The 55,607-nt window shown below is 71.4% G+C and carries 57 protein-coding genes and 2 pseudogenes (2 of these 59 running past the window's edge); 31 read left to right on the forward strand and 28 right to left on the reverse strand.

Annotated elements, in window-relative coordinates:
* Together ACFVS6_RS11040 and ACFVS6_RS11045 are read left to right on the forward strand one after the other, a co-directional pair.
* Positions 1-10, forward strand: the end of a protein-coding gene (locus ACFVS6_RS11040; protein WP_389702696.1) for a ricin-type beta-trefoil lectin domain protein. The gene continues 752 nt to the left of window position 1, outside the view; only the last 10 of its 762 coding nucleotides appear in the window; its start codon lies beyond the left edge, outside the window; it ends in the stop codon at positions 8-10.
* A 241-nt stretch (positions 11-251) separates the two neighbouring features.
* A complete protein-coding gene (locus ACFVS6_RS11045; protein ID WP_389702698.1) occupies positions 252-1,358 on the forward strand; it encodes a DUF4034 domain-containing protein in 1,107 nt (368 codons plus the stop codon).
* A 64-nt stretch (positions 1,359-1,422) separates the two neighbouring features.
* Here ACFVS6_RS11045 and ACFVS6_RS11050 read toward each other — a convergent pair whose 3' ends face one another.
* The gene (locus ACFVS6_RS11050; protein ID WP_389702700.1) at positions 1,423-2,202 is read right to left on the reverse strand and encodes a hypothetical protein; all 780 of its coding nucleotides are present in this window, start codon (positions 2,200-2,202) and stop codon (positions 1,423-1,425) included.
* A gap of 186 nt (positions 2,203-2,388) precedes the next feature.
* Here ACFVS6_RS11050 and ACFVS6_RS11055 point away from each other — a divergent pair, with 186 nt between their 5' ends.
* Entirely contained in the window at positions 2,389-2,994 is a 606-nt protein-coding gene (locus tag ACFVS6_RS11055) for a signal protein (protein WP_389702701.1), read from the forward strand.
* A 107-nt stretch (positions 2,995-3,101) separates the two neighbouring features.
* Here the strand turns inward: ACFVS6_RS11055 and pip are convergent, their stop codons facing one another.
* Complete coding sequence (gene pip / locus ACFVS6_RS11060; RefSeq protein ID WP_389702703.1) at positions 3,102-4,064, reverse strand: prolyl aminopeptidase; 963 nt, start codon at positions 4,062-4,064, stop codon at positions 3,102-3,104.
* 292 nt (positions 4,065-4,356) lie between these two features.
* On the opposite strand from pip, the gene ACFVS6_RS11065 reads away from it, so the two are divergent.
* Positions 4,357-4,821 carry a hypothetical protein gene (locus ACFVS6_RS11065; protein ID WP_389702704.1) on the forward strand — a complete coding sequence of 155 codons (465 nt, stop codon included), beginning with the start codon at positions 4,357-4,359 and terminating at the stop codon, positions 4,819-4,821.
* A gap of 127 nt (positions 4,822-4,948) precedes the next feature.
* Here the strand turns inward: ACFVS6_RS11065 and ACFVS6_RS11070 are convergent, their stop codons facing one another.
* Positions 4,949-5,575 (reverse strand): hypothetical protein, encoded by a 627-nt coding sequence (locus tag ACFVS6_RS11070; RefSeq protein ID WP_389702705.1) that lies wholly within the window; start codon positions 5,573-5,575, stop codon positions 4,949-4,951.
* Positions 5,576-5,647: 72 nt separating this feature from the next.
* Here ACFVS6_RS11070 and ACFVS6_RS11075 point away from each other — a divergent pair.
* Positions 5,648-6,256: pseudogene (locus ACFVS6_RS11075) on the forward strand (IS5 family transposase); the annotation flags it as partial.
* 15 nt (positions 6,257-6,271) lie between these two features.
* On the opposite strand, the gene ACFVS6_RS11080 reads toward ACFVS6_RS11075, so the two are convergent.
* Positions 6,272-6,688, reverse strand: a complete 417-nt coding sequence (locus ACFVS6_RS11080) for a PPOX class F420-dependent oxidoreductase (protein WP_389702707.1) — start codon at positions 6,686-6,688, stop codon at positions 6,272-6,274.
* Positions 6,689-7,040: 352 nt separating this feature from the next.
* Between ACFVS6_RS11080 and ACFVS6_RS11085 the strand changes: the two genes are divergently transcribed.
* Positions 7,041-7,445 carry a GPI anchored serine-threonine rich family protein gene (locus ACFVS6_RS11085; RefSeq protein ID WP_389702709.1) on the forward strand — a complete coding sequence of 135 codons (405 nt, stop codon included), beginning with the start codon at positions 7,041-7,043 and terminating at the stop codon, positions 7,443-7,445.
* Positions 7,446-7,622: 177 nt separating this feature from the next.
* On the opposite strand, the gene ACFVS6_RS11090 is transcribed toward ACFVS6_RS11085, so the two are convergent.
* The 5 genes from ACFVS6_RS11090 to ACFVS6_RS11110 all read right to left on the reverse strand — a co-directional run bounded on the left by ACFVS6_RS11090 (position 7,623) and on the right by ACFVS6_RS11110 (position 10,891).
* On the reverse strand, positions 7,623-8,063 hold the full coding sequence (locus ACFVS6_RS11090; RefSeq protein ID WP_389702711.1) for a hypothetical protein: 441 nt from the start codon (positions 8,061-8,063) through the stop codon (positions 7,623-7,625).
* Between the two features lie 124 nt (positions 8,064-8,187).
* Entirely contained in the window at positions 8,188-8,640 is a 453-nt protein-coding gene (locus ACFVS6_RS11095) for a PPOX class F420-dependent oxidoreductase (RefSeq protein ID WP_389702713.1), read from the reverse strand.
* Between the two features lie 84 nt (positions 8,641-8,724).
* Positions 8,725-9,249: a hypothetical protein gene (locus ACFVS6_RS11100; RefSeq protein WP_389702714.1), complete on the reverse strand. Its 525-nt coding sequence runs from the start codon at positions 9,247-9,249 to the stop codon at positions 8,725-8,727.
* 144 nt (positions 9,250-9,393) lie between these two features.
* Positions 9,394-10,083 (reverse strand): isochorismatase family protein, encoded by a 690-nt coding sequence (locus ACFVS6_RS11105; RefSeq protein ID WP_389702716.1) that lies wholly within the window; start codon positions 10,081-10,083, stop codon positions 9,394-9,396.
* Positions 10,084-10,510: 427 nt separating this feature from the next.
* Entirely contained in the window at positions 10,511-10,891 is a 381-nt protein-coding gene (locus tag ACFVS6_RS11110) for a hypothetical protein (RefSeq protein ID WP_389702718.1), read from the reverse strand.
* A gap of 171 nt (positions 10,892-11,062) precedes the next feature.
* Here ACFVS6_RS11110 and ACFVS6_RS11115 point away from each other — a divergent pair, with 171 nt between their 5' ends.
* Positions 11,063-11,365: a heavy metal-binding domain-containing protein gene (locus tag ACFVS6_RS11115; protein ID WP_389702719.1), complete on the forward strand. Its 303-nt coding sequence runs from the start codon at positions 11,063-11,065 to the stop codon at positions 11,363-11,365.
* A 92-nt stretch (positions 11,366-11,457) separates the two neighbouring features.
* Here the strand turns inward: ACFVS6_RS11115 and ACFVS6_RS11120 are convergent, their stop codons facing one another.
* From ACFVS6_RS11120 to ACFVS6_RS11150, 7 genes are all read right to left on the reverse strand, one after another.
* Positions 11,458-12,969, reverse strand: coding sequence for an oxidoreductase (locus ACFVS6_RS11120; protein ID WP_389702720.1), 1,512 nt, complete (start codon positions 12,967-12,969; stop codon positions 11,458-11,460).
* A gap of 65 nt (positions 12,970-13,034) precedes the next feature.
* Entirely contained in the window at positions 13,035-13,448 is a 414-nt protein-coding gene (locus ACFVS6_RS11125) for a hypothetical protein (protein WP_389702722.1), read from the reverse strand.
* Positions 13,441-13,848 (reverse strand): hypothetical protein, encoded by a 408-nt coding sequence (locus ACFVS6_RS11130; protein ID WP_389702724.1) that lies wholly within the window; start codon positions 13,846-13,848, stop codon positions 13,441-13,443. Before ACFVS6_RS11130 ends, ACFVS6_RS11125 begins: the two co-directional genes overlap by 8 nt.
* 269 nt (positions 13,849-14,117) lie before the next feature.
* The gene (locus ACFVS6_RS11135; RefSeq protein WP_389702726.1) at positions 14,118-15,590 is read right to left on the reverse strand and encodes a hypothetical protein; all 1,473 of its coding nucleotides are present in this window, start codon (positions 15,588-15,590) and stop codon (positions 14,118-14,120) included.
* A 220-nt stretch (positions 15,591-15,810) separates the two neighbouring features.
* Positions 15,811-16,047, reverse strand: coding sequence for a 30S ribosomal protein S18 (rpsR, locus tag ACFVS6_RS11140; RefSeq protein ID WP_389702727.1), 237 nt, complete (start codon positions 16,045-16,047; stop codon positions 15,811-15,813).
* Between the two features lie 105 nt (positions 16,048-16,152).
* On the reverse strand, positions 16,153-17,301 hold the full coding sequence (locus tag ACFVS6_RS11145) for a CobW family GTP-binding protein (protein WP_389702729.1): 1,149 nt from the start codon (positions 17,299-17,301) through the stop codon (positions 16,153-16,155).
* A complete protein-coding gene (locus ACFVS6_RS11150; RefSeq protein ID WP_389702731.1) occupies positions 17,301-17,546 on the reverse strand; it encodes a type B 50S ribosomal protein L31 in 246 nt (81 codons plus the stop codon). The genes ACFVS6_RS11145 and ACFVS6_RS11150 overlap by 1 nt, the downstream gene beginning before the upstream one ends.
* A gap of 222 nt (positions 17,547-17,768) precedes the next feature.
* Between ACFVS6_RS11150 and rpmB the strand changes: the two genes are divergently transcribed.
* The 4 genes and pseudogenes from rpmB to ACFVS6_RS11170 form a co-directional block, all read left to right on the forward strand.
* A complete protein-coding gene (gene rpmB, locus ACFVS6_RS11155) occupies positions 17,769-18,005 on the forward strand; it encodes a 50S ribosomal protein L28 (protein WP_389702733.1) in 237 nt (78 codons plus the stop codon).
* A complete protein-coding gene (rpsN, locus tag ACFVS6_RS11160; RefSeq protein ID WP_389702734.1) occupies positions 18,005-18,310 on the forward strand; it encodes a 30S ribosomal protein S14 in 306 nt (101 codons plus the stop codon). Before rpmB ends, rpsN begins: the two co-directional genes overlap by 1 nt.
* Positions 18,311-18,455: 145 nt before the next feature.
* Positions 18,456-18,626: a 50S ribosomal protein L32 gene (gene rpmF, locus ACFVS6_RS11165; protein WP_389702735.1), complete on the forward strand. Its 171-nt coding sequence runs from the start codon at positions 18,456-18,458 to the stop codon at positions 18,624-18,626.
* Positions 18,627-18,714: 88 nt separating this feature from the next.
* A pseudogene (locus ACFVS6_RS11170) lies at positions 18,715-19,282 on the forward strand (GTP-binding protein); the annotation flags it as partial.
* A 115-nt stretch (positions 19,283-19,397) separates the two neighbouring features.
* Here ACFVS6_RS11170 and ACFVS6_RS11175 read toward each other — a convergent pair.
* The 5 genes from ACFVS6_RS11175 to ACFVS6_RS11195 form a co-directional block, all read right to left on the reverse strand.
* Positions 19,398-20,297, reverse strand: coding sequence for a hypothetical protein (locus ACFVS6_RS11175; protein WP_389702736.1), 900 nt, complete (start codon positions 20,295-20,297; stop codon positions 19,398-19,400).
* Positions 20,294-21,307, reverse strand: a complete 1,014-nt coding sequence (locus tag ACFVS6_RS11180) for an SPFH domain-containing protein (RefSeq protein WP_389702737.1) — start codon at positions 21,305-21,307, stop codon at positions 20,294-20,296. Before ACFVS6_RS11180 ends, ACFVS6_RS11175 begins: the two co-directional genes overlap by 4 nt.
* A gap of 234 nt (positions 21,308-21,541) precedes the next feature.
* A complete protein-coding gene (locus ACFVS6_RS11185; protein WP_389702739.1) occupies positions 21,542-22,090 on the reverse strand; it encodes a carbonic anhydrase in 549 nt (182 codons plus the stop codon).
* 329 nt (positions 22,091-22,419) lie between these two features.
* Positions 22,420-23,610 (reverse strand): M20 family metallopeptidase, encoded by a 1,191-nt coding sequence (locus tag ACFVS6_RS11190; RefSeq protein ID WP_389702741.1) that lies wholly within the window; start codon positions 23,608-23,610, stop codon positions 22,420-22,422.
* On the reverse strand, positions 23,607-25,094 hold the full coding sequence (locus tag ACFVS6_RS11195; RefSeq protein WP_389702743.1) for an MFS transporter: 1,488 nt from the start codon (positions 25,092-25,094) through the stop codon (positions 23,607-23,609). The genes ACFVS6_RS11190 and ACFVS6_RS11195 overlap by 4 nt, the downstream gene beginning before the upstream one ends.
* A 314-nt stretch (positions 25,095-25,408) precedes the next feature.
* On the opposite strand from ACFVS6_RS11195, the gene ACFVS6_RS11200 reads away from it, so the two are divergent.
* Positions 25,409-26,404 carry an Lrp/AsnC family transcriptional regulator gene (locus ACFVS6_RS11200; RefSeq protein WP_389702745.1) on the forward strand — a complete coding sequence of 332 codons (996 nt, stop codon included), beginning with the start codon at positions 25,409-25,411 and terminating at the stop codon, positions 26,402-26,404.
* Between the two features lie 247 nt (positions 26,405-26,651).
* Here ACFVS6_RS11200 and ACFVS6_RS11205 read toward each other — a convergent pair whose 3' ends face one another.
* Positions 26,652-28,535 carry a nucleobase:cation symporter-2 family protein gene (locus ACFVS6_RS11205; protein ID WP_389702747.1) on the reverse strand — a complete coding sequence of 628 codons (1,884 nt, stop codon included), beginning with the start codon at positions 28,533-28,535 and terminating at the stop codon, positions 26,652-26,654.
* Positions 28,536-29,048: 513 nt separating this feature from the next.
* Between ACFVS6_RS11205 and ACFVS6_RS11210 the strand changes: the two genes are divergently transcribed.
* Positions 29,049-29,780: a helix-turn-helix domain-containing protein gene (locus tag ACFVS6_RS11210; RefSeq protein WP_389702748.1), complete on the forward strand. Its 732-nt coding sequence runs from the start codon at positions 29,049-29,051 to the stop codon at positions 29,778-29,780.
* 427 nt (positions 29,781-30,207) lie between these two features.
* Positions 30,208-31,536 carry a nucleobase:cation symporter-2 family protein gene (locus ACFVS6_RS11215; protein WP_389702940.1) on the forward strand — a complete coding sequence of 443 codons (1,329 nt, stop codon included), beginning with the start codon at positions 30,208-30,210 and terminating at the stop codon, positions 31,534-31,536.
* A 72-nt stretch (positions 31,537-31,608) separates the two neighbouring features.
* On the opposite strand, the gene ACFVS6_RS11220 is transcribed toward ACFVS6_RS11215, so the two are convergent.
* On the reverse strand, positions 31,609-32,724 hold the full coding sequence (locus ACFVS6_RS11220; RefSeq protein WP_389702750.1) for a hypothetical protein: 1,116 nt from the start codon (positions 32,722-32,724) through the stop codon (positions 31,609-31,611).
* Between the two features lie 488 nt (positions 32,725-33,212).
* On the opposite strand from ACFVS6_RS11220, the gene ACFVS6_RS11225 reads away from it, so the two are divergent.
* A complete protein-coding gene (locus ACFVS6_RS11225; RefSeq protein WP_389702751.1) occupies positions 33,213-34,628 on the forward strand; it encodes a DHA2 family efflux MFS transporter permease subunit in 1,416 nt (471 codons plus the stop codon).
* 144 nt (positions 34,629-34,772) lie between these two features.
* Here ACFVS6_RS11225 and ACFVS6_RS11230 read toward each other — a convergent pair whose 3' ends face one another.
* Positions 34,773-35,705 carry an alpha/beta fold hydrolase gene (locus tag ACFVS6_RS11230; RefSeq protein ID WP_389702753.1) on the reverse strand — a complete coding sequence of 311 codons (933 nt, stop codon included), beginning with the start codon at positions 35,703-35,705 and terminating at the stop codon, positions 34,773-34,775.
* Between the two features lie 124 nt (positions 35,706-35,829).
* Here ACFVS6_RS11230 and ACFVS6_RS11235 point away from each other — a divergent pair, with 124 nt between their 5' ends.
* Positions 35,830-36,453, forward strand: a complete 624-nt coding sequence (locus ACFVS6_RS11235) for a TetR/AcrR family transcriptional regulator (protein ID WP_389702754.1) — start codon at positions 35,830-35,832, stop codon at positions 36,451-36,453.
* A 77-nt stretch (positions 36,454-36,530) separates the two neighbouring features.
* Here the strand turns inward: ACFVS6_RS11235 and ACFVS6_RS11240 are convergent, their stop codons facing one another.
* Complete coding sequence (locus ACFVS6_RS11240) at positions 36,531-37,415, reverse strand: helix-turn-helix domain-containing protein (RefSeq protein ID WP_389702941.1); 885 nt, start codon at positions 37,413-37,415, stop codon at positions 36,531-36,533.
* Positions 37,416-37,701: 286 nt separating this feature from the next.
* Between ACFVS6_RS11240 and ACFVS6_RS11245 the strand changes: the two genes are divergently transcribed.
* Positions 37,702-38,817 carry a serine hydrolase domain-containing protein gene (locus ACFVS6_RS11245; protein WP_389702755.1) on the forward strand — a complete coding sequence of 372 codons (1,116 nt, stop codon included), beginning with the start codon at positions 37,702-37,704 and terminating at the stop codon, positions 38,815-38,817.
* A gap of 118 nt (positions 38,818-38,935) precedes the next feature.
* On the opposite strand, the gene ACFVS6_RS11250 is transcribed toward ACFVS6_RS11245, so the two are convergent.
* Positions 38,936-40,603 carry a serine/threonine-protein kinase gene (locus ACFVS6_RS11250; RefSeq protein WP_389702943.1) on the reverse strand — a complete coding sequence of 556 codons (1,668 nt, stop codon included), beginning with the start codon at positions 40,601-40,603 and terminating at the stop codon, positions 38,936-38,938.
* 511 nt (positions 40,604-41,114) lie between these two features.
* Between ACFVS6_RS11250 and ACFVS6_RS11255 the strand changes: the two genes are divergently transcribed.
* From ACFVS6_RS11255 to ACFVS6_RS11280, 6 genes are all read left to right on the forward strand, one after another.
* Entirely contained in the window at positions 41,115-41,726 is a 612-nt protein-coding gene (locus ACFVS6_RS11255; RefSeq protein WP_389702757.1) for a hypothetical protein, read from the forward strand.
* Between the two features lie 107 nt (positions 41,727-41,833).
* The gene (locus ACFVS6_RS11260) at positions 41,834-42,502 is read left to right on the forward strand and encodes a toxin-antitoxin system, toxin component (RefSeq protein ID WP_389702759.1); all 669 of its coding nucleotides are present in this window, start codon (positions 41,834-41,836) and stop codon (positions 42,500-42,502) included.
* Between the two features lie 2 nt (positions 42,503-42,504).
* Positions 42,505-43,710: an MAB_1171c family putative transporter gene (locus ACFVS6_RS11265; protein ID WP_389702760.1), complete on the forward strand. Its 1,206-nt coding sequence runs from the start codon at positions 42,505-42,507 to the stop codon at positions 43,708-43,710.
* A 40-nt stretch (positions 43,711-43,750) separates the two neighbouring features.
* Positions 43,751-44,932 (forward strand): MAB_1171c family putative transporter, encoded by a 1,182-nt coding sequence (locus ACFVS6_RS11270; RefSeq protein ID WP_389702761.1) that lies wholly within the window; start codon positions 43,751-43,753, stop codon positions 44,930-44,932.
* A 67-nt stretch (positions 44,933-44,999) separates the two neighbouring features.
* Positions 45,000-46,205, forward strand: a complete 1,206-nt coding sequence (locus ACFVS6_RS11275) for an FAD-dependent oxidoreductase (RefSeq protein ID WP_389702763.1) — start codon at positions 45,000-45,002, stop codon at positions 46,203-46,205.
* Between the two features lie 127 nt (positions 46,206-46,332).
* The gene (locus ACFVS6_RS11280) at positions 46,333-47,592 is read left to right on the forward strand and encodes an NADH:flavin oxidoreductase/NADH oxidase family protein (RefSeq protein ID WP_389702765.1); all 1,260 of its coding nucleotides are present in this window, start codon (positions 46,333-46,335) and stop codon (positions 47,590-47,592) included.
* Positions 47,593-47,632: 40 nt separating this feature from the next.
* Here the strand turns inward: ACFVS6_RS11280 and ACFVS6_RS11285 are convergent, their stop codons facing one another.
* Positions 47,633-47,830, reverse strand: a complete 198-nt coding sequence (locus tag ACFVS6_RS11285; protein ID WP_389702767.1) for a hypothetical protein — start codon at positions 47,828-47,830, stop codon at positions 47,633-47,635.
* Between the two features lie 80 nt (positions 47,831-47,910).
* Here ACFVS6_RS11285 and ACFVS6_RS11290 point away from each other — a divergent pair, with 80 nt between their 5' ends.
* The 4 genes from ACFVS6_RS11290 to ACFVS6_RS11305 all read left to right on the forward strand — a co-directional run bounded on the left by ACFVS6_RS11290 (position 47,911) and on the right by ACFVS6_RS11305 (position 51,829).
* Positions 47,911-49,326: an FAD-dependent oxidoreductase gene (locus tag ACFVS6_RS11290; RefSeq protein WP_389702768.1), complete on the forward strand. Its 1,416-nt coding sequence runs from the start codon at positions 47,911-47,913 to the stop codon at positions 49,324-49,326.
* Between the two features lie 91 nt (positions 49,327-49,417).
* On the forward strand, positions 49,418-49,984 hold the full coding sequence (locus ACFVS6_RS11295) for an RNA polymerase sigma factor (protein WP_389702770.1): 567 nt from the start codon (positions 49,418-49,420) through the stop codon (positions 49,982-49,984).
* Positions 49,981-51,012: a CU044_5270 family protein gene (locus ACFVS6_RS11300; RefSeq protein WP_389702772.1), complete on the forward strand. Its 1,032-nt coding sequence runs from the start codon at positions 49,981-49,983 to the stop codon at positions 51,010-51,012. Before ACFVS6_RS11295 ends, ACFVS6_RS11300 begins: the two co-directional genes overlap by 4 nt.
* A 412-nt stretch (positions 51,013-51,424) precedes the next feature.
* A complete protein-coding gene (locus ACFVS6_RS11305; RefSeq protein WP_389700807.1) occupies positions 51,425-51,829 on the forward strand; it encodes a transglycosylase SLT domain-containing protein in 405 nt (134 codons plus the stop codon).
* A gap of 139 nt (positions 51,830-51,968) precedes the next feature.
* Here the strand turns inward: ACFVS6_RS11305 and galE are convergent, their stop codons facing one another.
* Positions 51,969-52,967, reverse strand: coding sequence for a UDP-glucose 4-epimerase GalE (gene galE, locus ACFVS6_RS11310; protein ID WP_389702774.1), 999 nt, complete (start codon positions 52,965-52,967; stop codon positions 51,969-51,971).
* A 558-nt stretch (positions 52,968-53,525) separates the two neighbouring features.
* Here galE and ACFVS6_RS11315 point away from each other — a divergent pair.
* The 4 genes from ACFVS6_RS11315 to ACFVS6_RS11330 all read left to right on the forward strand — a co-directional run.
* Positions 53,526-53,861, forward strand: a complete 336-nt coding sequence (locus tag ACFVS6_RS11315) for a hypothetical protein (RefSeq protein WP_389702776.1) — start codon at positions 53,526-53,528, stop codon at positions 53,859-53,861.
* Between the two features lie 163 nt (positions 53,862-54,024).
* Positions 54,025-54,597, forward strand: a complete 573-nt coding sequence (locus ACFVS6_RS11320; RefSeq protein WP_389702777.1) for a hypothetical protein — start codon at positions 54,025-54,027, stop codon at positions 54,595-54,597.
* Positions 54,598-54,651: 54 nt separating this feature from the next.
* Entirely contained in the window at positions 54,652-55,173 is a 522-nt protein-coding gene (locus ACFVS6_RS11325) for a hypothetical protein (protein ID WP_389702779.1), read from the forward strand.
* A gap of 150 nt (positions 55,174-55,323) precedes the next feature.
* On the forward strand, positions 55,324-55,607 hold the 5' portion of the coding sequence (locus tag ACFVS6_RS11330; protein ID WP_389702780.1) for a hypothetical protein. It continues 187 nt past the right edge of the window; only the first 284 of its 471 coding nucleotides appear in the window; its start codon is at positions 55,324-55,326; its stop codon lies beyond the right edge, outside the window.

Here is a 55,607-nt window from a genome sequence, read left to right on the forward strand (position 1 = left end):
GGGCACCTGATCCCCACGCACCACCACCCCGACCCGCCTCCGCACGGCCCCCGGTACACCCGGTCCCGTACGAAGGCGGGTCCGCGGCACGGGTCGACGCCTGCGGGCACGCACGCAGGAACGCACGCGCGGGGCTGACGGCCCGGCGGCCCGGCGGCGGGCCGGACGTCGAAAACGAGTGCCGAAAACGAGTCCGGTACTTAGCCGCAGCGTTGGCTTGTCGTGACCCCGACCAGGGATGATGACGCTTTGTGCTCACCAACATCATCTCTGCCGCCGGTCTGGCCGTCCTCCTCTGGGCGCTCGTTCACACCACCCGTCTCGCCGTCCGCAACCGCAAGGCTCGGGACTTCGACGCCGCCGCCTACGGCCTCGTCCCCCGCGAGCAGCTCGACAGCCGGCGCTCCGGCCCGCCGCGGGACGAGCCCGCGCTGCGCCTCGCCGTCGACGCTGCCCGCGACGGCGAGTGGGAGCCGGCGGCCGGGCTCCTCGCCGTGACCGCGGAACACCAGGACTGGGCGGAGCGCCGGCGGCTCGTCGAGGTGTTCGCGGACCTGGCCGTGGAGGACGAGCGCTGGCTGCGGATCTGGCGGGCCAAGCGTCCGCAGGACGCGGACGCCGTCGTCGTGCACGCCCACGCCCTGCTGCTCCGCGCCTGGGCGGCGCGCGGCGAGAAGTACATCAAGGAGACCTCCGACTCGCAGGTCGCGTTGTTCGGGGAGCTGCTGCCGACCGCCATGTACGCCGCCCACGAGGCGGCCAGGCTGGCACCGGCCGATCCGTCCCCGTGGGTCACGATGATCGCCGCCGCGCGTGGCCTGGGGCTGTCCCACGACGAGTTCCGCCGGCTGTGGACCGAGCTCACGAGCCGTGCTCCGCACCACTACGACGCGCACTGGCAGGCCCTCCAGTACTGGTGCCAGAAGTGGTACGGCTCGCACCAGCTCATGTTCAAGTTCGCGAAGGAGGCGACGGCCTCGGCTCCGGCCGGGAGCCTGATGTCGGGCATCTACCTGCACGCCGTGCACGAAGCGGTCCTTCAGGACGGCGAGGCGGCCTACCGCACCTGGGTCACCAAGCCCGTGCTCGCCCTGATCCGCGCCGACCTGGCGCAGGCCGACCCGGAGGACCGACGGCTTCCGGCGATACGCCACCTGTACGCGGCCGTGCTCCTGAAGACGGGCCGGTACGCGGAGGCCCTGGCGCAGTTCCGGCTCCTCGGCGGGTGGTGCGGAGCGGCGCCCTGGACCGACGCGCGGGATGCGGCGGCGGCGTTCCACCACGCCCGGGGCCTGGCGGCCCTCCACTCGGGGCGCCCCGGTAGGGCCTCGACGGCGGCGGACGCGGCCCGCCTCTGATTCGACCTCGCACGTCGGCCCGCCTCGGCCCTCTTCTTCGGCCTACCGCGGTGCGGTGCGGTGGTCATGTGTCCGGCAAGCAGAGCCAGACCTCGGAGGGGGTGAGGCCGTGCTCGTTGGTCATCGTGCCGCACGGGCAGGCCAACGCGATCTGTCGCCAGTCACCGGTGACCGTCCACGGCCCGCCCGCACTGCCACACCTCGGGCAGGTGAAGGTCCGGGCCGTCCATACCCCGGGGGAAGGCCTGCCGTAGTGCCGGAACCTGCCCGTGTACCGGGCCTGCCAGGGCTCGGCCGGCGGGGTGAGGGGGACGGTTCCGGGCTGGTTCGGTATCGCCCCCGGTGTCGCCTTCCGTGTCGCCTTCGGTGTCGCCAGGATGGTGAACAGGGCTATCAGGTCGGGCAGTAGGGCCTCTCCCTCCTCGGTCGGCGGCACCACCGCACCAGTCGTTGTCCCGTGCGGGACTCCGTACCTCGGCGCCGCCGCTGCGGGCGACGGAGTCGGAGCGGCGTGCCAGGGCAGGAGGGCGCGAGCGACCGCGGCGAGCAGGGCTGCGGCCGACGGGCTGACAGACCCCGCGTCGAGGTGGTGAACGGCGCTGCGCAGGATGCGTTGGAGCCGCCGGTCCCGATCCAGGGTCCGGGTCCCCTCCGTCGAGTGCTTCCGCGTGGGGAGCGGCGCGGTGAGCCGGGCGAGGACGGCGCCCGCGGCATGGGCGTCAGCCGGCGACGGAGTCCACTGCTCGGCGGCCAGGAGCCGCCGAGCACGCCCGGACTCCCGCGTCAGCGCGCGTGTCGCAAGTACCGCGTCGGGTTCCGCCGGGGCTGTGTGCTCTCGGGTCATGGCTCAGCATCTCCGTTCCGTCACCGCGTCCGCTGGCGGGTCCGCTGGCGGGTCCGTTGGCGCGTCCCACGCTGCGCGCAGGTGGAAATCCCATCACAAGAATGCCGGTCCCGGCGGACAGAGGCGGCCGGAAACACTGGGCCGCCTGCCGGACAGCACAGCACAGGCGGCAAGTATCCTCCCGGGATGCGCATACGAAGATCATTCGTTCTACTCGCGGCAGCGGCCCTGCCGATCGGTGCCTGTACGGCGCCCGACTCCGAGGAACCAGCACGCCAACCGCAAGCCGGCATCGCTCAGCTCAGCGCCGGTGAGCTCCAGAGCCGGTGGTGGAGTTGGGCGGCCTCCAGCCCCGAGGACTCCAACCCGGTGTCCGACCCCGACGGCAGCTTCTGCGCACAGAACCAGCCCTCCGACGCCTGGTTCCTCGCGGGCACGTTCGGTGGCAAGGCCGAGCGGCGCTGCTCGATCCCGGCGGAACGTCCGGTGGCCTTCCCGCTGCTCAACTTCACGGGTACGAAGGCCGAGTGCACGGCACGGCTGGCCGAGGCGAAGGGCACCGTCAAGCTCGGCACGACCGAGGTCCCCGTGGAGCGGATCGAACCCACCCCCATCCGGATCACCGGTGTCGAGGGCAACCCCGTTACCGGGGAGGCGGGTTCGCTGAACACGCACGGCTGCGGACTGTGGGTCCGGCTGGGACCGGTACCCGTGGGGAGCACCTCCCTGACCATCGAGGGCTCCGCCGGATCGTTCTCGCTCTCGGTCTCCTACGACCTCCAGGTGGCGTAGGGGCGGGACCTTCGCACACGACCCCCGGGGACGAGGGGACAGTCGCCGCTGCCGGAGCCGCCGGACACCGGACACCGGAGCCGACCGCACTGCCGGGCGGCCCGGTCTCAGGCTCGGCGGGCGAATCGGTCCAAGGCGCCGAGGACATGGCCGCGTGTCGTGTCGCTGCCCAAGTGGCCCGCGTCCCCGACGACGATCAGCTCGGCGTCGGGCCATGCCCGGGCGAGTTCCCACGCGGTGTCGAGCGGGCCTCCCATATCGAGCCTGCCGTGCACCAGCACACCGGGCGTGCCGGCCAGACGGTGGGCGTCACGGAGCAGGGCGCCCTCCTCCAGCCACGCGCCGTGGGAGAAGTAGTGGGAGCAGATGCGGACGAAGGCCAGGCGGGCGGCCGACGGGCGGTCACCGTAGGGGTGCGAGGCGCCGTCCGTCTCGCCCGACAGCACCGCGTCCTCCCAGGCGCACCAGTCGGCGGCGGCCTTCTCCCGTACCGCGGCGTCCGGGTGTTCCATGAGGCGCCCGTAGGCCGCGACGATGTCGCCGTCCGGCGGTGTGCCTGCGGCTCCGGCGAGGAAGCGTTCCCATTGCTCGGGGAAATACCGGCCGACCCCGCGGTAGAGCCATTCGATCTCGGAGCGCCTGGTGGTGGTGACGGCGGCGATGACGATCTCCGACACCTGCTCGGGGTGCGTCTCGGCGTAGGCCAGGATCAGGGTGGAGCCCCACGACCCGCCGTACAGCAGCCAGCGGTCGATGCCGAGGTGCTCCCGTAGCCGCTCCATGTCCGCGATCAGGTGCTGGGTGGTGTTGTGCCGCATGTCCGTCGCGGGGTTGCTCGCGTGCGGGGCACTGCGGCCACAGCCCCGCTGGTCGAAGAGCACCACCCGGTACCGCTCCGGATCGAAGTACTGGCGGGCCGCGGCGCCGCATCCGGATCCCGGCCCGCCGTGAACGACGAGCGCCGGTTTGCCCTCCGGGTTGCCGCACACTTCCCAGTACACGAGGTTTCCGTCGCCGACATCGAGGATGCCTGTCTCGTACGGCTCGGCCGGCGGGTACAGCTCGCCCACTTCAAGACCTCCAGAGCATCAGGACGACATGCAACAGCGCATGCAACGCTGTCTGGTGGTAGCCAACACGGCCGGGACGACGGCCGCAACGCCCCAGCGCCGTCGAGGACCGTGCCGGCGCTCAAGTACCGTCCGTTCCGTGACCGCCCTCGATTTCCCCCATTCCCACGATTCCCACGATGTTCTCGATTCCCACGATGTTCTCGATTCCCTCGTCCGCCTTTGCCGGCCGCCCGCCGACCCGCCGCCCGCGGTGGATTGGGCGCAAGCGGAGCATGTCCTGGGTGCCACCTTGCCCGCCGACTACAAGCGACTGGTCGACGTGTACGGCGACGGCATCTTCGACGACACGATCTGGCTGCTCGTTCCCAACTCCCCCTACGACGAATGCGACCTGCACGCGCAGGCAGCGGAACGGGCCGAGATCCTGTCCGACCTGTGGGAGTTCGAGGCGAAGCCTGCCGGCCTGCTGGAGGCGGAGGCACGGGTCCTGCCGTGGGCGTTCGAGGAGGGCACGGGGGCGTTCCTGTACTGGCTGGTGAGGCCCGGTCAGGATCCCGACGAGTGGACCGTGCTCTACAACGAGGGGCGCGGACCGCTCTGGGAGCACCACGAGATGGGGTGCGCGGCCTTCCTTCTGGGGGTGCTCACGGAAACGGTGGAAACGGAGTACTTCGGCTGCCTCCACGACGCGCCGAAGCCAACGGAGCACCGCTTCGAGACGGCTGCCCGGACCATCGGAGCGTCCCGGCGCTGACTCCGTCAGTGCACTGCCACCGCCCGGATCGAGCCGAAGCAAGGTGGTGGTGGCCATCCGGGCTGCGCGCGCCGGCCGTCATCCAGGACCGGACGGCTTCCTGACCGGGGATGAGCAAGCCGGTCGTTCAGGGCGCGCAGCCCCGAAGCAGCGAGCCCGGCGCGACCTGGACCTTCTCCACACCGCGCAGCAACAGAGCGACACGTTCCCCGCCCGCGATGCGCGCGAACTCCACCCACACCTCCGGCACGACCAGGAACTGATCGCGTGATTGGAGCTCCGCAGACAGACCGCTTCGATCGATGGCCCCGGTGAGGTCGCCCAGGACCCCTACTCCTCGACCGGTGATCAGGAAGGACTCCGAAACCCGGAACGTCCAGGCCCGATCCGCCCTGGGGGCGTTCGCGAGGATCTCCACCTCCGCAACCGGGCGCAGTCCTTCCGCAAGGGTCAGGCGAGTGCCCGGTCCGCATCCGAACGGCACCCCGGCACCATGCGACCACCAACCATGCACCGCCCCCTCGCCGAGCCCGAGCCCCGGCCCGGCAGGGACGTCATCGAACGTGATGCTCCGCGGATCACCGACCGTCCCGGACCCGGCGAACACCGTCGGCGCGTAGCGACCGCCCGGATGCGGATCCCCACGACCACCGTCCTCAGCGGCGAACCACCGCATCCAGCCGCTCAGTTCCAGGCCGTCACCCAAGCCGCCGCCCAAGCCGTCGGCCATTCCATTGTCCGTGCCATCGTCCACGCCGACATCATCTCCGATCGCGCAGGCGTCACCAGCTGCCGTACTTGCCGGCGTTGGGGCAGCGTGACGGACGAATGGAGCATGGCCGGCTTTGACTCGACGTCCTGCCGGGCCCATCAGCACGCGGCCGGGGCCCGGAAGATGGAGCCAAGCGTCCCGAAAGAAGGACAACGCCCCGGCACCACCACCCCGACGAAGGACTCGGCCGGTCCTGGGGCGGTTCGACCAGCAAGATCCATCTCGCGGGTGAGGGCGGATGCCGGCCGCCGGCCTTCCTGGTCACGCCCGGACAGTGGGGCGACGCACCGCAGACGATCGAGGTCCTGAAGCGCATCCGCGTTCCCCGCCCGCAGCGCGGTCACCCCCGCGCCCGGCCGGACCACCTCGGCGGCGACAAGGCATACCGCTCACGGCGCAACCGCCGCTACCTGCGAAGACGCCAGATCAAGCACACCATCCCCGAACCGAGGGACCAGCGGGCCAACCGCAAACGGCGCGGCAACAAGGGCGGCCGGCCCACCGGCTTCGACAACGAGATCTACGAACGCCGCAACGAGGCCGAGCACACGATCAAACAGCTCAGGAACTTCCGAGCCATCGCCACGCGCTACGACAAGAGGGCCTACGTCTTCCACGACACCGCCGCGGTCGCGGCCGATCCGCTCGTGGCTCCGCCCATGACTCGCCGGACCGAATCTAGGCGGTCTTGGTGGCGTTGCCGAGGATCTTGGTCGGGGTGATGCGGACGACCACGCGCACCTCTTCCGGCGGGGCCTCCAGGTACTCCTTGCCGCCGCCCGGGCCGAGGTATTCCTCGGCGATGCGGACGGCCACCGCGCGGTCGGCGTCCTCGGTAACGGTGGCCGTGCCGCGGATCTCGACGTACAGGTGGGGGTTGGCGAGGTCGAAGACGGTCAGGCCGACGCGTGGGTCGCGGAGTATGTTCCGTTCCTTGCGCCGCCCCTGTTCGGTGGAGATCAGCAGCTCGCCGCCGTCACGGCTCACCCAGACCACCGAACTCTGCGGGCTGCCATCAGGGTTGAGGGTGGCCAAGACGGCCGGGTGCGGTACGTCAAGCAGGCTGCGCACGGTGTCGTTCATCTCAATGGGCATGTGGGGGAGGCTAATCGGGCTCGATGGTGTGGCGCACCGGAATACATTCCCTTCGTGCCGGATCGCCCGGGCGGGGCCCCTCAGGCCACCCTGCCCGCGCCGGACAAGTGACCCGGGCGCGAGGCACTCACGTGATCCGCCGGACGCTGCCCAGACGACCGGCAGAACGTCGGCCGGGCCGCCGGCTCGACGCACCCGAGCAATTCGACCCTTCGGCCCCTCACCCCATCGACCTTTCGATCTTTTGGCCTTTCGACCTTTCGACCTTTCGACCTTTCGACCGATACGGGCATTTGATCCCTTTCCTATGGTGGAAGGGATAGGTAAGCCGCACGGACTCTGGATGACTGCAATGCCTGAAGATCCCACAGCCCTCACCGGCATGCACGCAGCGATGCGCCGCATCTCGAACCTGGTCAACTCCCGGATGAGTCGCCCCGACGCCGCCGCGTTGCTCGCGGCTGACGACCTCCTGATCGAGTACCCGACCAGCGACACCGTGTGGACCCCAGGCAGCGAACAAGTCGTCCGCTGGTTCATCACCGGTCCCGTGGACCCGGTCGACATCCACCTCGTCCAACGCGACGGATCCCCCTACGCGACGCGCGCCGTCCTGGCGGAAGGGCTGCCCTCACACAAGACATCGGCGCGCGTGACCCTTCCGGCCGGCATCCCGGCGGGCGAGTACCTGATCCTCGTGACGACCCGGAGCATGCTCGACGCGTACAGCCGTCCCTTCCGGATCAGCGCGCGCTGACGCCGGACCACTGCCCGGGACGAACGGGATGACCCGGATGGCCCGAATGACACGGCGATCCGGAGGCGAGTGCTCCGGAGGCTCTCCCCTTCCCGCGGCCGGAGGCACGTGGGAAGGGGAGCCGTTCGACACGGCCACGGTTCGGCGGCCTCCGCGAGTGTGCCCGGGTCGTCCCGGTCAGCGGCGGCCGGTGGCCAGCATGACGAGGAACTGGCCGCCACCCGGCTCGATGGCGGCGGTCACCGGCAGGCCCGGTACCAGCCGGGAGAACCGGTCAACCAGCCAGTCCGCCGCCTCCTGGGCGTCCTTCCTGGTGGGACAACGGCCGACCATCTCGCGGCCCCCCTTTCGCTCCAGCCTCTCGGCGACGGCGATGAGCGGCGCGGGTTCGACCACGTACAGGCGCTCCGGCCAGGCGATGACCACCTTGACCGCGCCCTTGCGGGTATTGCAGCCGCGGTGCGCGAGCCGCTCGGCGACCTTGGCCTTCCGGTCGGCGGTCCGGCTGTCGACACTGGGCCCCCGCGGATCGTTCACCGACTCGTCGGGGTCGACCGGTTCGTCACACACCCAGCACCGCCAGCCGTCACGCTCGGCCACATCATCAAGGAGACTCATCCGAGCAACCTAGCCTGCCCCGGCCACCGCACGCGCACCAGGGCCCCGGGTCCTCCAGGAATTCGCAGCCCTCGCGCAGAGGACGATCGAACGTCCGGGCGCCTGAGGGCCCGGACGGTGAACGTCAGACCGAGAAGCCGGTGACCTTGTGCGGGATCACCCGGACGACCAGCCGGAGCACGTCGTCGGACTCGGGCGGCGGGTCCTCACCGAGGTACTTCTGCGAGAGCCTGCGGGGCAACACCTTCTCCCCGTCCTCGATGAGTTCCGCGGTGCCGCGGATGTCCACGGACTGGTACGGGTTCTCACTGTTGAGGATCGTGAGGCTGATCCGTGGATCCCTGGCGAGGTTCCTGGCCTTCTGGCGCCCCGCCGTGGTGGAGAAGAGCACCACGTCTCCCTCTCTCGCGATCCAGACCACCGAGGTCTGCGGCCCGCCGTCCTTGTTCAGCGTCGCGACGGTGGCGAAGTTCCTCCCGTCCAGCAGTTCACGGGTTTTCTCGTCGAAGACCACCGACATGTCCCCCACCCCTCTTTTCAGCAGCTTGAGTTGACTGCTTACACGGAACAGGGGCACCGGCTGAAACCTTCCCGCCGGGGGCGCGCCGGTCGCGCCGATCAACTTCGGGCATCAGGCATCGGGCAGCGCGCATCGGGCCCGTCAACGCCCCACCCGGTCCACGTTCCATTCCCTCGGGAGTGCTTCGTCGCAGAAGACACAGAAGAAGTCCCCCTCGCGAACGATGTTCAGCTGGTCGCAAGCGGGACAGCGCCGGAACACGACCTCGTGGGTGAAGTGGGGAGGGTGCTCGATCCCGGCTGCGTCCAGAGCCTCGGCCACGGCCGGCCACGAGTCGATGTCCGGGCAGTATCCGGTCGACTGGTTGCTCACCTCGGCGATCACCCACCGCTCGGACTCCCTGCGGAAGCCGATCTCCCCGGCGCCCAGGACGTGGCGGCCGCCGGCACACACCACGTGTTCGCTCCGGCGCGGCGCGAGGCGCAGCGCCCCCGCCGGGTCGATGACGTACGTGAAGGGTTCCGCCAGTTCCGCGGGCTCCAGAGCGGCGGCCCAGTCGTCGAAGTCGGCTGCCGAGCGGATGCTTCGGCCCTCGTTCTCCGGCCGGACGAGAGCCAGCAGGCCGGGCGGGCCCACGTACCGATAGCTCCACCCTCGTGAGTTCACGCCGGCCAACCTACCCGGCCGCCCGACGCCGGGGTCTGCGGAATTCGGATGCTCAACCGTCGGGCCGTCGGCATCCCTCCGATGAACGCCGGTGCTGTCCCGGCCGACATCGACGCGGCAGGCTCCCGGTGCACGGCGGTCTTCTCACCGTCGGGCGGTGTCGGATGCATCGATCAGTTCGAGGACTTCCGAGGTGGCCCGTACGTCGCCGAAGGATCGGTGGATCGTGCGGAGGGTACTGTTGTGGTCCTCGTCGCGGCCCGTGGCGTTGGCGTCGGCGACCATGATGACGCGGTGCCCGAGTGTCCAGGCGTCGCGGGCTGATGACTCGCAGCAGACGTTCGTGACGGTGCCGGTGATCAGAACGGTGTCGATCTCGCGCTCCTGGAGCAGTTCGGGCAACGGGCAGCGGCCGGGGAAGAAGGCGCTGGGTGCCGATTTCTCCGCCAGGAGGTCTTCCGTTGCGACGGTGAGCCCGTGCCACAGCCGGTCTCGCAGCGGTCCGGTGCCGCCTGCGTTGCGGAACATCTCGGCCGCCTCGGGTCCGTGGAACTCGTCGCCGACCCGAGTTCGGTCAACCCGGGCCGGAAGGATCCAAGCGACCGTTCCTCCGGCGGACCGGAGACGCTGGGCGAGGCGCTGGATGTTCGGGACGATGCCGCGCGCGTAGGGGTTGGCGTCCACGAAGAACGGCACCATGTCGATGACCACCAGAGCGGTGCGGGTGGGATCGACGGTCGTGTACGCGTACCTGCGGCCCCGGCGTTCCTCATGGCGCCGGTGGTCCCGCTCATCGATGTGCCAGGCGTGGAGGAGGGCCTTGGTCTCCGGCATGACGAATGCTCCCGTCGGTGGTGGTCGGGCTGGAGCTTGCGGATGGTGCCGGAACGGCCATGTCCAGGTCGAGGAGAGCCGTGGAGGTGGGGCCACCGTCGCGGAAGACGAGCCGGGTCTGCGTCGAAGAGCACCGGGCCGCGGCGGACGGCGAAGGCTGCTCGGGCCTCCTTGGTCCTCCTGGCTCCACCGGCGGCCACGGCTGTCCGGACTACGAGCACCGGGCCGCGGCGGACGGCGAAGGCTGCTCGGGCCTCCTTGGTCCTCCTGGCTCCACCGGCGGCCACGGCTGTCCGGACTACCAGGACGACCAGGACGACCAGGAGCACCGTTCCTGTTCCCACGCGCCAGCCCTCCCTGCATCCGACCGTCCGTACCCTCCACAACTCCCCCGGCGCGCGCGGATCCATCCGGGCCCAGGGGAGGGTCAGGGCGTTCGGGGTGCGTATTCGACGGGTGGCCACGTGTGGTCGCCGCCCCACGTGTCCTCATCGGTCAGGGTGAGGACGAGCCGCCCGTCCACCACGGCTGCGGCCACGTCCTCGGCGTCGACGGCGGCCTCGGTGAAATCGGCGGGTGCGAGCCGGTCGAGGAGGAAGACGAAGTGGAGTGCGAAGGGCGAGCCGTAGGAGTGGGGCTCGCCGTCGGCGTCGACCATGAAGTTGGCCCGCCAGGCACCGGTGCACAGAGTCCACACGAGAGCCCCGAGGAACTTCGCGCCGATCAGTGGATCCGCGCCGTCGATCAGCACCGCCACGTCCTGCTTGCCGTGCCCGGGCCCGTGCCAGTCGCCGAGGCAGTCCACCATGGCGTCCCAGTTGTGTCCGAAGTAGCCGGGGAAGCCGAGTTCGCGGGCGAAGGCCCGATACGGACAACGCTCCGGTCCGACCGGCCCGGACTGCCCTCCACGTACTGACGGGGGTCGGGGTTCGGCGAACCTACCGTCGATCGCGCGTTCGGGGCGCGCGAGAATGGCGCGGTGGACAGGAAGCAGAAGAAGGAATTCGACGAGCGTCAGAGGCGTGAGTGGGCCGCCCGTGAAGCCAGCCGTGGCTTCTACAGCGTGACCGTGCCCTCGCCGCCCGATCCGCACACGGCGCTCAATGTCGTCGCCGGATATCAGCGCGACAGCGTGATGGAAGCGGTGGAGAGCATGCAGATCGAGGCCCGCAAGCTTGATGCGGACGGTGTGCTCGGTGTGTCGATCGTCCCGGTCGTCGGGTACTACACCACGACGTTCGTCGCCTACGGCACGGCCGTGCAATGGGCACAACCCGAGTAGCCGGGCATCCGGTTCCGGAGTGATCCCGACCATCTTGAAGGTCATTTCGCCGGGCGTTCGCGGCCCACGACTCCAGAACTCGGCCGTCGACGCTAGTTCTTCTGAAGGGTCCGGGTGACGCCGGCGATGACGGCGGTCGTGAGCATCCAGCCGAAGACGATCAGCAGATGGGCCAGCCACTGGAGGACGCCGTCGGACCAGTACCACCCCGCGCGCTGTCCCAGGCCACCGATGGGAATCAGGAGGTCGAGCGTGTAGACCAGCGGCTGGAACGGGACGCCTTCACCCGGCTTCACCGAAGTCGGGGAGCCGGCACCGAAGACCAGGGTGCCCAGCAGCGTCAACGTCAGGAGCCAGACTCCGGCCAACCAGGGCCGGTAGCCGTAGCCCACGGTCACGTCGAGCAGATGCCCCCATGCCCGCGCCGGCAGGGACAGGGTGCGGCGTCGGTGACGTTGCTTGGCCAGCAGCACGCGTCGGGCGTCGTCGTCGTGGCCGATCCGCCGGTACCAGAGGGCGAGTTGCTCGTACGGCTGCGGGGCATAGCCGGGATTCCGGCGGACCCACGCCAGGCGGCGGGCCACCTCGTCCCTGCCCGGCGTTCCCCCCTCGCCCGCCGCTGACGCCGCGTCGCGGAATCGGATGGAGCCGTAGGTGAACCCTTCCAGAAGCACCGTCTCGGGCCGGCTCCGCTCGCTGTCCTGGCACCAGGCGGCCTGTGCGAACCGGAGGTCCACCAGCCCTGAGGGCGGCGCCGCGGTTGCGTAGTCGAAGTCCCCCACCTGCATCCCCACGCAGTCCAGGGCCGTGCCGTCCCCCTCCAGGCGGGCTCCTTCGAAGGTCAGCAGACCTTCTATTCGAGCCCTGCGCAACCGCACGCTGCCCAGCGCGGTGAACCCCTCGGAGCAGTCGACGGTCGAGGCCGTCACGTCACCGGCGGCAAGTGCGACGCCACCCGTGTTCCCCAGCCGTGCGCCTTGCAGGAACAGGCCGTTGAGCAGCCGTGCGCCGGGCAGCCGGAACCCGCCTCGTGTGGTGAGCCGCCGCGCGAAGACGCCGCCGTCCAGGACGAGGCCGCCCGCGAGCACCGCCCACTCCCCCACGGTCGAGATCTCGGCATCCGAGAGCACGAGGTTCCCGGCGATACGGACGTTGACGAGTACGAGGGGGCCACCTTCGACACTCGACCGCCGCAGATCCAGGTCGCCCTCGATCCGTGCCAGCTCGGCGTCGATCCCCGGAACCCAACTGTCCGTGATCTCGACCGTCCGAGTCGTGGCCCCGTACAGCCGCACCGCCTGGTCCAGTCGGCAGCCCTCCAGCGAGAGGGCGTGGCGGATCTCCGCCCCGGACAGGTCGAGACGGCCGGTGATGCGCGTCCCGGCCAGTCGCAGGGCGGCCACACCACGGGCCCGATCGTCGTTCGCGCCGAGCAGCAAAGCCGTCACCACGGCGGCGCGGACCGTGCGTTCGGGACCCCATTGAGTGCCCGAGGAGGGAGCGTCCGCCTCGGTCACGCCCGTGCGCAGATCAACTCGACGCCCCTCGGGAAAGGCGTCCCACAGCTCGCGTTCCGGCGGGGTCAACTCCTCATATGACAGCACCCATGCAGGATAATGATCTCCTCGCCCTTCTCACCACGTCGTGCGCCGCCAACCAGGCCACCCTCTCAGTCCGTTGGCGGTTCGAGGGTGTTCTCGGCACAGGGGACGGCGATGACTTGGCCGGTCCAGGTCCAAGGTTCCAGGCGTGGGTCCCAGTTCACCTCGACGGCCATGTCGTGGAAGTCGCGCGCGAGTTCCTTCAGCATCTTCTCGGCTACGGCCAAGGCCTGTTCGGGATCGAGGATGGCATCGCTGAGGCGTCCACAGAGCATGCCACCTTGCACGGTGAGGATGCTGTGGCGCCAGCCGTCCGGCGTCGCCAGCAGAACGATGCCCTTGGGCAGGCCGAGGAGCGGCCGCTGCTTCTTCTGTCGTCTCGCCACGCGGCCATCCAACACGTTCCGGATGATGGACACCTCATGAACCTGAGCCGTCAAGTTCGTTTCTGGCCTGATGGCATCGGATGGCACGTCATCCATCGTCTTCAGGGAAGAATGTGTCCGCGATCTGCACGAGCTGGTCGTCGCTCAACTGCGGAGGCACCCAACCACGGTGGCGTGCGTGAGCGAGGAATCGGTCATCGACGGGAACGTGGTACCGCTCGACGTAGTGAGCAAGGTCGGTGTACCAGAACCATTCACCGTCGGTAAGGAGGTGCAGACGATCGATGAGCTCGTTGGTCGGACTGACGAAGTCGTGAACGGCTGACCCAGTCGCGGCGATGACACGCCCGGCACGCAGGTATCGCACAAGGTCCTCCTCATGCGGCTCGCCTTCACAGCGCACGGCAGCAATCAGGGAGGGGCCTTGGGGACTCCCATGCTTCAGTTCCCTGAACTCGCCGAGAAAGCGGTCTGCGTACGGGTACTCACTGGTCACCGCCAGGAGCGTAGTCGACCACATGTCCGCCACCGCCCGGGTGGGCAGCGGCACTGCCCCGAGAGGAAAGGCCACCGCCTCCTCGAAGCGAGTGCGGGTCTGCGGGCAGCGGTGAAGCTGACCCAGCATCCGGTCGGCACCGACCGGACCACGCATGTCCTGCCCCGGGCGGACAACCGCCCCGAGCCCCCTCAGAGATCCAACCCCTCTGATTTTCAGGCGAACTAGCGGTGTTGGGTTTCGGCTCGGGTGGTCGTGGTGTCGTCCTGTCACACGCCTGCGAGGGTGAGGAGCCGGTGCATGGCCGAGGTGGGCAGGTTGGGGTTCGCTGCGGCGGCTGCCGCGACGTACTCCGACGGATCTGCCAGCAGCCGTGTCAGGACATCGGCGGGAAGAACGGGATGGGCAGCGATCGTACGGCGGACCGTGGCATCGGGATCGGCTGCCAGGCGGCACGCGAGCTCCATCGGCAGTTCGGGGTCGCGCGGGGCGAGCTGCCTCATTCGGGGGTCGGGGTCCGTGGCCAGTCGTCGGAGAACGTCCGTCGGCAGGGGCAACGTGTCGGCCGGACGCCACCGGGAGCCCTTGGTCGGGCGGTGGGCACGGTCGATGCGCTCGGCGGTGTCGGCATCGATCCGGTCGCGGGCGTGCAGCGCCGTCGTCGTGCGGACGCCGCCGTTCTCGTCCTCCAGCAGTTGAGCGACGATCGCCGGCGGGAGCCGGTCGGACATCGCTGCCGAGACACGGAAGCAGACGTACGGCGATTCCACGTGGGGCAGCGGATCGGCCGTCACCCACGGCAGGCACAGGGTCCCGAACTCCGCCTGCGCCGTCTCGCGCATGAATTCCCGTTCGAACGTTTCGTCCTCCAGGGCTTGGACGTCCGCGAGCCAGTCCGGCGTGGGCACGTCGGACGTCAACCGCGCATGGATCGCGGCCCTCGTCGACTCCGGGGTGTCCTCACGCGCGAAAACACGGAGCGCGACGCACAGGTCGGGATCCTCGGCGAGCTTGTCGCGCAGGGCCGGCGAGAGGTCGGGGTGACGCGCGAGTTCCTTGCGCACCTCGTCGTCCGGATCGTCGGCCAGCCGGCAGGCGGAGTCGGTGTCGAGCGTGCAGTGGCGCACCGCCCCGGCTCGGGTGACCGGGTCGGCCAACAGGGCCGGGACGAGGTCTGCCGGCGGGACGGGATGGGGGACGCGGCGAAAGTACGTCGCGCAGGCTCCCGCCCGTACGGAGTCGACGGGGTCCGTCAACAGTTGTCGGCGCACCGGTTCCGGGGCCGTCGTCCACCACTGGGCAAGTGTCCGCCGGACCTCCGGGTCGGAGTCCGTTGCCAGTCGGGCCCTCAGGTCATCCGGTACGTGATCGCTCTCCGCCACACGTCCCCGTACCTGCGGGTCGGGGTCGCCGAGGAGCCGTTCGTACAGCTCTCGTGGTGCGTCGCCCGCGCCGACCACCAAAGCCGTGCGTATCGCGGGATCCGGGTGCTCGGCGAGCACCATCCGGAAGCCGTGCGGAAGGCTTCGGTTGAGGGCCAGTGAGTGCGTGAGCCAGTGGTCGTCGGCGGCGATAATCTCAGCGATCACCTCTGCGCTCAGGTCCGGCCTCTTGGCCACCTGTCCGAAGCCCTTGCGATGACCGAGGAGGCGTCGTACGAGTTCGGGCGGCAGGCCGGGGTTCTGAGCGAGCCCGTCCACCACCTCGTGGAGGTGCACCGGGGGCGGTACGGCGTCCGACATGGTGAGTGACCCTTCTGCCTCGACTCTCCAACCGTCGAGTCTGCCATGCACCGTTGGGAACGGCCGATCACTCCCGGGCGCAGAGGCGGGTGCTCACGCGGTGGGACCGTCCCCGGAGCCCGCGTCCGGCCCCACCGTGGGATGGGGGCCCGCCGCGACAACCCTTCCGGGCAGGCAGCGGGGCCTGCCGTACCGAGTGCCTCGGCGGACCCGGGTGGGGTCACCGACCGGGGTACGGCAGGAGTGCCATCTCGCGGGCGTTCTTGATGGCGGTGGCGAGGGCGCGCTGCTGCTGGGCGGTGACCCGGGTGACGCGACGGCTTCGGATCTTGCCTCGGTCGGAGATGAACCTGCGGAGCAGGTCGGTGTCCTTGTAGTCGATGTACGTGATCCTGGCTGCGTCCAGTGGGTTGGGTCGGGACTTGGCGGGCTTGCGGATCTCGGGGCGTCGGGCCACGGCGGTATCTCCTTGCGGGTGTGTCGTTCGCTCGGCTTGCGGGTGTGTCGTTCGTTCCGCTTGCGGGTGCGTCGTTCTCTTCGTACGGGGTGGCGGTGAGGCTGCTCAGGTCGCGTCGAGGAGGGAGTCGAAAGCGGGGGTGAGGGCCTTCCACGCCTGCGGCCCCGACGCGTACTCCGCGTCGGTGAGCAGGCAGGAGTCGAGGAGGTGTTCCAGCCCGTCGCGGTCCAGGCCGGGTGAGGTGAAGACGAGGTGCTGGCAGCAGTCACCGTGGTCCGGGTCCCAGTCGAGGGCGGCTGCCGCCCGGCGCACGGGCGGCACCATGTCCCAGGCCGCGTCCGGCAGTGATGCCAGCCAGGGCCCGGCGCTCTCCACGCACAGTGCCCCGCCTGCCGCGTCCCAGGCCAACAGGGTGTCCGGGCGGTCGGCCAGCCAGAACCGGCCTCGGCTGCGGGCGGCGGCGCAGCACAGGTCCTCCAGGGCCTGGTGGAGCCGTTCGGGGTGGAACGGGCGACGGCGGTGCCAGACGAAGGTGGTGACGCCGGCCTCGTCCGCGTCCTGGGGCAGGAGCGCGCAGGCCGGATGTTGAGCGGCGGCCGCGGCCTCGACGTCGAAGCCGGCGAGAGCGGCTCGGACGAGTTCGGCGGAGGCTGCCGGCACCCGCCGTGCGGTGGGGTGGAGTTGGGCGAGCAGTGCGTGGTCCTCGTCGTCCGCCTCCTCGCTGTCGACGACGGCGAGGACGGGCGCGTATTCCAGCTGTCGGGCCCAGGTGTCGCCGACGGTCCGTTGGTCGGTGGGCGCGGCGGCGAGTCCGGCTTCGGCCAGGTCGTCGCCGTTGGCGAGGTACGGCAGGACGAGCGCGGGGTCAACGGCAGTGATCACGCTCGTCACGACCAGGCGGTCCGCACCGTGTCCGGCGATGACCTCCGCCATGGCCGCCGGTTCGACCGAGTCCCACAGTTCGACGATGGCGAGCCGGGTCGTACCGCTGTCCGCCAGGCGTTCCAGTTCGGGGACGAGGTCCTCGCGCAGTGCGCAGCAGGCGCAGTCGTTCACCAGCGGTGTCTCGTCGCCGGAGATGGGCCCGGCGTCGTCGCGGACGAGTCGGAGCACGGTGCCGGACGGGGCCGATGTCAGGTCGTGGTGCAGGGCGACGCTTCCGGCGACGGACCGCAGGAGGTGGTCGACGACCTCCTTGCGGGCGGCGGAGTGGAGCCCGGCGATGATCGCGACGGGGAGTTGGTCGTGCCGCATCAGCGTGCTCCGTAGCGGCGCTCGAAGCGTTCGACGCGGCCCGCCGTGTCGAGGACGCGTGCGGTGCCCGTGTAGAAGGGGTGGCTCGCGGAGGAGATCTCGACGTCGACGAGCGGGTACGTGTTTCCGTCCTCCCAGGCGATGGTCCTGTCGCTGGTCATCGTGGAGCGGGTGAGGAACGCGGTGCCGGAGGCGGAGTCGCGGAAGACGACGGGCCCGTAGGCGGGGTGGATGCCGGGCTTCACGGCGGGAACCTTTCGACGATGTGGGTGGGGATCGGGGGCGGAATAGGGGCTGGTCAGCGCTTTTCGCGGACGTCGGCGCAGCGGCGGGCCGCGGGCTCCTGGGTTGAGCGGCGCACCATCCGGGCGGAGACGTGCCCTACTATATGGCAACGGTTTTCATTTCCAACAACCGACCTGTTCAGAGACCCGCCCAGCGACCCGCCCAGAGAGGACCCACCACCCATGTCGGCGCACTGCCAACTGACCGGCTCCAAGCCGGGATTCGGCAACTCCATCTCCCACTCCCACCGGCGCACCTCGCGCCGCTTCGACCCGAACATCCAGCGCAAGCGCTACTGGCTTCCCGGCGAAGGCCGCCACGTCCGCCTGACGCTGAGCTCCAGGGCGATCAGGACCGTGGACACCATCGGGATCGAAGCGGCCGTGGCCCGCATCCGCGCACGGGGAGGCAAGGTCTGATGGCGAAGAAGAGCAAGATCGCGCGGAACGAGAGGCGCAAGGAGGTCGTCGAGCGCCACGCCCGCCGACGGGCCGAGCTCAAGGAGATCCTCCGGCGCCCGGCGGCGACCCCGGCGGAACGCGAGGCCGCCCGGGCAGAGCTGCGCCGACAGCCGCGCGACGCCAGCGCCACCCGAGTGCGCAATCGCGACAGCGTGGACGGACGCCCCCGGGGCTACCTGCGGACGTTCGGCCTCTCCCGGGTGCGCATGCGAGCGCAGGCACACGCCGGGTTCCTGCCGGGAGTGACCAAGTCCTCCTGGTGAACACCCCCTCCCGGCCGCAGCGACTCGCGGCCGGGAGGGCACCCAGTCACCCCGAGGGCCCGGGTGCCCCGGCACATCAGGCGCCCATATCGTCTCCCCGCACCCTCCCCCCTCACCTCCCCCTCACCTCATCAAGGAGTTCACGATGGCCGTTCCGAAGCGGAAGATGTCCCGCAGCAACACCCGTCACCGCCGCGCCCAGTGGAAGGCGATCACGCCCCAGCTCGTTCCGGTCACGATCGACGGAACGGTCCACCAGGTCCCGCAGCGTCTCGTGAAGGCGTACGAACGCGGCCTCGTCCAGCCCGAGGGCTGAGCCCGTGACCTCGTACGACCGACTGCCGGTGATCGTCAACGACATGAGCTAGGTGAACATCGACACCGCCCTCGTCCGCGGCGGCGCGGCGCCCCTGTCCCGCCTGAACCCCGAGGCCCGTATCGGGGTTGCCGTACGCGGCCGGGTGGCGCTCGAACAAGTGCTGAACACCGGCCTGTTCGACGTGGAGCGGGCCCGACCGGCCCCGGGCTGGGTGAAGGAACTCAACGGTGACCACGTACCGGAGACGGAGGAGTACGACGTTCCCCCCTGGTGTTCCGCGCGGACCGGGCGTTCCACCCGAACCGGCTGTGGGCCTTCGTCACGAAGGGGCTCGACAGCGGTGCCTTCGGACGGGTCCTGCGCTCCAAGGGATTCTTCCGGCTCGCCGGCCGGCCCCGGTGACCGGGCTGTGGTCACAGGCGGGTGCCGTGGCACGGTTCGAACCCTTCGACGGCCTCGGCCCGGAGACCGTTCAGGGCCAGGAGTTGGTGTTCATCGGCACCGGGCTGCGCGCCGATGCTCTCCGGGCGGCCCTCGATGCCTGCCTGCTCGGCCCGGACGAGGCCGTGCCGGCCACGGATGAAATCCCCGAGTGGGAGAAGTACGGCATGGACGACGCGTGCGATCGCGAGCACGAGCACGCGGCGGTTTGAGGCCCCGGCCCGTCCCGCCGTCCCGCCGTCGCGACACCGGGCCGTCCGGCGCCGTGGCGGCGGGACCCTCGGGGCTCGGGTGCCGGAGCCACCGCTCTCCTTGCACGCGCGGCGTTCACGTCACCAGGTGCAGGGACGTTGCCGCGATGCCCAGCCGTACGCTCTGGCCCCAGGTCAGTTCCAGGGCGTCGCTCTCCATGCCGTCGCCGAAGACCACCATCCGGTCCGACTCGACGGTCAGCTGGAGGCCCTGCCCCCGCCCCAGCTCACCGTCGACCTTCGTCGTTCCGGTCGTGGGCGAGGGCCAGGCCTCGCGTACGAACCACAGGAGCCGCCGGTCGCAGGGTGCGGGCAACCCCGCGGAGCTGCCGCGCTCCAGCCACAGGGAACGCAGCCAGCCGGTGGCGCCCGTGCCCGTGCCCACCAGCACGCCCGAGGAGGCCTGGGCCTCCCCCGGGCCCGTCCCCCCGTCGGCATCGAGTCGGTAGCGGGCCGTCTGGTGTCCGGGCGAACCCAGGTAGATCTCGTTGAGCGCGAGAAGGCGCTGCGTGTCGTCGGCGACGGCCTCGACCATGGTCAGCTCCTCCGCCCGGCCCCCGGCCGCGGTCGCCGCGTGCAGCAGCGCGGCCGTGTCGCCGCAGCGGTGACGGACCAGGACGCCCGGGTTGCGCCCCGGGTCGGTGTCGATGCCCACCACCGGCTGCCCGCGCAGGTACTTCGCGGTGTTGGCGACCAGGCCGTCCTGGCCGACGACGACCACCACGTCCTCGGGGGCGAACAGGAAACGGTCCAGGTCCGCCCTCTCCACCCGGGAGCTGCGCCAGGTCAGCGGCACCGCAGCCGCGACCTCCCGCAGCGCCTGCTGCGTGCGGTCGTGGCGGCGCACCACCTCTTCGATCGACCGGCCCCTGCTGGAGAGGAAGAAGGCGGCCTGCCCGTGCGTCCCGTGCCGGGCGAGCAGTTCCTCGTACTCGGTCCTGCGGTGCACGACCACGGCCCGCGGGGCCAGACTCACTCGCCCGAGCCGCCTTCCGGACGTCCGAGCCTGGTGAGGAGCCCGGTGAGGACGTCGGGCGAGAGGGTGATGCTCTCGATCCGCGGCAGGTTCTCCGCCAGCCGGGTCACCGCCAGCGCGTGCAGCGTGCCCTGGCCGGCCTCGTCGTGCACGCGCAGCCAGGCGGCCTGGGCCTCGGCGCGCGCCGCACCCGTCTCGCGGGCCGCCTCCGCCTCCGCGCGGGCCAGACGGACCTTGCGGGCCGCCTCGGTCTCGGTCCGGACGCCGTCCGCCGCCGCCTTCTCCTCGGCCTCGCGGCGGGCGTTGGTGCCGCGCTGGTCGATCAACTCTTCCTCGCGTCGGGCCAGTTCGATCTGGCTGGCCAGCTCGTTCTCGGCGATGGCGCGCTCGCGCTCGACGGCGACGGCCCGCCGTTCATAGGTGGCCCGGTCCGCCTCCTGCTGGATCTGCTCGCGGGCCGGGGTCCGCAGGGCGCGCTCCACCTCCGCCTCGGGGCGGATGGCCACGACCCGCACGGCCACCACCTCGATGCCGGTGGCCGGGAGCCTGGGCTCGGCGGCGAGACCGGTGGCGACCTTCTCCCGTACGGAGGCGACGCCGTCCACCAGGGCGACGGCCAGCGGGGTCCGGGCGAGCACGTCGAGGGTGTGCTGCTGCGCGGTCTCGGTGAGGAGGGTGGCGATCTGCTCCAGGGGGGCGCCGCGCCAGCTCCCGGTGTCCGGGTCGACGGAGAAGTCGATCCGGTCGGCGGCCTCGGCCGGGTCGCTGATCCGGTAGGTGACGGTGGCCTGCACGGCGACATCCTGGAAGTCGGACGTACGGGCGTGGAACGCCATCGCCAACTCCCGGTCGTCCACCGGCACTTCGGAGAGGGCGGCCGACAGCGACCGGTACCAGAAGCTGAGCCCCCGCCCGTCGTGGACGAGCCGGCCGCGCTTGTGGTGGCGGATGTGCGTGGTGGGCGCGGAACGCAAGTGACGCCAGCCGAAGCGCCGAGTGATGTCGGCCATGGGGACCCCCTTATTTCGTCAACGCGACGATAACGAGCGAAGGCCATATCGTCAAGAGGACGAAAAGGGGTTTCCGGGACGCTGTCCCGACCGTGGAACCGGATCCGGAGTCGCCGCGTTCGTGGTCAACCGCCCGGCCGGGCCGCGGCGACGCGGTCCCCCGGCCTTGCGGACGCCGCTCCTTCCTTCAGCGGCTCTTGCGCCGGGTGTCGCGTGTTGGGCTCCGCCGGGGTGTCAGACGGGGAAGAACGTGCCGGTTCCTGGTCGGTAGCAGGTCGTTTCGCCGGATTCCAGGTCGTGGTACCAGCCGTGGAGCCGTAGCCGTCGGGGGCCGGCAGCGGCGGCGGCCACGTCGGGGTGGGCTCCGATGACGGCGAGTTGCCGGGCGACGTGGTCGTGTCCCGCTTCCTGGCCGTCGGAGCCGGTGGCCGCGATCTCCGGGCAGTGGGAGTGCCCGAGGACGACGACGTCCTTGATCGTCGGGGTGTGCAGGGCCTCGCCGAGGAGGCGCGCGGCGCCGGCGTCGGCCGGGTCCTCCGGATCGGGGACGAAGCCTCCGGGTGTGCGCAGGTCGAAGATCTCCCCGGGGAGGGAGTCGATGATGAACGACGGGTGCAGACGGGGGTCGGTGCAGGCGATCATCAGGACGTCGGGGTGCGGTCGGCGGGCGAGGGCGGGTAGGTGGATGCCGGCCGTACGGGCGCGGCGGCGGTAGCTGCGGGCACCGGCGGCCAGGCGCAGCATGGCCATGGAACGGCGGCCCTTGACGATGCCCTGGGTCACCGGAGCCCCTCTCCGGGGGTGGCACGGCGGGCGGTGGCCGATCGTCGGGCGGGCGGGCCCGGGTGGGGGCGGGCGTCCGGGTGGGGACGGGCGCCTCGCCCGCCTGCGGGGCACGGGCGTGAACCGCTGTCGTCGGAAGGCTGGATCGGGCTCGGTACGGGGTGCATGGCGGCGTCCGATGCTGGATGGCCCGGGCGGGCAGGGCGTGGCCCGGTGCCCGGGCGGCCGCGGGAGCCGGCGCCGGGGCAGCGGTGGTCGGTTGGGTGCTCGCGTGACCGGCGGCCTCTCGGGCCACCGGTCACGGTGGGGTGTGCGAGCGGAGGATCGGGTCAGCGGGCGGGCGTGGTGGGGCGTTCGGCGAGTCGGGTCAGGAGCTGGGCGCGGTGGGTGGGGTCGGTGGCGATGGTGATCGCTGTCCAGGCCATGGCGAGCCCGCCGTCGAGGACGGCCCGGTCGGCGGCCGCGGTGGTGCCGTACCGGGTGAAGTCGGGGTGGTGCATGATCGTGTCGCCGCAGTCGTAGCCGATCGCGGGGTGGATGGTCGGTACGAGGTGCGAGACGTTGCCCATGTCGGTGGAGCCCCCGCGCAGGTTGGGGTCGGTGGGCGGGACGGTCCGGCCGAGGGCTTGGGCCGCGTCCCGGTAGGCGTCGCTGATGGCGAGGTCCTGGCGCAGGTCGGCGTAGTCGTTGCCGACGGTCTCCAGGGCGAGCTCGGCGCCGGTGGCCAGCGCTCCGGCGTCGAAGCAGGCGCGGACGCGGGCTTGGAGTTCCGCGAGTTCCTCGGCGGTGCGGGCACGGCAGTCGTACTCGGCGCCGGCGTGGGCGGGGATGACGTTGGCGGCGTCACCGGCGGAGGTGACGATGCCGGAGACGACGGCTTCGGGGAGCATCTGCTGGCGGTGGGCGGAGATGGCGACCTGGGCGATCATCATGGCGTCGGCGGCGTTGACGCCGCGGTGGGGCATGGCGGCCGCGTGGGCGGGGACACCGGTGTAGGAGACCTTGAGGCTGCTGATGGCCAAGGAGGTCATGCCGACCGCGTCGGCGGGGGCGGCGTGGACCATCATGGCGGCGGCGACGTCGTCGAACGCACCCGCCCGGATCATGTCGACCTTGCCGCCGCCGGACTCCTCGGCGGGGGTGCCCAGCAGCTTCACGGTGATGCCGAGTTCGTCGGCCAGGGGGGCGAGGGCGAGTGCCGCGGCCATGGAGGCGGCGCCGTTGACGTTGTGCCCGCAGGCATGGCCGATGCCGGGCAGTGCGTCGTACTCGGCGCAGATGGCGATGACGAGGTCGCCGCTGCCGGCGGTGGCGTTGACGGCCGTGGGCAGGCCGTAGGCGCCGAGCTCGGTGGCGAATCCGGCGGCTTCGGCGAGTCCGGCGATGCGGCGGGCCGAGCGGTGTTCCTCGTAGGCGAGTTCGGGGGTGGCGTGCAGGTCGTGGCTGAGGCCGAGGACGGCGTCCTGGCGGGTGGTGAGGAAGGCGCGGGCCCGTTCGCGGGGGGCGGTGGTGGCGGTCACTGGTGCTCCTTGCCGGCCGCGGCGGTGTCGCGGGCGGGGCTGATGCTGTCGTCGCGGGTGCGGTGGAGGAGGGCGAAGCCGGCTCCGAGGAGGGAGACGGCCGCGCACAAGGTCCAGGAGGTGGTGTAGGCGCCGAGGCCGGGCAGGGTGGCGCCGGCGGGGGTGTGGGCGGCCGAGACGGTCAGGACGACGGCGGCGCCGAGGGATCCGCCGACGCTGATCAGCAGTTCGTTGATGCCCGAGCCGACGGAGGTCTGGTCGTGGGGCACGGCTTCGACGGCGAGGGTGCGGGTGGAGTGCTGCAGGAAGCCGATGCCGATGCCCGCGAGCGCGTTGGCCGCGATCAGCGTGGTGGCGGAGTCGTGCGCGGCGGCGGAGAGGGCGTAGCCGACGGCCATGAGGGCCGATCCGCTGATCAGGGTGGCCCGGTCGGTGATGCGGGCGGCGACGGCCGGCGCGAGGAGCGCGCCGAGGGCGATGGCCAGAAGGTAGGGGAGCATGGCCAGGCCGATGCCGAGGGGGTCGAGGCCGAGTCCGTAGCCGGCTTCGGTCTCGGTGGTGCCGTAGAAGACGGGGTTGGCGATCTGCAGGCCGAACATGCAGAAGCTGAAGGTGACGGTGACCAGTGATACGACGACGACGTTGCGTCGGCGGAACATGGTCACGTCGATCATCGGGTGCGGAACGCGCAGCTCGACGGCGATCCAGGCCGCGAGGACGACGGCGCCGCCGATCAGGAGCGTCCACAGGCGCAAGGAGCCCCAGGCCCAGCCGGGGGCGCCACCGAGGCCCAGGCCGAGCATGATCGCGACGAGGGCGGCGCACAGCAGGAGGCCGCCGGCCCAGTCGATCCCCCCGACGTGGTGGGTGGGGGTCTCGGGCAGCAGGGGCCAGCTGACGGCGAAGGCGACGGTGACCGCGAAGGCGGGGACCCACAGGGCGCCGGTCGGGTTGTCGATGCTCGCGGCGACGGCGCCGCTGGCGAACAGGCCCAGCGTCATGCCCGCGACCAGCGCGGCGACCATGACGCTGATGCCTCGGCGGCTCTCGGCGTCACCGGCGCCGGGCCGGTTGCGGAGGATGCCGACGAGGAGCGGGAAGAAGCCGGCGATGGCGCCCTGGAGGATCTGCCCGGTCAGGAGCGTGGCGAAGTCGCGGGCCACCCCGACGAGGAGGGAGCCGATGAGGACCAGGGCGAGGTTCCAGCGCAGGATCCGGCGGTGGCCGTAGAGGTCTCCGAGCCGGGACAGGACGGGCGTGAAGACGGCGCTGGCCAGCAGGTTCGCGATGCTGATCCAGTTCAGGTCGGCGACGGTGATCCCGAGCGCGGTCGTCAGGTTCTTCAGCAGGGGGGAGAGGAAGCCCTGGATGACGCCGCTGGACAGCTCGACGACCACGACCGACGCGATGATCGCGGCTGCGGGTGTGGGCCGACCCGCGCGGGGTGCTGACAGGGCGGGTGGAGGTGCGTCGAGGGCCGTCATACGTATCACTTTCGGGGAGGCCGCGCCTGGCGTGCCGCGCGGCGGGGATGACGGATTCCGCCCCGGCGGTCTCAGGCCTGTCGGGCCCCGGGGGCGGAATCCGCACCACAATGACGCCGTACATCCGCGATCACGGCAAGATCTGCGCCGGATGTCGGTGGATGCCGGCATGGGAGGACGCACGGCGGCGGATTTCTGCATCGGGCCGCCGGAACGAGGTGGGAGCGGGCGCGCCGCCGCGGGCGGCCCGTCGCAGGTCGTACCGTCGTTGCGCGCCCCGCACGGCGTTGATCCCGATCGGCAAGGAGACCTCGATGTCCCGATCAGCCCCGGACGCCGTCCCCGACATGGGTGAGCCGTTGGACGCACTGGACCACGGCGTCCTGCGGGTCCTGCACCGCAGGCCCCGCGCCTCCTACTCCGAGGTGGCCCATGCCCTGGGCGTCCACGAGCGGACGGTCGCCCGTCGTCTGGAGCGGATGACCGGCACCGGCCAGGTCGGCTTCGCCGCCGGACTGATCCCCGAGTACCAGGGGGAAGGAATCACCGCGGAGGTCGCCGTGCGGTGTCTGCCCGGACGGGTCCACGAGGTCGCCGTGGCCCTGTCGGCGCTGGAGCAGGCGAGGTCGGTGGAGACCTCCACCGGTTCCCTGGACGTTTTCGCCGAGCTCCACCTTCCCGACCACGAGGCGCTGCTGCGGCTGGTTGACCGGGTGCTGGGGCGGATCGAGGGGGTGGCCGACATCCACACCTCACTGATGCTGCGGCTGGTTCTGACCGCGAGCGACTGGGCGCCGTACGACGACGAGCCGACGGCCGTGCGACAGTTCGCGGTCGAGGGCCGGGCGCTGCCGGAACCGGTGGAGGTGGACGAGTTGGACCGGCGCCTGGTGGACCTGCTGCACCGGGACGCCCGGCTGTCGACGGCCCATCTGGCGCGGGAGCTGAACGTGGGTGAGACCACGGCCCGGCGGCGGCTGGCGCGTCTGATGGACTCCCACATCCTGCACCTGCGGCTGCACGTGGATCCGGCGTTCCTCGGTTATCCGGTGGAGGCCCGCTTTCGGCTGGGCGTGCCGCACAGCAGGCTTGAGGACGCCATGCGGCTGATCGCGGCGGAGCCGGCGGTGCGCCAGCTGATGGTGACCTCCGGGCAGATGAGCGTGCTGGGCTACTCCAGCCATCGGAACCTGCGGGACTTCCACGACTTCGCGGCGCGGGTGTTCGCCCAGCTCGACGTCGTGACCTCGTCCGACATGGCCCTGCTCATGAAGACCTACAAGCGTGCCGGGTTCCTGACCGACGGGTGAGTGACGCGTCCGCCCGGCGGGTGCCGCAGGGCCGTCCCGTGCGGGCGGTGCGGTGCGCCGCCGGGCCCGGCGCGGGGTGCGTCAGGCCCTCGTCCGCCACGGTTCCGGGGGGGAACGGGGGGAACGGCCGAGCGCCTCCCGTGGTGTGGTCGGGAGGCGCTCGGCCGGACCGGCTTGTCGGAGCCGGTGGTTCTCGGAGGTGCTCGGCAGGAGAGGGATGCGCTCGGACGTGCTCCGAGGACGCGGACTACCGGGTACTGCTGCCCTGCGCGGGGCCGGGGGGCAGGTTGTCCCGGTGGTCGGCGGGGCGGTCGTCGGAGTGGCCCGCTCGGGCACGGAGGGGATGCAGGGGGCCGGGGAAACTGATGCTCTGGTAGTCGGCCGGGTCCGTGTGCGGCCGGGGCGCCGGCGCGTGGGCGGCGGCTTCGTACGTCGGGGTCGGAGGGGCCGGTTCATGGCCGGCCGGGTCGCCGCCCGCGGGTGCGAAGGGGTCGGACGCGGGCGGGAAGGGGTCGGACGCGGGTGCGAAGGGATGGGACGCAGGCGGCAAGGTGTCGGCCGCGTCGGGGAAGCCGGTGAGGTTGGGATCGTAGGCGGGCCAGTCGCCCGCCGCCGGTGTCGGGCGGGCCGGTGGCCGGGGGCGTCCCTCATCGGGAAGGGGCTCGGTCGCGGTGCGGAAGGCGGACCAGCTGCTACCGGGCGGCGCGGCGTGGGCCGGGGGGCCGTCGGGGACGCGGCCCCGGTCGAGGGCGGTGATGTGCTCGGTGGGGATCCGATCCAGGTCGGCTTGGGTGCCGCGGCCGAGGTGGTTGAGGAGGTAGTTGAGCAGGACGGCGACCAGGCAACCGGCTGTGATGCCGGAGCCGAGCACGGTGGCGAGCGGGGACGGCAGGCGGGCGTAGAAGTCGGAGTTGGCGATGGGGAACAGCCCGAAGGCGAGGGTGACCGAGACGATCAGGCTGTTGTGGCCGGTGCTCAGGGAGGCCTTGGCCAGGGTGCGGATCCCAGCGACGGCGACCGAGCCGAAGAAGACCACGCCGGCGCCCCCGAGGACGGGCAGGGGTACCAGGGCGACCAGGGAGCCGAGGACGGGGACCAGTCCCATGAGGGCCAGGATCGCGCCGCACAGGGTGACCACGTAGCGGCTGCGGATGCGGCTGAGCGCCACCAGCCCGACGTTCTGGGCGTAGGAGGTGCTGGTGAACGATCCCAGGACGCCGCCCAGGACGGTGGCCAGGCCCTGGGCCCGCAGGCTTCCGGTGATGGTGCGGTCCTTGGTGGGGCGTCCGGTCACCGCGCCGAGCGCCAGCAGCGAGGCGGTGGATTCCATCATGGAGACGAGCATGACGACGATCGCGGTGGCGATGACCGTGGGCACGAACCGCGGGGTGCCGAAGGCGAACGGCTCGGGGAGTGCGAACAGCGGTGCCTCGCCGAGGGGATCGAGGTTCACCTTGCCGAGCGGTACGGCGATCAGGGTGCCGGCGAGCATGCCGAGGAGGATCGCGATGCGGCCGAGGAAGCGTCCGGAGAGGACCCGGTGGATGAGCAGGGTGATGGCGAGGGTGGCCGCCGCGAGCGCCAGGTTGGACGGTGAGCCGAAGTCGGGGGCGTCGGGTTCGCCGCCGCGGGCCCAGACGCTGGCGACGGGGAGCAGGGAGATTCCGACGAGGGTGATGACGCAGCCGCTGACCACGGGCGGGAAGAACCTGACCAGCCGGCAGAAGGCGGGTGCCAGTACGAGGCAGGTGATGCCCGCGACGAGGGTGGCGCCGAAGATCGCGGGGAGGGCGTCGGCCCGCCCCTCGGTGGCGGCGGTCGCCAGGGCGGGGGAAACGACGGCGAAGGAGACGCCGTTGGTCAGGGGCAGCCGGGCACCGATGCCGAACAGGCCGAGGGTCTGGGCGATGGTGCCCAGACCGGCGACGAGGAGGGCGGCGGCGAGGAGGGCGGAGAGCTGGGCGGCGGTCAGGCCGAGGGCGCTGCCGATGATCAAGGGTGGGGCGGTGAGGCCGGCGTACATGCTGGCGACGTGTTGGAGCGCGGCGGGCACCAGCCGGCGGGCGGGCAGGATCTCGTCGACCGGGTGCGGGGGTGCGTCCGGTGTTCGGGCGGAGGCGCGGGGCGGCAATCTGGGTCCTTGGGACACCGCCCGCCGGACCTTCGCGACCGGGGGCGTGCGGATGGGGGTGTGACGGGGGTCCGGATGGAATGTGGCGGGGGGTGCGGACGGGGGTGTGGCGGCCGGGACGGGGGACGGCCCGTCCCGTCGATGCGGTGGCGGCGGTTCGCGGGGTGGGCGGAACCAGCCACCACCAGCTTTCGCATCACGGAATTCATTTTCCGTTGTGGACGGGACGGGACTCTAGGTAGCCGCCCGGTCGTTCGTCAACTCCCCCAAGCGGTAAGGGCGTAGGGGCCCCAACTTTGGAGGAACTGCCGAAAGCGGCCTGCCGCCACTCCCCCGGACGGGGCCCTCCTCGGGCACGTAACCCCAGGCCACGACGGTTTTTCCCGCCACATAAACAACAGATGCGCCCTCAACGCGCTCACGCACGGGAGCGTTCGCCCCGACACCTGGGGGCCGTCGCGAGCCCGTCCGGTCGCTTGGCGGATTCCCGAACGGTCCCTACGGTGTGCCGCTATGCCTTCCACGGACAATCCATCCACGCTGCCCCCCTTCGATCCCGCGCGTGCCCGCGCCGTCCGGCAGCAGCTCGGACTCACCCTCGGACAGGTCGCCTGGGCGGTCGCCGCCTACCGGGGTGCGCCCCTGCATCCCGAGACTCTCCTGGCGTGGGAGTCGGGCACGGCCGTTCCGGACGAGGCCGAGGTCAAGGGGCTCGCCGCCGCCTTGTGGTGCTCACCCGTCGCCCTGGTGGGCGAGCCGGCGACGCTCGCGCAGTGCCGCACCGTCGCCGGTCTCTCACCGGGCGAGACCGCGGCCCGACTGGGCATGACGCACGCCCGCTGGGAAGAGGCCGAACGGCGCAACCGATGGCAGGGAACCGCGGCGCAGACCGGCGCCCTGCTGCGGGTCCTGCGACCGCCGCCGTCCTGTTTCGTGGCCGTCTGCGGCCGAACGGAACAGCTCAAGGTCCTGCTCCGGGAGGCCGTTGCCAGTTGGTGGCCCAACTACGTCACCTCCGTCACCCGCCTGGTACCGCTCGACCCAACCGCGATCCAAGCGGCCCTGGAGCGCCTTGCCCTCGGCTACCAACGTCTCGATCAGGCCACCGGCACGTCACCGCGCGCGGCGGCCGAGGCCGAGGCGCGGGCGGCCGAGTTCCTGGAACACGTCGATCTGCACCTGTGGCACGCACTGCGCACCCCTGCCGACCCCGCCCGACCCGACCGGGACCACCGCGACTCTTGACACCCGGTGTCCGTTCGTGAACAACTGAGCCAACTCCGCCGGACGGAGCGCCGCTTGCCCGCATGGGTGGACACATGCGATGCGGCCGCCGCAAGGACCCGCAGGAACGCCGCCGGGGACACAATCCCCGCCCCTGCCGCTCCACGGTCCCGCTCCCCCCGCTCTCCGGCACCCGCAGCCCACCGGCCTCCAACGGCCCGAGCCGTGCTGCCCCCGTACCCGCGCCACCCATCAGCCGCCGTGCCGGCCCCACCGGCCCGCACTTCACTCAGCGCTGCGCGCACGCCCCTTCCGCGTCGCAGCCAGGAGGCACGACCCCATGTCGCAAAGACCCCCCGCCATCGGCCCGGACGCGCCCGGAACCGCTCCCGAACCCTGTCCCGACACCACTGCGGCAGCGGCTCCCGGCCGCCACCCCGTGGACCAGATGCTGCCTCCGCTCAAGCTCGTGGGCGCGGGTCTGCAGCACGTCGCCGCGATGTACGCGGGCGTCGTCGCACCGCCCCTCGTCGTCGGCATCGGTGTGGGCCTGTCCACCGCGGAGATCGCGTTCCTGATGAGCGCGAGCCTGTTCACCTCGGGCATCGCGACCCTCCTGCAGACCCTCGGGTTCTGGAAGGTCGGCGCCCGCCTGCCGTTCGTCAACGGCGTCTCCTTCGCCGGCGTCGCCCCCATGCTCGCGATCGCCAAGGCCGAAGCACCCGAGGACGCCCTGCCCGTCATCTACGGGGCGGTCATCGTCGCCGGTGTATTCGGGTTCCTCCTCGCGCCGTTCTTCTGCAAGCTCATCCGGTTCTTCCCGCCCGTCGTCACCGGCACCGTCATCACCCTGATCGGCGTCTCCCTGCTGCCCGTCGCCTTCAACTGGGCCCAGGGCGGAAACCGGGAGGCACCCGACTACGGCAGCCTGAAGTACATAGGACTCGCCGCCGTGACCCTCCTGGTCACCGTGGCGCTGCGCCGCCTGCTGCGCGGTTTCCTCAAGCAGATATCGATCCTCCTCGGCCTCGTCGCCGGAACCCTGATCGCCCTGCCCCTGGGCGCGGCCGACTTCAGCGGCGTCGCCGACGCCGACATCATCGGCTTCCCCACGCCCTTCCACTTCGGCGCGCCCCAGTTCGCGGCGGCCGCGATCATCTCCATGTGCATCGTGATGCTCGTGTCGATGACCGAGTCCACGGCCGACGTGCTCGCCCTCGGTGAGATCGTCGACAAGCCCGCCGACGAGAAGACCCTCGCCGCCGCCCTGCGCGCCGACGGCCTCGGCACCGCCATCAGCCCCCTGTTCAACGGATTCGCCGCGAGCGCCTTCGCCCAGAACGTCGGCCTGGTCGCGATCACCAAGGTCCGCAGCCGGTTCGTCGTGGCCGCCGCGGGCGTCATCCTCATCCTGCTCGGGCTGTGCCCCGTCCTGGCCTCCGTCGTCGCGCTCATACCGCAGCCCGTCCTCGGCGGCGTGGGCATCGTCCTGTTCGGAACGGTCGCGGCCAGCGGTATCCAGACCCTCACCGGCGCGGCCCTCGAACGGGGCGACAACGTCCTGATCGTCGCCATCTCCCTCGGCGCCGGCATCATCCCCATCGCGGCCCCGACCTTCTACCACGCCTTCCCCGAGAGCGCCCGCATCGTCCTCGACTCCGGCATCAGCACCGGTTGCGCCGTCGCCGTCCTGCTCAACCTCGCTTTCAACCACATCGGCCGCAAACCGGCCTCCGCCCCCGAACTCGCCCCCGACACACCTGCCGTCCACCACTGATCGAGCGGCCCCGTGGCCCGGATGCCCCGCACGCATCCGGGCCGCCCCACCATCGGCCCGCGCACCGGGGGTTCAGCGTCGCCCGCAGCGACCCCGCAGTTCGGCGATGACCGCCTTCTCGTGCGCGTTGAGGTCACCGTCGACCGTGGCGACCCGTTCGGCGGCGTGGAGAACGTCACCGAGGTCCCCCGGTTCGGCGTCGACCCGGTGCCACACCTCGTCCGGGTCGATGGTGATGACGTCGGCGAGTTGCTCGTCGTGCACCTGATGGCGTTCCCGGGCGAGCCGCGTCAGCTGCTGGAACAGGAGGCGCTCGGTGTCGGTGACCTCGCCGTCCGCGTTGATGACGAGCCAGGCGACCCACAGCATCAGCCGTGGATGCCGCGTACGTCGGATCAAGGTGTCGGCGAGTTCGACCACCTCCGCCTCGCCGCGGAACACGGACTTGGCGTGGCGTCCCGCGGCCACCGTCGTGTAGCGGTTCACCAGGATGGTGAGGGGGATCCCGACGCCGGGGATGCCGAACTTGATGATGTTGCGTTGCAGGAGGTGCTTGCCGACGAAGGGAAGGCTCTTCGCGGCGGCGAGGACGGGGCCGGAGTAGTACTTCTTGAGGACTTGGCGGACCAGACCGGGTATGAACCTCGTACCGCTGCGGGCGACTTCTCCGGCCTTGATGCCGAATGCCACCCGGACGAGTTTCATCATGTCCTCGGGATCGTCCACGTCCAGCGGAATCCGGTAGATCACCGCGATGTCGTGGGCCAGACGCATCTGCAGCTGGGTGATGTACGTCAGGTCGACCATGAACGTGAGGAGACCGGCCGGAACCGCGGCGGGGCTCGCGCCGCCCAACGAGCCGACGGTCGCGGCGACGGTCCCGGTGTAGAGGGTCGAGGTGATCCCGCCCTGGATCATGGCGTTCTTCGCCGCCAACTTGATCTGCTTCCCGACGATCCCGTCCGCCGGCACACCCTTGTACTTCTCCTGGAAATACTCCCAGTTGGCCTTCTTCGTGTACGAACGCAGGGCCTGGGCACAGAGTTTGGTGAACCAGCCGCCCGACTTTATGTCGTCCGCGCTCAACCCTTTGACGAACTCCTGGAGTTTGGCCCGTTCCTGTTCGACCGCTTCGCGGTCGGCATCGTCGCCGGCGTCGACGGCGTCGTCGGGCAGCACTTCGGTCACGTTGGGGTCCCCTCCCGGATGGTTCAGCGATCTGCCAGGTTGCCAGATGGGAGCGAACACCAGGCAGATGTTCGGGAAGCCGGTCCTCTGCCTGCGGCCGGGCGGTTCCCCTTGAGCGCCCCCGCGACGAGAAGGTGCGGCACTTCGGCAGGAACGAGTACCTGACATGCGTTCCACCGCTCCGGCGCATCCAGCCGGACGGCTGACCCGACCGAGGTCCCAGCGATGGAACGCCCGGGGTGGCCGGCCGCGGCAGCGGTGGTTCGGATCGCGCCCGCGCGTGGCGGCCTGCGGCAGGGTCGTTGCTGCGATGATCGGGGTGGAGATCGTTGCGCCGCCGCGGTGTGTCGTCGAGGTTCCGGGAGTTCCTCCATGCGCGTCGACGTGTGCGTGAGGGTCACCGCCCGTGGAGGGCTCCCGTTGCCCGCCCCGCTTGCCCGCACCCGAAACGTGCGGCCGGGGCGGCCGTGCCGAGGACACGACCGACCTTGCGACATCCGTTCCGCGTCCGCTCCTTCGCCGGGCCGACCGCGAGCCCCAGGGCCGCGCTGTACGCCCTGTGCGTCAGCTTCTTCATGATCTGCCTGGACGCCACCGTCGTGAACGTGGCCGTCCCCGACATCCGCACGTCGCTCGGGGCCTCCCTCAACGACGTGGTGTGGGTCAACAGCGCCTACGCCCTTTGCTACGCCGTTCCGCTCATCCTCGCGGGGCGGCTCGGCGACCGCTACGGCCCCAAGCGGGTCTTCCTCGTCGGCGTGGCCGGGTTCACGGCGGCGTCGCTGGCGTGCGCGCTGGCCCCCGGAGCCGAGGTGCTGATCGCCGCCCGCGCCGTCCAGGGGCTGGCGGCGGCACTGGTCGCGCCCCAGACCATGACGCTGATCGTCCACCTGTTCCCGGCGGACCGCCGCGGCGCGGCCCTGGGGGCATGGGGCGCGGTCGGCGGCGCCGCCATGGCGGCCGGCCCCGTGATCGGCGGCCTCCTCGTCGCCTGGACCGGCTGGCGGGGCATCTTCCTGGTGAACCTGCCGGTCGGGGTCGCCGGGTGGATCGCCGCGTACCGGTTGCTGCCCGACCGTCGGCCGGCCGCGAGGCACCGGATGGATCCGTGGGGCATCGCCCTCAGCGGGTTGGGGCTGACGGCGCTGGTCTTCGGTGTGCAGAGCGGCGAGGCCTACGACTGGGGGACGGTCGCGGGCCCGGTGACGATCCCCGGGATCCTCGTCCTCGGCGTCCTGTGCCTGGTGGCGTTCGTGTGGTGGCAGCACCACAACCCCGACGAGCCGCTCCTGCCGCCCCGGCTGTTCCACCACCGCGACTTCTCGGCCGCCGCCGCAGCGGGCGGCGCCATGGGAGCCGCCATGGGCGGCCTGTTCCTGCCTCTGATGATCTACCTGCAGAGCGACCTCGGGTACAGCCCCCTGGCGGCGGGCGCGGCCACCGTCCCGATGTTCGCCCTCTCGTCGCTGTGCGCCCGTCTCGCCGGCAAGCGGTCCGACACCGCCGGTCCCCGGCTGCTCGCGGCCCTCGGCTTCGCCCTACTGATCGTCGGCACCGGATCCCTGACGCTGCTCCTGGGCCCGGGGATCGGCCTGTGGGTGCTCATGCCTTCCCTCCTGGTGTCCGGGATCGGCATCGGGCTGGTCTCCGCACCGCTCGCCGGCATCGCCACCCGCTCCCTGGAACCGTCCCTGGTCGGCGCCGCGTCCGGGGTCTTCAACACCACGCGCCAACTCGGTGGCGCCCTGGGCAGCGCGGCCACCGGGGTCCTCCTCCAGGCCGGCCTCGGTGACACCCCCACCACCGCCACCCAAGCGGCCCTCGCCTTCCCGGTGCTCATGCTCGTGGTCGGGCTCGCCTGCTGCGCCGCCGTCCGGCCGACTCCCCCGGTCCGCCCGGTGTGAGGGGACGGCAACCATCCGCCCCGCCCGGATCGGCGACCGTGAGGACGCGGGCCCCGGCGAAGCCCCGGCGTCCGTCGAGGCGCTCCCGTCCTCGGTCGGGCGGTCCGCGAGGTCACTCCCCCACCGTTGCGGGCTCTCGGCGGCTCAGTGCGCCGCCGGATCGAGGGAGTCGACGTCCTCCATGAAGCTCAGCATCCGGGCGTTGACCAGGTCGGGGTGATCGATCTGTGGGCCGTGGCCGGTCGCGGCGACGATCTCGGCGCGGGCCCCGGGAATCAGGCGCGGTACGCGCTCAAGTTGCCGCCGGGGGTGCACGAGCAGACTCCGCTTGCCCATGACCAGGTAGAACGGCGTGCGGATGGAGCCGAGTTCCGCGTCCGACAGGGGCAGCGGCGCGGGGCGGCGGATCCTGAAGGCCCGCACACTGGCCTGGATCATCGCGCGCAGTTCGGGGACCACGATCACCGGCTGCTCGAGCCACTTGGCGAGGCGCGGGCGCCACGCCCTGGGGGCGTAGGTGGCGAAGAGGCTGGCGAAGATCCAGACGAAGAAGCGCAGGCCGACCTTCTCCAGACCGCCCGGGTCGAGGGCCGTGACCGAAGCGAGGCGTTCGGGGCGACGGTGGACCTGGTTGATGACCAGCCAGCCGCCGTACGAGGAGCCGACGAGGTGGACCTTGTCCAGGCCGAGCGCGTCGAGGGCCTCGTCCATCCACTGTGCCGCGCGCTCGGGCTGCCACATGGGCTCGCGCTGGACGCTGCGGCCGGGGTCGCCCGGGGTGTCGAGGGCGTAGACGGGGCGCTCGGCGCCGAGGGCGCGGGTGTTGGGGTACCACTGCGCGGAGCAACCGCCCGAACCGTGTATCAGGACCACGGGAGTCCGCGACTCGGCCGCCGGGTCGGTTGGTCCGTACCGGTAGACGTGGGTGGTGCCGAAGCTCGTCTCGACGTCCGTCTCGGAGCGTGCGGGCGCTCCCTTCGCGTAGAGGACGTCGCAGGCCGCGAAGTAGCGGTCGCGCAGTTCGTCGCTCACGTAGTGACCGACGTCGCGTCGCGCTCGGGTGGTGTTCTCAGGCACGGGGCACCTCCGGGAAGATCCGTTCTTCGTGATACGACCGTACCATATTGATGATACGGCGGTACCATCAAAAATTCGGGGCGGTCGGCCTCGAACCCACCACCCACAGGCGGAGGCACGGCACATGCCCAAACGCGTTGACCACGAGGAACGGCGCAGCCTGATCGCCGAGGCCCTCATCCAGGTCGCCGGTCGGCGCGGACTGCACGCCGTCGGCATGCGCGACGTCGCAGCCGAAGCGGGAACATCCCTACGGCTCGTCCAGTACTACTTCCAGACCAAGGAGAAGCTCCTCTTCCACGGCCTCCAGCACCTGACCGACCGCTTCACCGCCCGCGTGGGCGCCCGACTCGCCGCCGCCGGACCGCACCCGGGCCCACGCGCGACCATCGAAGCGCTGCTCCTGGCCTCCCTCCCCACGGACCAGGAGAGCCGGACCTTCCACCTCCTCTACAGCTCCTACTCGATCCTGTCCGTCACCGACGAGGCACTCGCCGCCCAGCCCTTCGTCGACAACCCCGACGCCGCCGAGAACTCCCTGACCGCGCTGCTCCAGCAGGCGCAGCGGGCCGGTACGGCAGCCGGGGCCGTCGACGCGCGCAAGGAGGCGATCACCCTGCTCGCCATCACCGCGACGATGGGCACCAGCATCCTCGTCGGCCAACGGACACCCGAGGCCGCCATCGCGGTGCTCCACCACCACCTCGACCGCATCTTCGACAACGGCCGGACCTCACCGCACGCATGACCCACCGCACGCATGACCCACCGCCCGCATGACCCACCGGCGTCACCCACCGGTCGACCGCCCACGCACGGCGGTGGTCACCTCACGGAGCCACCGCCGCCGCCCCGCTCGACCGGGATCCAGAGTTGGGAGTCGGTCTCCGCGCCGATCTCCACCGGCCGAGTCCGCAGCAGCTCCGGGCCCGGCCTGCTCGCGTACGCGTTGGACGGGAACCACTGGGTGAACACGTCCCGCCACAGGTCCTGGACGGCGCTCGGACAGGGCCCGCGATTGTCGAAGACCGCCCAGGTCCCGGCCGGTACGTCGAGGACGTCGAGGTCCTCCGCCCGCGCCTCGGGACCGGTCACCACCCCGATCCAGTAGTCCACCTCGGCCCCCTCCTCCCTGCTGTCGGTCAGGTGCACCACCGCCGAAAGGACCCCCTCGGGTTCCTGGTGGACCAACTCCTTCATCCGTACGATCGCCGGCTCGTCCAGGCTCGCCAAGTGCGCGTCCGCGGCCGCGTTGGCCCCCTCGTGCACGAGGGGGACCCGGGCCTTCCTGCCGACGAACCTGAACGATTCCCTCTCCACGATCCGGTACCGCATGCTCGTGCCGCCCTCGACGACGACACGGAAGGACATGCGCGGCTGCGCCGTGAGCTCGGCGCCCGTGCGCCGCGCTTCGCCCGGTCCGACGCCGTGCACCGACCGGAACGCCCGGGCGAACGCCTCGCCCGAGCCGTACCCGTACCGCACCGCGACGTCGAGCAGCGTCAGCTCCCCGGCCAGCACCTCGGCCCCCGCGAGCGTCATCCGCCGTCTCCGCACGTAGACAGGGAGCGGCATGCCGGCGAGCGCGGAGAACAGCCGTCGGAAGTGGTACTCCGACACCGCGGCGATCCGGGCGACCTCGGCCATGTCGACCTCCTGGTCGAGGCGCGTCTCCAGGTGGTCCAACGCCTGATTCAGCCGCTCCAGCACGCGCATCCGTCCCTTTTCCTGTCCGTCGGGTCTCCGCCGCGGGAGCACCGACCCGTCCCGCCACCGGGTTCGGCCGCAACGGCCCCGCACCCGAGCCTAGGGCCTGTCGTCGAAGTCCCGTTGTCGCCCGGAGGGGGATTCGACGACAGGCCCCAGGCCGTCTCCCGCCGCGCGAGGCGTCCCGGCGATCGTCTCGCCGTGGTGTCGGGCGGCGCCGCTTTGCCCGACAGAACCGGCGTGGGAATTGTCGGGCGGGGAGGCCCGGCGCCGCCCGAGGCTTACGTCCATGACTGACATCAAGGGAGTGTGCGAGCCCCGGTTCGCCGCGGTCCGTGAGGTGCTCGCGGCATTGCTCGACAAGGACGACGTGGGCGCCTCGGTGGCCGTCCACGTCGACGGCGAACCGGTGGTAGACCTGTGGGGCGGGTACGTCGACGCGGATCGTACCGTCGGATGGGGGCGCGACACCCTCACCTGCGTGAACTCGACGACCAAGAACATGATCGCCCTGTGTGCGTTGATCCTGGCCGACCGGGGCCGACTCGACCTCGCCGCGCCGGTCTCCGCCTATTGGCCCGAGTTCGCCGCCGCCGGCAAGGAGGGCGTGCTGGTCCGGCACGTCCTGTCGCACACCGCGGGACTGCCGGACCTGGCCGGGCTCACCGCGGTCGAGGAGCTCCACGACTGGGAGGACGTGACGGCACGGTTGGCGGCGCAGGCCCCGGAATGGGAACCGGGTACGGCCGCCGGCTATCACGCGCTCACCTTCGGGTTCCTCGTCGGTGAGATCGTCCGCCGCATCACCGGCCGCGGTCTCGCCGAGTTCTTCGCCGACGAGGTGGCCGGGCCGTTGGGCGCGGACTTCCACATCGGGCTCGCCGAGGAGCACGACCACCGCGTCGCACCGCTCATCCCGCCGCCGTCACTGACCGACGACCACGCCGCCGGCCCGCCGACCGGACCGGACGGAGCGCGCCGGGAGTACACCGGTGCCACGATCCGGGTCGCGGACGTCAACTCCGTCGCCTGGCGTCGCGCGCGGATCCCTGCGGTGAACGGCTTCGGCAACGCCCGGTCGGTAGCCGCCGTCCAGTCGGTACTGGCGAACCGGGGAGCGGCCGGCGGTGTGCGGCTGCTGTCCCCCGAGGGCTGTGAGCCCGCGTGGCGGGAGGTGTTCGGCGGCGACGACCGCGTCCTGCGGACGCCGATGTCCTGGACGACGGGCTTCGGCCGGTTCGGCAACACCTTCGGGTGGGGCGGCTGGGGCGGCTCCCTGGTCGCGAGCGACCCGGACGCGCGCATGACGGTGGCCTACGTCATGAACCGGATGATCGACCGGGAGCGGCAGCAGGACGACCGCGGCATGGAGATCGTCATGGCCGCCTACGACGGACTGCGCTGACCGTGCGAGAAGCGGTCCTCGCCGTCCCGGACCCCGCGGGGACGGAGGTCGCACCGCGGTCCCCGCGATCCGGCCGGCACACCGGGAGGGGCCGGCGCGACGGAACGGAAGGAGCGGCTCAGCAGGGCGGGGACGAGCCCTTCTGGCCCTTGAGGTCGCGGTTGTAGAGCCATCCGGTGGCGTTCGTGCCGTCCACGCGCACGAAAGTCCACTGGTTTCCGTAGGAGTTGACGACGTAGCACTGGTACCAGAGCTTGGTCCCGTCCTTGACCAGACCGCCCTGTGCGCACTGCTGGTACGGCGCCGCCAGCAGGTGGTGGCTGCCGGATATGTAGCCGTAGGTGCCCGGCGCCGGGTCCTTGTGGGTCCAGCCGGCACAGCCCGTAGGTACGGGGCTCGGTTTGGCCGGGCCGGACGAGGAACCCTTCGGGGAGGGGGACGACGTACCGACCTTCTTCGAAGCGCTGACGGACGGTTTCGTCGTGGGCCCGGACCCGGAAGGAGACGGCGAAGGGCTCCGCGTACCCGGCTGCGCGCCCGGCTGCGCGCCCGGCTGTCCGCCGGTGGTCGTGGAGGCGTCGGGTGCCCGAGTCGGAGCCGCCGCCTGCGCCCGATCGTCGCCGCCGTCGCCGCCGCCCGAGGTCACCGCGTAGGTGACGCCGCCCGCGGCGAGGACGGCGCCGACCGCTACCGCCACCGCGACCCGGCCGCGGCGCCGAGCCCGGTCCACGCCCGTCGGGCCGGACTGGTCGACCGTGAACGGCTGACCGTACGGGGAGACCTGTGCGGGGCCGGGCGACGGGAAGCCGGGCTGCGGGGTGGGGGCGTAGGGCTGCGGAACCGATGCGGGCCCGGCGTCGAAACCGCCCGGGGGCGGGGGTCCGAAACCGACCGCGGGGCCGGGCACGGGCTGCTCGGCGGGCACGGGCTCCTCGGCCGGGGCGGGCTGCTCGGCCGGGGCGGGCTCCTCGGCCGGGGCGGACGGTTCCGTGGCGCCCGTCGCCGCGGGGACCGCACCGCCACCGGCCGCCACCTCCTCCAGCATGGCGCGGGCCCGGTCGGCGGTGGGCCGACGCTCCGGTTCCTTGGCCATCAGCGCCCGCAGCACCGGAGCGAGGGGGCCGGCGCGCCGGGGCTCCGGCAGCGGATCGCCGACGATCGCGGCCAACGTGGACCATACCGAGGTCCGGCGGAACGGCGAGACTCCCTCGACCGCCGCGTACAGGGTCATGCCGAGCGACCATATGTCGGAGGCGGGTCCGGGCTCCCTGCCCTGAGCGCGCTCCGGGGGCATGTAGTCGAGCGAGCCGACCAGCTCACCGCTGCGGGTCAGCTTCGCCATGGCCTCGTCGCCGGAGGTCTCGATCGTGGCTATGCCGAAGTCCGTGAGTACGACCCGCCCGTCGCGCTCCAGCAGTACGTTGCCCGGCTTCACGTCGCGGTGCAGGACGCCGGCGCGGTGCGCGGCGTCGAGCGCGTCCATCAACTTGGCGCCGATCGCGGCGGCCTCGTGCGGGTCGAGCGCGCCGCGCCGCGTCACCACCTCGTCGAGCGAGGGGCCGTCGACGAGTTCCATGACGATGACGGGCAGACCCTGCTCGTGCGTCACGTCGTGCACGGTGACGACTCCGCCGTGCCGGATGCGGGCGGCGGCCCGCGCCTCACGCTCCATCCGGGCTCTCAGGTCGGCCAGTTCGGCGTCGCTCGCGTCGGTGTAGGCCCGCAGGACCTTGACGGCGACCTCGCGGGCGAGGAGTTCGTCGACCGCCCGCGCGACCACGCCCATGCCGCCGCGGCCGATCACGGAGATCACCCGGTAGCGTCCCCCGAGCACCTTTCCGATCAGGTCCCGGTCGTTCGCTTCCCCCGTTTGACCCTCTGGCACCGCATGCTCCGTTCCGCGACCGGTCGTCCGTCTCGACCCGCTGACGGGGCACAAGCGTAGATGCACCATCCGCGGGCGGAGCACGCGGCCGCCCACCCGCCGTGCGGTGCGTCGCGCCGCGCGGCACCGCGTCGCACGGGACTGCCTCGGGGCATCCGACCTGCCCAACGAGGTCCCCTTGAGGGCCGGATGCGCCCCGTGGGGCGGGCAGGCCGGCGGGCACTCACGTACGGCAGGCACGGCAGGCACAGCAGGTACGTCAGGCACGGTTCGCAGGACGGCAGCCCGATCGAGCCAAGCGAAACGATCGTTTCATTGCGGATCCGACCGTTTCCGTGATCTAGTTGACATGCGCGGGTCTCGGGGTTCCACCGGACCGCACGTTCCCCCTTCCATCCCGTCCGGAGGGTCCATGAACGACGGGTACGAACAGCTCGCCGAGACCGTGAGAGAAGTCGAAGGGCTGCGACTGCAGTCGGGCCTCGACCGGGCGTCCGCCTTCAACCTGCCGGTCCTCTCCTTCCACACCTCGCTGGCGGAGGCCGACATCCGGCGGCTGCTCGACGGCGATCCCGTCGAAGCGCCGAAGAGCGGCCCGGCGGAACTGGCCCGCCGCATCGCGTTCCTCAAGGAAACGCGGCTGACCGTGGACAGGGACACCGGGAACCGGCGCCAGTACACGACCGCCGAGATCGCCGCGGGCAGCGGGATGACGCCTCAGTGGCACGGCAAGCTCCTGAACCGGAGCACGCCGAACATCTGGCACGGTGCGGGTCTGGCCAGGTTCTTCGACGTCCCCATGGAGTACTTCACCCACACTCCGCCCGAAGCCCTGAAGCGAGTTCTGGACAGCAAGGTCGTCCCGGACCTCACGGCGCTGCTGAAGAACCCTTCGGAAGCGGTGAAGAATCGTTACGCCCTGCAAGTCCAGCTTCGTCTCGGCGACACGGAACTGCCGCCGAACCTGGAGACGGCGCTGATGGCCTTCGTGGACGCGATCACCCAGGAAAGCTCCCGGCCTTGAGGTCGGGCCGGAGCCCGGGCCACTGACCCGGGCTCCAACAACAGGAAGCGGAAGGCCGGGCCGCGGCTTGACCGCCATCGGAAGGAACGCAGAGTGAGGGCATTCGGATGAGCGAGCGGCAGAGGGTCGATCTTCGCAAGGGCGTGTTCGCGGCTCTCGGGAGGGCGATTCGCCCGGGGAGCCTGCTCGTCGCCCCGAAGAACCACCTGACGCGACGGTCGACCGAACGCGGGATCGCGAAGTTCTGCGACGAGATCCTCGCGGGCCTCGGACGGCCGATCCCCTCGGATCCGGACACCTTGTTCGAGGTACTGAGGGCCGACGTCGAGCGACGCTTCAACGCGGATGACGACGGACTGCCCCACCGCCCGGTCCTCCTGCGCTTCCGCGAGTTCCCCGAGGAGACGGCCAGCGGCCTCACCGCCAGGTTCGACGACCGAGTCGTGATCATCATCGAGAGTAAGACCACCACGTTGCACCAGTTCGTAATTTTTGCACACGAGATCTGGCACACCCTGAGGGGTGAATGCCTGTCACACGGGACCCACAGCCAGGTGGCCACGGCGGCCGCCCGCTCGCTCGGTGGCGACGTGGCGAGCGACGACCTCGTCGCGCTGGCCGCGAGGAGCCACGTCAACACCGAGGAGGAGGACGACGCGGAGACGTTCGGGCTCCAGTTGGGGTCGCGCCTGCGGGAGTACCTCCAGGGCGGCGGAGCCGTGCCGGTCACCGGTCTGGCGGGCCGGATCCAGTCGAGCCTGGGCAGAGGCTACTGAGCATGACCGGATCGGACTACTACATACCCGCCGCCGTACTGGCGATCGCCCTGGTGGTGAAGTCGCCGTCGTTCTGGCACACCTGGCACTCACCGATGTCGAAGTCGATCTTCGTGATCCTCGCGGCCTCCGCGGCGGGCTTCGTCTTCGGCGCACCGCCGACGATCGAGCGGGTCAACCGGATCACCGGCGTCCCGAACATCTCGGCTCTCATCGTCTACTGCATCCTGTCGTGCCTGGCGTGCGGCTCTCTGGTGCTCCTCATCAACTGGCGCGGAGGAGCCGAGGAGACCGTCCGACGGCACACCAGGCTGTGGATCGCGGCGACCTCCGTGGTGATCGCGACCTTCTGCGTGCTCTTCTCGCTGAGCGACGTGCCGATCGAGCAGCAGCGCGACTTCGACACCTTCTACGCGAACACCCCGTTCGTCCGCGAGATGATCGTCCTCTACCTGACCGCACACACCGCCACGAGTCTCGTCGTGGCGACGAAGTGCTGGAGGTGGGCACGCGAACTGCGCGAGCTCCAAGCGGCGTGGACCCACTGGGGCCTGATCATCCTCGTGACCGCGTTCGGCCTGACCCTGTCGTTCGCCCTGCTCAAGTTCATCGCCGTGGGCGCCCGGTGGGCCGGTACGGACGCCTGGGATTCGCTCAGCACCGACATCGCCCCTCCGCTGGCGGGACTGGGCGCGGCCATGACCACCGTGGGTTTCCTGCTGCCGGTCGTCGGACCGCGGCTGGGGTCGATGTGGGGTTCCTGGCGGGCCTACCGGGCGATGGAGCCCCTTTGGCGTGCGCTGGAACCGTTCGCGGGGCCCGGCAAGCCCGTGCGGATCCGTCCCACCGCGTCGCTGGAGATCCGGGCGATGGCGAGGTCCACCGAAATCGCCGACCGTCTGCTCAACCTGGCGCCGCACCTGGACACCGGCCACCGCGAGGCGGCCGAGCGCTACGCCTCCTCGCACGGCTGCACGCCGGATGCCGCCATCATCTTCGCCGAGGCGGCGACCATCCACGCGGCCCTGGTCACCGCGGACGCGGCCAAGGTCCCGGCGTCCGTGCGGACCCCCGTGGCCATCGACGTGACCGCCGCGATTCCCACCCGTGTTTCCGGCACGAACGGTCTTGCCCGGCTGAGCATCCAGTTCTCCAACATCCACCGTTCCGGCTCCCCCGTCGGCGCCGACCGCTCGGAGAGCAACTGACCATGCTCATTGCCCCTCATCCGGCTCACGGACGCCCTCGGTGAACGCGGGAACGGCGTACCTGAGCTCGGCCGCCGGCTTGTTGGTCGCCACCGCCATCAAATTGTGGGCACTGCGGAAGAACCCGCGGGACCCGCTCCTGAGGGCCGTCACCGCGACCCTCTTCGTCGGCGCGCTCCTGTTCGTCACCGCCGCTCCCCCACATCTCGCGGCCATCAACGCGATGTTCGGCGTGCCGAACATCGCGGCCCCCATCGTCTACTCGATCCTGACCGCGTTCGACGCCGCCACGATCGTCCTGTTGATCCACTGGCGGGGCAACGACGACGCACGCGTCACCCGGCGGCAGACCCGCTCGTGCCTGACGGCCTACGCCCTGGTCGTCCTGGCCATCTGGGCCCTGTTCGCGCTGGGCGACGCACCGATCGAGCGGCTCCGTGACCTGGACACCTACTACTCCCGGACGCCCTGGATCCGCGAGATGGTCGTCCTCTACCTGGCGGCGCACAGCGTGGCGGCCGTCACCATGGTGGTGCTCAGCCGGCGTTGGTCGAAGCAGGTCAGCGGCACCCTCAAGGGCGGGCTGCTGCTGATCGCCGCGGGGGCGGCGTGCACGTTCGCGTACGACCTCTTGAAGTACACGGCGATCATCGCGCGTTGGCTCGGCCACGACTGGGACTGGTTGAGCACCCAGGTCGCCTTCTCCATCGCCAGTTTCAGCGCCTTCCTGATCGCCGCCGGATTCGTCCTTCCGCCCCTCGGACAGGGCGCCGGCTACCGGTGGCGGGCCCTGTGCCGGTTCCGCAGGCTCCATCCCCTGTGGCTGGAGGTCCGTCCGGAGATACCTTCCACGAGCCCGCCGCCCATGCCCTGGTGGCAGCCGGTGGAGCACCGCCTGATGCAGCGCGAACGGGACATCTTCGACGCGGTGCTGCGGCTGACGCCCTGGTTCGACCGCTCGACCGGCGCGAAGGTCTACGCGCTCGCTCTGGCCGAGGGCGCCGGCAGCCGGCGGGCCCGCAGCGAGGCCGATGCCTCCGTGATCGCCCACGCCGTGATCGGGAAGGGGCGTGCGGCGCCGGCGGTCCCGCCGGAGGTCCGGTGGACGATCAGCTCCATCGAGGAATCCGACGACCTCCTCGACATGTCCGACGCCATGCTGCGGTCCTCGCGGGTGGAGGTGACGCGGCAGTCGGCAGCACTCGCCGAGAACCGTGCATGACACCGGAGAAGAGGCCGCGAGCACGCATCCCGCCCGCCGCTCAGAGATCCTTCACAGAGAGACAGCGATGACCACCACACACCCGAAGCACGTCGAAGCCCTGATCATCGGCGGGGGGTACGCGGGCCTGCTGGCCGCCTCCGTGGTCGCCCTGGCCGGCTACGACGTACTCGTGCTCGCGGGCCGTACCGGCGACGGGTCGGGGGCGGCGGGTGCGGCGGCCGCCCAGCACGGCGAGGTCCTCCACATCGGAGGCATGTGGGACGTCAACGACCTGGCGTACGGCTCGGGCGCGCTGCTGCGGCGTCGTGGTGCTCGGACGTTCCCCCTCCCGGCCGGCGCCCACCTGTCGCGGACGCGCCCGCGCGCGTGGGGCACGCGCGAGCTGCTGACGTGCAGCCGGGACCTGCTCACAGCGGTGCTGCGCGAGATCGTGGTCGCCAACCCGGCACACGAGCGGAGCACCGCCGTCCTCGACGGCGCCCACGTCGTCGGGCTCATCGGTGACGAGTCGGCGGTGCTCGGTGCGCGCGTGCGCTTCGACGACGGGCCGGAGGAGGAGATCACGGCGCAACTCGTCGTCGACGCGAGCGGCGCCGATTCGTGCAGTGCGACGTGGCTGACCGATCTCGGTGTGGCCGCCGTGCCGGTCACCACGCGCGGCACGGCCGGGTTCATGGCCGGCCGTCGCTACCGGGCACCGGACGGGCAGTCGGACGTCGCCCTGACGGCTGTCGCGGACGGCGCCCACAGCGCGGTGCTCGTCCCGATCGAGAACGACCTGTGGGCCGTGACCCAGACCGCCCCCGACCGTGAACGGATCACCGGTGGGGAGGCCTTCGCCGCCGCCGCACTGGCCATGTCCGACCCCGCCGTGGGCCGGCTGATCGCCGACGCGACACCCGCGGGCGACGTGTTCGTCTCACCGACGTCGACCCGCTGGCACCGGTACGAGCGCATCCGCGGGCCCCGCGGCTTCGTCGTCATCGGGGACGCCCTGGCGACCTTCAGCCCTCTGGACGCGCGGGGGCAGTTGGCCACCGAAGCCGCGGCCAGGTCCCTGCGCGTGGCGCTCGGTCGCGGCATCAGCCACCCGACGGCGTCCCGAAGGGCCCAGCAGGCGATCGCCGAGGAGGTCGCCCAGCTGTGGTCCGATCCGCAGACGGGGCCCATGGGCGGAAGCCGGCTCAGGCCCGTCACCCCGAGCCTCTCGGCGCGTCTCGCCCGCGTGCGGACGGCGGCAGGTCGGATTCTGAGGGGGCGGGACCGCTGAACCGGCCCGCATCCGGCCCGGGCGGGGCACCGACCGCGTTCCGAACCGTCTCCGCGGGCCGTGCGCCGAACCGTAGTGCGCGGGCCACGACGGGACTTCACCTGACGACAACCGGAGGAAACCTTCCATGCACCTGTCCACACCTCTCGAACTGCGCAACGGCAGCCGCATCGCGAACCGGATCGCCAAGGCGGCCATGGAGGAGAGCATGGCCCGCCAGCCCGGACAACTGCCCGGACCGGAGATCGAGGAGCTGTACCGAAGTTGGGCGCGCGGCGGGAGCGGATTGATCATCACGGGCAACGTGATGGTGGACAGACGGGCCCTCACGTCGCCGGGAACGATCGTGCTCGACGCCGGAACCGACCTGGCCCCGTTCCGCCGCTGGGCCGCCGCGGCCGGTTCGGGGGGCGGCCAGGTCTGGATGCAGATCAACCATCCCGGTCGGCAGGTCCGGTCGGACCTGCCCGGTGTCGCGTGGTCGCCGTCCGACATCGGTGTCAGCCTCGGGAAGCACACGAGCGCCTTCGCCCGCCCGACGGCCATGACGGAGGCGGACATCCGGGCCACCATCCGCCGGTTCGCGACGACGGCCCGCCTCGCGGAGGAGAGCGGTTTCCACGGCGTCCAGGTCCACGCGGCCCACGGCTACCTCCTCAGCCAGTTCCTCTCCCCCTTGGTCAACCGCCGTACGGACCAGTGGGGCGGCAGCCTGGAGAACAGGGCCCGACTGCTGTTGAGCGTGGTGCGCGCCGTCCGGGCGGCGGTGACCCCGGGGTTCGCCGTGAGCATCAAGATCAATACCGCGGACTTCCAGCGGGGCGGCTTCGACGTCGACGAGGTCGAGCAGGTGCTCGGCTTCCTCACGGACCTCGACGTGGACCTGGTGGAACTCTCCGGCGGAAGCATGGAGAGCGCGGCGACCATGGGCCGCACGGCCGACGACAGGAAGCTCGGCCGTGAGGCGTACTTCCTCGCCATCGCCGAGCGGCTCGTCGCCTCCGCGCCCGTGCCGCTCATGCTGACGGGGGGCATCGGCCGTCGCACGTCGGCCGAACTGGTCCTGGCGAGCGGGTTCGCGATGGTCGGACTGGCCACCGCCCTGGCTCTGCGCCCCGACCTCCCGGCACGCTGGGAGCAGGGTGAGGACATCGAGGTCGCCGCGCCGCGCCTCAACTGGCGTGACAGGGACATCGCCAGCGCGGGCGTGCTGGCCCTGGTCCGGACCCACATGGGCCGCGTTTCCCGGGGCCTCGCGCCTCGCGCCCGCACCTCCGCCCGCCTCGCCCTTGCCCGTGAGGGCCTGCGGAACCGAGGAACGATCCGGGCGTACGGGCGGTGGCTCGCCCAGAACCCGGCACCGGAGGCGGACACCCCCGGCGGCTGACCGATCCGGCCCGCCGAACGCCGGTGTGCCCCGTGGTGGTTCAGGCCGGATCCGGCAGGTCGTCCTGTGCCTCCTCGGGGGCGGGCACCCACCGGTATACCGCCACGCCGTCATCATCGGGGCCCCGTAGATAGCGCCCGATCTCACGGCTACCACTATGCGCGGCCAAGGTCACCTCTGTGGCTTGGATCCCCTCGATGCCCGCGAGAGGACCACCGACGAAGCGCGTAATGATCATCATGGGATTCTAGGGCTCCCGTCCGGACCCCACTCGACTTCCGCCATACCGGCCAAGGCCGGGGCAGAAAGCAGACCCGCATGGCCGGTACGACCCCCTCTCGGTCCCGAGTCCTGATCCTCGGAGGCGGGCTGAGCGGCACCCTGGCCGCCGCGGCGCTCGCTCCGTACAGCGACGGAGTCGACATCGTCGAACGGCACGCCCTGCCGGACACCCCGCGAGCCCGTCGCGGACTCCCCCAGGCCCGCCACGCCCACATGCTCTGGTCGGGCGGGGCCGACGCGATCGAGTCGCTGCTGCCCGGAACCATGGAGATGTGGCTGGGCGCCGGCGCGCACCGGATCCCCCTTCCCAACGGCATGGTCTCCCTCTCCCCCGGCGGTTGGTACCGGCGTTGCTGGCCCGAAGCGCAGTACCTCATCAGCGCCGGCCGCGACCTCGTCGACTGGGCCGTCCGCACGCGCGCCCTGGCGCTGCCGGGAGTACGTCTGCTCTCCGGGGCCGAGCCGGTCCGCCTCCTCGGCACCCGCACCCGGGTCACCGGTGCGGTCATCCGGCATCGGGACGGCACGGAGGAGGTTCGTGAAGCCGACCTGGTCGTCGATGCCACGGGCCGCTCCTCCCGCGCTCCGAACTGGCTGGCCGGGCTGGGGCTGCCGGCCGTTCCCGAGACCGTCGTCGACGCGGGAGTCGCCTACGCGAGCCGCCGCTACAAGGCCCCCGTGGACACCGCGTGCTGGCCGGTCATCAACGTCCAGGTCGACTCCCGACTGGCCGGGCCCGGCTCGGGCGGCACCATCCTGCCCATCGAGGGCGGTGAGTGGATGGTCAGCCTCGCCGGCACCCGCGGCGGGCAGCCCACCAGTGCGCAGTCCCGGTTCACCGCGTTCGCCCGCACCATGCGGAGCCCCCTCATAGCGGAGTTCCTGGACCGGTGCGAACCCCTCGGCCCGGTGATCGTCACCCGGAACACGACCAACCGGCGGCGCCACTACGAGAGGCTCCGCGTGGACGGGTTCGTCGCGCTCGGGGACTCCGCCACCGCTCTCGACCCGCTCTACGGGCACGGCATGTCCGCGGCGGCCCAAGGCGCCCGCGCCCTGCGGGACCTGGCCTCGAACAGGGACATCGGGTCGAAGGGATTCGCGCGGCGCGCACAGCGCGCGATCGGCCGACCGGCTGCCGCCGCCTGGCTGTTGGCCGTCACCCAGGACGCCGCCTTCCCCCGGACGATCGGCAAGAGGCCCACGTTCGCCGACCGCGTCGCCGCCAGGTACGTCAACCGCCTGATCACGACCGCCTGTTCGGACTTCACCGTTGTCGAGGCCCTCACCGACGTCATGACCCTTCAGACCGGCGGCGCGGTCCTCGCCCGCCCTCGGGTCGTCCTCGCCGCGATCCGCGGACCGCGACTCCCCCCTCTCGCCGGCCCCGACCTCACTCCCGCGGAACAAGCGGTGCTCCTCGGCCGCCCCGCGCCCGCGCCCACCACCTGACGACGGCCGGGCCGGCGGGCGGGGTCGAGGAGGACCCCCACCGTGATGGGGGTCACATGCAACGATGAAGTGGCTGCGGACACTACACAGCGTGGACCACCAATTGTTCGCGGAACTCTACGACGCACATGCCGGCACGGTGTACGCGCACGCCGTCCGCATGACCGCCGACCGCACCGGAGCCGAGGACATCGTCTCCCTCACCTTCCTCGAAGCCTGGCGGCTGCGCGACACGTTCGACGGCGTCACGCACCACAGGGCCTGGCTGCTAGGGATCGCCACCAACGTCATCCGCAACACCCGGAGGACTGCTCGCCGTCACCGTGACGCGATGGCCCGGCTGCCACCGGCCGACGCCGTGCCCGACCTGGCGGACGCCGTCGTCTCCCGGATCACCGATTCGGCCCGGGCCGCGGCCACCCTGACCGCTCTGGACCGGCTGCGGCGCACGGACCGCGAGGCCTTGCTCCTGCACGTGTGGTCGGGGCTCAGCCACGAGGAGGTGGCGCGGGCGTGCGGGGTGCCCGTGGGCACCGTGCGCTCGCGCCTGTCCCGCGCACGGACCCGGCTGCGCAAGCTCGCGGCCGTTCACCTCACCGGGCCCCCGACCGCACGAGACGCGCCGGCACCCCGCACCGCACGGGAGGGAAACCTGTGAACGCCCCCGAAGACGCACGACGAGACCGGTTCGACGCGGCCGACGCGGCCGACGACGTCCGGCACCTGCCCGGTCTCTCCGAAGCGGAGCTGCCCTTCCACGGACACCGGCGGATCAAGGAGCACCTGATGCGCGAGACCGCCGGGGCCACGCGTCCCGCCGGGGTCTTCTCCCGTCCCGCCCGGGTTCGCTCCCGTCGCACCCGAGGCCTGTTCCTCGCGGCCGGGGCCGCCACCTGCGCGGTGGCCCTGGCCGCCGTCCTCGGCGTGCACGGCTCCGACGGGCCCCCCGCCGCGGCCCGGCCCGAGCCGGCAGCGGTGCGGCTGCTCGATCGCGTGGCACTGGCGGCGCAGACGGCGGGGGCTCCGGCCGTCCGCGACGGACAGTTCCTCTACACCAGGACGGTCGGGCACTCGACCTCCCTCTCCGAGACCGCGAACGGGGACATGGAAGCCGCTCGGACCGACGAGTCGGCCGAGAGGTGGGTTTCCGTCGACGGAGCGGCCGGCACCCTCACCCGCACGACCGGGGGCGAGAGCACGGATCCGGTATCGGGTACGCACAAGGCCGGTATCAACAGTCCCACCTACCGGTTCCTCGAAACCCTTCCGACGGATCCCGCCCGTCTCCTGGAGGTCATCCACGAGGACACCCTCCTCAACCACGGCGCCGGCTCGGGGTCGACGACCGGGCCCGACCAGCAGGCGTTCGTCGCCATCGGGGATCTGCTCCGCACCACGGAGGCCCCGCCCGGGGTGAGCGCCGCCCTGTATCGCGCCGCGGCCCGCATCCCGGGCGTCGTCCTGATTCCCGAGGCAACGGACGCCGCGGGCCGCCACGGGGTCGCGGTCGCCCGCGTCCACAAGGGCGAACGAACCGAATGGATCTTCGACGAGCAGAGCCTGCGCCTCCTGGGCGAGCGCACCGTCCTCCTCAAGGACAGCAGCTGGGGGAAGGCGGGGACGGCGGTCACATCGGTGGCCATCGTCGGCCGTGGCGTCACGGACGTCGCCGGCGCAGTGCCGTAGCCCCGCGGGGCGTCACACGAGCCCCTCTCCCGGCCCGGCAGGCGTCGCCAGAGCGGTACAGGTGGTTGCTCACCGTGAGATTCGGGCGGCTCCGGGGTGAGCCGTCCCATAGGACCCACGTCACATACGACCCCGGATAGTGGACCGCAGGGGCCCGGTACGACCTTCCGTACCGGGCCTCCACCTGCACCGATGCCCTGGTCGCTGCCGTGGGGTCGTGGGTCCCCGGCTGCGAGGGCGGGTAGTAATCGGGTTCGTTGCCAGGCCACCGGGCCGTCTGTAGAACTGGATGAGTCGCCGAGCGGCCCGGGTGTTTCACCCGCCGCTGACGAAGCCCTCCGCATCACCTGAGTGGCTCACGCACGTCCTGGACGTGCAGCGACCGCCCTCGTCCCCTGTGGAAGGCCCTCCCGTGTCGAACACCGTCATCCGCCGCATCGCCGCCTCGAAGAAGGCCCTCGCGGGCACCGTCGTCGCCCTCGGCGTCGCCGGCTCCATGCTCGCCACGGTCCCCGCCCAGGCCGCCCCCATGAGCGCCAAGGCCGTCGCCCAGCAGATGATCAAGGACCCGGCACAGTTCGCGGCGTTCAACAACATCGTCTCGCGTGAGAGCGGCTGGAACCACACCGCGACGAACTCCTCCTCCGGCGCCTACGGCCTGGTCCAGGCCCTCCCGGCCTCGAAGATGTCCTCGGCCGGCTCCGACTGGAAGACCAACCCCGCCACCCAGATCAAGTGGGGCCTGGACTACATGAACTCCCGCTACGGCAGCCCCGTCGGCGCCTGGAACTTCTGGCAGACCCACCACTGGTACTGAGCCACCAGCGGAACCCAAGACGCACAAGAACGCCCGGCCGGGAAACCCCCGCCGGGCGTTTTCGCGTCCCCGGGTTGCCGCGCTGCGGTGGGTGCGGCCCTGCACGACGCCGCCGCGCGCGCCTGCCGGTCCCGGATCGTCAGTCGGTGGTCAGGGTCGTGTCGCGCCGCTCGTACCAGCGCAGGGAGTCGGCGATGCCCTCTTCGAGGGAGTGTCGGGCCTTCCAGCCGAGGAGTTCCTGCGCGAGGTCGACGCGGGCATAGGCACCGGCGGAGTCGCCGGGGCGCCGTTCGGTCTCCACCGTGGTCAGCGGGGCACCGGTGACGTTTTCGAACGCGGTGACGAGCTCGCGGACGGTGGTCCCGCGTCCCGTGCCGAGGTTGATGACGCGGTAGGGCTCGTCGCGCGTGATGGCGGCGAACTGCTGGACGGCCTTGACGTGGGCGTCGGCCAGGTCCCAGACGTGCACGTAGTCGCGGATCCCGGAGCCGTCACGGGTGGGGTAGTCGGTGCCCGTGAGGGGGAAGTGGCTGCCCGCGTGGTGGACGTCGATCATCTTGCCCAGGGCGTGGGTGGGCGTACGGATCTGGAGGCCGGTGCGCAGGAGGGGGTCGGCGCCGATGGGGTTGAAGTAGCGCAGCGAGATGACGTCGAGGGTTCCGGCGGCGGCGACGTCGGCCAGGACCGTCTCGAAGAGGGCCTTGGTGCGGGCGTAGGGGCTGAGCGTTTCGAGGGGGGAGTTCTCGTCGACGGAGAAGTCCTCGGGGTCCGCCCTGTAGATGGAGGCGGAGCTGCTGAAGAGGAGGTTCCGGCAGTTGTTGCGGGTGAGGTGTTCAAGGAACTGGATGCCCTTGGACACGTTCTCGCGGTAGTAGCCGAGGGGGTTGGCGACGGAGTCGGGAACGACGATCAGGGCCGCGCAGTCGATGGCCGTGGTGATGTCGGGGTGGTCGGCGAAGATTCGGTCGACGAGGGAACCGTCGCAGATGTCTCCCTCGTAGAAGGTCCGACCTTCGGTGAACTCGCGGCGACCGGTGGCCAGGTTGTCGAGGATGACGGGGGTGATGCCGCCGTCGATGCAGGCCGAGGCGATGGTCGAGCCGATGAAACCGGCGCCGCCCGCGATCAGTACCTTCAAGGGTTCTTCCTCAAGTGTTCGGTGGAGCTTCGATACGTGTGCCGACCGTCCCGCCCGACGAGCCCGGGACGCCGGAGTCCGGTCCGGCAGCCGCCAGGTGGGGCGGGACTGTCCTGTGTTCCTGTGGGGGTGCCCCCCTTGCCATGACGTGGAAGCCCCGGCATTTGGTTGCGTACGGGGCGCCGCAGCGTGGGCGGGGACGCCCAGGGGTCCGGCTGCCGGCGCCGTCGGCGAACCGCGGTTACGTGCAGTCCGGCCGCTGCTCGGGGCGGTCGGTGCGCATCCCGCGACCGCATCCACGAGTGCCCCGGCCCCAACCCGGACGGGCGCCACCGGGTTGGGGATCCGGGCCCACCATGCGTACCGGGGTCGTTAGGATGCGCAGATGCCTAACGCCGTCGCATGCGCCCTGGTTGCCCCGGCCGCCGCGGGCTGCGCCCTGTCGGCAAGGGCCTCCGGTCCGAATCGGCGACGCCGAGGCCTACGTGTTCGGCACGTCGGACGAGTCCGGAAGCACCACGATGACGAGACGGCCAACGTCGCAGAAGGGCTGAACCCGTGCGGGAAAAGCTGATGAAGGCGGCCACGACGGCCGGCCCGATCGCGTGGAAGGCGGCAGGTGTCGTCGGTCGCGTGGCCCTCGGCGTGTTGAAGGTGGCATTCGCCGCGGAGAACCGGGTGGGTTTCTCGGTCCATGCCGTCCGCCGTGACCTCGACGAGATCGAGCGACTGCTCGACACGCTTCCCGCCGACGGGCGGGACGTCGCCCTGGAGGCCGTGGCGTCGGCCCTCGACGACGCCCGGTCGTCCGTGGCCGAGGCGCTGAAGGTGCTCGAGGACGTGCACGACGAGTACAAGGGCGAGGGCGAGGACGAGTTCACCACCAAGGCCTGACTCCACCGCGCTCCGGGACCTGGGGCTCATCGGCTGGCGTGTCCACCCGTCGGGAGCCCGGACGGACATCGCCGCACCGGCCGCCGCCGGGTACCGGCCGGGCCCGGTTGAGGCTCGGGCCGGCCCGTACGAGGGGTCGAGCACCGCGCGTACCCTTGCGCCCATGGGAACAACAGCCCCGAAGGACCGGGGCGTGGAAACCTCGCACGAGGTCTGCCGACGCGTCCACGGTCACGAAGCCCGTGCCCGCTGCCTCCCCGAGTCGTGGATGTGCCACGTCTTCCACGTCGACGGCAGTCTGCGGGACGTCCGGGTGCTGGACGCGGGCCGCGCCGATTGGATCGCGGTCCTCGAACACCTGCGGTCGATCGCCGACGAGACCGAGGTGGAGCACCCGTACGACCGGCTCGATCCGCTGCGGCCCGCCGTCGCCGACCTCTTCCGCGTCTGGTGCGACGAGCCGGCCGGGGAGGGGACGAGTTTCTGCTTCCGGGTCCGGTTCGGCACCGTATGGTTCTTCGCCCTGCCCCACGACGAGGAGGAGATCGAGTTCTCGCTGTGGCCCGACGAGGTCGTCGACGGAGCAGGGGTGGCCGCCGTGCTGCGGTTCCTGACCGAGGTGGGCACGGCCTGCGGGCGCCCGGTGCTGCTCACCGGTGAGAGCGTCCAATACCACCCGGGGCTGCGGACCCTGATCCGTCACGACCCCGCCCTCGGCCTCAGCCACCACATCTGACCGTCTTCGGGGGTCCCCGCAGCGATCGTTCGGCATCTCGCCTACGGTCGCTCCATGACCAAGAACGGCGTAGTTGAGGACGAGGCGATCCGTGCGGCGTGGGACTCGTACCGGGTCCTGGAGAAGCGCACCTCGGCCCAGGAGCGCCGGCAGGCGCAGCGGCGGGTGGAGGCCGCGATGGACGTCCACGGGCGTGACGAGGTGTCCCGGGGCACTGTCTTCCTGGTGGGCGTGCTGACCGGGTACCTGATCGCCGAGCAGCCCGGCGGCAAGGACCGTATCGACCCGCTCGACGACCTGATCCCCGCGGTGATCCGCAGGCTTCCCACCTTCGAGTTGGCCGACCCCACCCAGGTCCCGATGGTCACCGGTGTCCTCATGGCAGCCGCGATGGGCATGGACACCGTGGCGTGGCGGGAGCAGTTCGGACCGATCGCTCCGGAAGAGGCTCTGGTGCACGGCTTCGTGTTGTGGCTGCTCGCCGACCTCTTCGACTCGCTGGTCGAACGACCCGGCGCCATCGACGGGATGATGCGGCAGACCTTCGAGGCCATGGCCATCGAACAACACCGGTGACGTGCGGGCGACCCGGCCCCGTGCGGGGCCGCGGGGCCGCGATTCCCTCCGGCGTGGCCCGCGTCCGAGGGCGCTGCCGCGTCCCCGGTCGTCCGATCCGCCCGCTTCACCACCGAAACCGACCCCTCAGGGAGAGGACCCAACACCCCGATGTCCATATGGCCTTCCATCGTCGCCGTACTCGGTACCCTCGCCGGCGCCCTGACCGCCGGTGTCCTCCAGCACCGTTCGGTACGGACCGCACGCGTCGAGGAGCGCGCCCACGGCCACCGCCAGGACCAGCTCGCCGCCGTCACCGACTTCGCGGCCGCCCTGGACGCACACCGCTCGGCGATCTTCCATCGGGAGCGCCTCGCCCTGGCCGAGGCGGGCACCGAGCACCAGTTGGAGGCACAGACGAAGTCCCACGACACCCGTGCGGCCATCACCGCGCC

The sequence above is a fragment of the Streptomyces sp. NPDC057939 genome (assembly GCF_042887545.1).
GTDB lineage: Bacteria > Actinomycetota > Actinomycetes > Streptomycetales > Streptomycetaceae > Streptomyces.

Bases quoted from the DNA above. Each gene is read 5' to 3' on its own strand.
- ACFVS6_RS11050 (WP_389702700.1), bottom strand. From the start codon at position 2,202: ATGACCCGAGAGCACACAGCCCCGGCGGAACCCGACGCGGTACTTGCG.
- ACFVS6_RS11055 (WP_389702701.1), top strand. From the start codon at position 2,389: ATGCGCATACGAAGATCATTCGTTCTACTCGCGGCAGCGGCCCTGCCG.
- ACFVS6_RS11080 (WP_389702707.1), bottom strand. From the start codon at position 6,688: ATGCCCATTGAGATGAACGACACCGTGCGCAGCCTGCTTGACGTACCG.
- ACFVS6_RS11085 (WP_389702709.1), top strand. From the start codon at position 7,041: ATGCCTGAAGATCCCACAGCCCTCACCGGCATGCACGCAGCGATGCGC.
- ACFVS6_RS11090 (WP_389702711.1), bottom strand. From the start codon at position 8,063: ATGAGTCTCCTTGATGATGTGGCCGAGCGTGACGGCTGGCGGTGCTGG.
- ACFVS6_RS11105 (WP_389702716.1), bottom strand. From the start codon at position 10,083: ATGCCGGAGACCAAGGCCCTCCTCCACGCCTGGCACATCGATGAGCGG.
- ACFVS6_RS11110 (WP_389702718.1), bottom strand. From the start codon at position 10,891: ATGGTGGACTGCCTCGGCGACTGGCACGGGCCCGGGCACGGCAAGCAG.
- ACFVS6_RS11125 (WP_389702722.1), bottom strand. From the start codon at position 13,448: ATGGATGACGTGCCATCCGATGCCATCAGGCCAGAAACGAACTTGACG.
- ACFVS6_RS11135 (WP_389702726.1), bottom strand. From the start codon at position 15,590: ATGTCGGACGCCGTACCGCCCCCGGTGCACCTCCACGAGGTGGTGGAC.
- ACFVS6_RS11145 (WP_389702729.1), bottom strand. From the start codon at position 17,301: ATGCGGCACGACCAACTCCCCGTCGCGATCATCGCCGGGCTCCACTCC.
- rpmB (WP_389702733.1), top strand. From the start codon at position 17,769: ATGTCGGCGCACTGCCAACTGACCGGCTCCAAGCCGGGATTCGGCAAC.
- rpsN (WP_389702734.1), top strand. From the start codon at position 18,005: ATGGCGAAGAAGAGCAAGATCGCGCGGAACGAGAGGCGCAAGGAGGTC.
- rpmF (WP_389702735.1), top strand. From the start codon at position 18,456: ATGGCCGTTCCGAAGCGGAAGATGTCCCGCAGCAACACCCGTCACCGC.
- ACFVS6_RS11180 (WP_389702737.1), bottom strand. From the start codon at position 21,307: ATGGCCGACATCACTCGGCGCTTCGGCTGGCGTCACTTGCGTTCCGCG.
- ACFVS6_RS11195 (WP_389702743.1), bottom strand. From the start codon at position 25,094: ATGACGGCCCTCGACGCACCTCCACCCGCCCTGTCAGCACCCCGCGCG.
- ACFVS6_RS11200 (WP_389702745.1), top strand. From the start codon at position 25,409: ATGTCCCGATCAGCCCCGGACGCCGTCCCCGACATGGGTGAGCCGTTG.
- ACFVS6_RS11210 (WP_389702748.1), top strand. From the start codon at position 29,049: ATGCCTTCCACGGACAATCCATCCACGCTGCCCCCCTTCGATCCCGCG.
- ACFVS6_RS11215 (WP_389702940.1), top strand. From the start codon at position 30,208: ATGCTGCCTCCGCTCAAGCTCGTGGGCGCGGGTCTGCAGCACGTCGCC.
- ACFVS6_RS11235 (WP_389702754.1), top strand. From the start codon at position 35,830: ATGCCCAAACGCGTTGACCACGAGGAACGGCGCAGCCTGATCGCCGAG.
- ACFVS6_RS11245 (WP_389702755.1), top strand. From the start codon at position 37,702: ATGACTGACATCAAGGGAGTGTGCGAGCCCCGGTTCGCCGCGGTCCGT.
- ACFVS6_RS11250 (WP_389702943.1), bottom strand. From the start codon at position 40,603: ATGGGCGTGGTCGCGCGGGCGGTCGACGAACTCCTCGCCCGCGAGGTC.
- ACFVS6_RS11255 (WP_389702757.1), top strand. From the start codon at position 41,115: ATGAACGACGGGTACGAACAGCTCGCCGAGACCGTGAGAGAAGTCGAA.
- ACFVS6_RS11260 (WP_389702759.1), top strand. From the start codon at position 41,834: ATGAGCGAGCGGCAGAGGGTCGATCTTCGCAAGGGCGTGTTCGCGGCT.
- ACFVS6_RS11265 (WP_389702760.1), top strand. From the start codon at position 42,505: ATGACCGGATCGGACTACTACATACCCGCCGCCGTACTGGCGATCGCC.
- ACFVS6_RS11275 (WP_389702763.1), top strand. From the start codon at position 45,000: ATGACCACCACACACCCGAAGCACGTCGAAGCCCTGATCATCGGCGGG.
- ACFVS6_RS11280 (WP_389702765.1), top strand. From the start codon at position 46,333: ATGCACCTGTCCACACCTCTCGAACTGCGCAACGGCAGCCGCATCGCG.
- ACFVS6_RS11285 (WP_389702767.1), bottom strand. From the start codon at position 47,830: ATGATCATTACGCGCTTCGTCGGTGGTCCTCTCGCGGGCATCGAGGGG.
- ACFVS6_RS11290 (WP_389702768.1), top strand. From the start codon at position 47,911: ATGGCCGGTACGACCCCCTCTCGGTCCCGAGTCCTGATCCTCGGAGGC.
- ACFVS6_RS11320 (WP_389702777.1), top strand. From the start codon at position 54,025: ATGGGAACAACAGCCCCGAAGGACCGGGGCGTGGAAACCTCGCACGAG.
- ACFVS6_RS11325 (WP_389702779.1), top strand. From the start codon at position 54,652: ATGACCAAGAACGGCGTAGTTGAGGACGAGGCGATCCGTGCGGCGTGG.